At 44.7% G+C, this 49,397-nt stretch carries 38 protein-coding genes; 20 read left to right on the top strand and 18 right to left on the bottom strand.

Annotation, left to right across the window (positions count from 1 at the left end; genetic code table 11):
- Window positions 1-519, top strand: a 519-nt coding sequence (locus AACT21_RS12010; RefSeq protein WP_254917228.1) for a MalM family protein, incomplete at its 5' end; no start/stop codon positions are given.
- Between the two features lie 148 nt (window positions 520-667).
- Here AACT21_RS12010 and AACT21_RS12005 read toward each other — a convergent pair.
- The 3 genes from AACT21_RS12005 to AACT21_RS11995 form a co-directional block, all read right to left on the bottom strand.
- The gene (locus AACT21_RS12005) at window positions 668-3,133 is read right to left on the bottom strand and encodes an amylo-alpha-1,6-glucosidase (protein ID WP_094164486.1); all 2,466 of its coding nucleotides are present in this window, start codon (window positions 3,131-3,133) and stop codon (window positions 668-670) included.
- A 76-nt stretch (window positions 3,134-3,209) separates the two neighbouring features.
- Window positions 3,210-4,388 (bottom strand): maltose/maltodextrin ABC transporter substrate-binding protein MalE, encoded by a 1,179-nt coding sequence (gene malE, locus AACT21_RS12000; RefSeq protein ID WP_026028892.1) that lies wholly within the window; start codon window positions 4,386-4,388, stop codon window positions 3,210-3,212.
- 323 nt (window positions 4,389-4,711) lie between these two features.
- Window positions 4,712-5,629, bottom strand: coding sequence for a LysR family transcriptional regulator (locus AACT21_RS11995; protein WP_094126682.1), 918 nt, complete (start codon window positions 5,627-5,629; stop codon window positions 4,712-4,714).
- A 218-nt stretch (window positions 5,630-5,847) separates the two neighbouring features.
- Between AACT21_RS11995 and AACT21_RS11990 the strand changes: the two genes are divergently transcribed.
- Together AACT21_RS11990 and AACT21_RS11985 are read left to right on the top strand one after the other, a co-directional pair.
- Window positions 5,848-7,485, top strand: coding sequence for a glycoside hydrolase family 13 protein (locus AACT21_RS11990; protein WP_094164485.1), 1,638 nt, complete (start codon window positions 5,848-5,850; stop codon window positions 7,483-7,485).
- Window positions 7,486-7,814: 329 nt separating this feature from the next.
- On the top strand, window positions 7,815-8,960 hold the full coding sequence (locus tag AACT21_RS11985) for a tetratricopeptide repeat protein (RefSeq protein ID WP_017045034.1): 1,146 nt from the start codon (window positions 7,815-7,817) through the stop codon (window positions 8,958-8,960).
- A gap of 111 nt (window positions 8,961-9,071) precedes the next feature.
- Here AACT21_RS11985 and sstT read toward each other — a convergent pair whose 3' ends face one another.
- The 5 genes from sstT to AACT21_RS11960 form a co-directional block, all read right to left on the bottom strand.
- Window positions 9,072-10,289: a serine/threonine transporter SstT gene (sstT, locus tag AACT21_RS11980; RefSeq protein ID WP_026028166.1), complete on the bottom strand. Its 1,218-nt coding sequence runs from the start codon at window positions 10,287-10,289 to the stop codon at window positions 9,072-9,074.
- A 354-nt stretch (window positions 10,290-10,643) separates the two neighbouring features.
- Window positions 10,644-11,087, bottom strand: a complete 444-nt coding sequence (locus AACT21_RS11975; RefSeq protein WP_013868354.1) for a copper chaperone PCu(A)C — start codon at window positions 11,085-11,087, stop codon at window positions 10,644-10,646.
- Window position 11,088: 1 nt separating this feature from the next.
- Complete coding sequence (locus AACT21_RS11970) at window positions 11,089-11,697, bottom strand: SCO family protein (protein ID WP_013868355.1); 609 nt, start codon at window positions 11,695-11,697, stop codon at window positions 11,089-11,091.
- Entirely contained in the window at window positions 11,694-12,122 is a 429-nt protein-coding gene (locus AACT21_RS11965; protein WP_094164484.1) for a hypothetical protein, read from the bottom strand. The genes AACT21_RS11970 and AACT21_RS11965 overlap by 4 nt, the downstream gene beginning before the upstream one ends.
- 143 nt (window positions 12,123-12,265) lie before the next feature.
- Window positions 12,266-13,186, bottom strand: a complete 921-nt coding sequence (locus AACT21_RS11960) for a DUF368 domain-containing protein (protein ID WP_094164483.1) — start codon at window positions 13,184-13,186, stop codon at window positions 12,266-12,268.
- A 652-nt stretch (window positions 13,187-13,838) separates the two neighbouring features.
- Here AACT21_RS11960 and gltS point away from each other — a divergent pair.
- The gene (gene gltS, locus AACT21_RS11955) at window positions 13,839-15,065 is read left to right on the top strand and encodes a sodium/glutamate symporter (RefSeq protein ID WP_094164481.1); all 1,227 of its coding nucleotides are present in this window, start codon (window positions 13,839-13,841) and stop codon (window positions 15,063-15,065) included.
- A 71-nt stretch (window positions 15,066-15,136) separates the two neighbouring features.
- Here the strand turns inward: gltS and AACT21_RS11950 are convergent, their stop codons facing one another.
- Window positions 15,137-15,880 carry a flagellar brake protein gene (locus AACT21_RS11950; RefSeq protein WP_013868359.1) on the bottom strand — a complete coding sequence of 248 codons (744 nt, stop codon included), beginning with the start codon at window positions 15,878-15,880 and terminating at the stop codon, window positions 15,137-15,139.
- Window positions 15,881-16,016: 136 nt separating this feature from the next.
- Between AACT21_RS11950 and AACT21_RS11945 the strand changes: the two genes are divergently transcribed.
- Window positions 16,017-16,304, top strand: coding sequence for a GNAT family N-acetyltransferase (locus AACT21_RS11945; RefSeq protein ID WP_013868360.1), 288 nt, complete (start codon window positions 16,017-16,019; stop codon window positions 16,302-16,304).
- Between the two features lie 12 nt (window positions 16,305-16,316).
- Here AACT21_RS11945 and AACT21_RS11940 read toward each other — a convergent pair whose 3' ends face one another.
- Entirely contained in the window at window positions 16,317-17,444 is a 1,128-nt protein-coding gene (locus AACT21_RS11940) for an endonuclease/exonuclease/phosphatase family protein (protein WP_094143602.1), read from the bottom strand.
- On the opposite strand from AACT21_RS11940, the gene AACT21_RS11935 reads away from it, so the two are divergent.
- Window positions 17,443-18,633 (top strand): MFS transporter, encoded by a 1,191-nt coding sequence (locus AACT21_RS11935; RefSeq protein WP_013868362.1) that lies wholly within the window; start codon window positions 17,443-17,445, stop codon window positions 18,631-18,633. The two genes, AACT21_RS11940 and AACT21_RS11935, sit on opposite strands and share 2 nt — an antisense overlap.
- Window positions 18,634-18,663: 30 nt before the next feature.
- Here AACT21_RS11935 and AACT21_RS11930 read toward each other — a convergent pair whose 3' ends face one another.
- The 4 genes from AACT21_RS11930 to deoD form a co-directional block, all read right to left on the bottom strand.
- Window positions 18,664-20,244 (bottom strand): diguanylate cyclase domain-containing protein, encoded by a 1,581-nt coding sequence (locus AACT21_RS11930; protein WP_013868365.1) that lies wholly within the window; start codon window positions 20,242-20,244, stop codon window positions 18,664-18,666.
- Window positions 20,225-21,712, bottom strand: a complete 1,488-nt coding sequence (locus AACT21_RS11925) for a hypothetical protein (RefSeq protein WP_013868366.1) — start codon at window positions 21,710-21,712, stop codon at window positions 20,225-20,227. The genes AACT21_RS11930 and AACT21_RS11925 overlap by 20 nt, the downstream gene beginning before the upstream one ends.
- Window positions 21,713-21,875: 163 nt before the next feature.
- A complete protein-coding gene (locus AACT21_RS11920; RefSeq protein ID WP_010317563.1) occupies window positions 21,876-23,345 on the bottom strand; it encodes a hypothetical protein in 1,470 nt (489 codons plus the stop codon).
- 60 nt (window positions 23,346-23,405) lie between these two features.
- Window positions 23,406-24,116, bottom strand: a complete 711-nt coding sequence (gene deoD, locus AACT21_RS11915) for a purine-nucleoside phosphorylase (RefSeq protein WP_013868368.1) — start codon at window positions 24,114-24,116, stop codon at window positions 23,406-23,408.
- Window positions 24,117-24,427: 311 nt separating this feature from the next.
- On the opposite strand from deoD, the gene AACT21_RS11910 reads away from it, so the two are divergent.
- From AACT21_RS11910 to AACT21_RS11895, 4 genes are read left to right on the top strand one after another with little or no spacing between them, the layout of a single operon-like run.
- Window positions 24,428-25,381, top strand: a complete 954-nt coding sequence (locus tag AACT21_RS11910; RefSeq protein ID WP_176430240.1) for a YbgA family protein — start codon at window positions 24,428-24,430, stop codon at window positions 25,379-25,381.
- Window positions 25,371-26,204, top strand: a complete 834-nt coding sequence (locus AACT21_RS11905) for a MerR family transcriptional regulator (protein ID WP_017048150.1) — start codon at window positions 25,371-25,373, stop codon at window positions 26,202-26,204. Before AACT21_RS11910 ends, AACT21_RS11905 begins: the two co-directional genes overlap by 11 nt.
- 16 nt (window positions 26,205-26,220) lie before the next feature.
- Complete coding sequence (gene phrB, locus AACT21_RS11900; RefSeq protein ID WP_094164479.1) at window positions 26,221-27,633, top strand: deoxyribodipyrimidine photo-lyase; 1,413 nt, start codon at window positions 26,221-26,223, stop codon at window positions 27,631-27,633.
- A gap of 5 nt (window positions 27,634-27,638) precedes the next feature.
- Entirely contained in the window at window positions 27,639-28,562 is a 924-nt protein-coding gene (locus AACT21_RS11895) for a L,D-transpeptidase family protein (protein WP_013868372.1), read from the top strand.
- Between the two features lie 108 nt (window positions 28,563-28,670).
- On the opposite strand, the gene AACT21_RS11890 is transcribed toward AACT21_RS11895, so the two are convergent.
- Window positions 28,671-28,940 (bottom strand): Lpp/OprI family alanine-zipper lipoprotein, encoded by a 270-nt coding sequence (locus tag AACT21_RS11890; RefSeq protein WP_026027153.1) that lies wholly within the window; start codon window positions 28,938-28,940, stop codon window positions 28,671-28,673.
- A 395-nt stretch (window positions 28,941-29,335) separates the two neighbouring features.
- On the opposite strand from AACT21_RS11890, the gene AACT21_RS11885 reads away from it, so the two are divergent.
- The 6 genes from AACT21_RS11885 (at window position 29,336) to AACT21_RS11860 (ending at window position 39,395) form a co-directional block, all read left to right on the top strand.
- Entirely contained in the window at window positions 29,336-30,682 is a 1,347-nt protein-coding gene (locus AACT21_RS11885) for a DEAD/DEAH box helicase (protein ID WP_026027154.1), read from the top strand.
- Between the two features lie 255 nt (window positions 30,683-30,937).
- The gene (locus tag AACT21_RS11880) at window positions 30,938-32,950 is read left to right on the top strand and encodes a prolyl oligopeptidase family serine peptidase (RefSeq protein ID WP_094164478.1); all 2,013 of its coding nucleotides are present in this window, start codon (window positions 30,938-30,940) and stop codon (window positions 32,948-32,950) included.
- The gene (locus AACT21_RS11875; protein WP_094164477.1) at window positions 32,951-35,092 is read left to right on the top strand and encodes a TonB-dependent hemoglobin/transferrin/lactoferrin family receptor; all 2,142 of its coding nucleotides are present in this window, start codon (window positions 32,951-32,953) and stop codon (window positions 35,090-35,092) included.
- A gap of 9 nt (window positions 35,093-35,101) precedes the next feature.
- The gene (locus AACT21_RS11870) at window positions 35,102-37,378 is read left to right on the top strand and encodes a proprotein convertase P-domain-containing protein (protein WP_094164476.1); all 2,277 of its coding nucleotides are present in this window, start codon (window positions 35,102-35,104) and stop codon (window positions 37,376-37,378) included.
- A 2-nt stretch (window positions 37,379-37,380) separates the two neighbouring features.
- The gene (locus AACT21_RS11865; RefSeq protein ID WP_094164475.1) at window positions 37,381-38,841 is read left to right on the top strand and encodes an Lcl domain-containing protein; all 1,461 of its coding nucleotides are present in this window, start codon (window positions 37,381-37,383) and stop codon (window positions 38,839-38,841) included.
- Window positions 38,838-39,395: an Lcl C-terminal domain-containing protein gene (locus tag AACT21_RS11860; protein ID WP_017042172.1), complete on the top strand. Its 558-nt coding sequence runs from the start codon at window positions 38,838-38,840 to the stop codon at window positions 39,393-39,395. The genes AACT21_RS11865 and AACT21_RS11860 overlap by 4 nt, the downstream gene beginning before the upstream one ends.
- Before the next feature lie 195 nt (window positions 39,396-39,590).
- Here the strand turns inward: AACT21_RS11860 and AACT21_RS11855 are convergent, their stop codons facing one another.
- The 3 genes from AACT21_RS11855 to AACT21_RS11845 all read right to left on the bottom strand — a co-directional run bounded on the left by AACT21_RS11855 (window position 39,591) and on the right by AACT21_RS11845 (window position 45,571).
- On the bottom strand, window positions 39,591-41,927 hold the full coding sequence (locus tag AACT21_RS11855) for a VolA/Pla-1 family phospholipase (protein WP_094164474.1): 2,337 nt from the start codon (window positions 41,925-41,927) through the stop codon (window positions 39,591-39,593).
- A 15-nt stretch (window positions 41,928-41,942) separates the two neighbouring features.
- A complete protein-coding gene (locus AACT21_RS11850) occupies window positions 41,943-43,178 on the bottom strand; it encodes an outer membrane protein transport protein (RefSeq protein WP_013868388.1) in 1,236 nt (411 codons plus the stop codon).
- A 344-nt stretch (window positions 43,179-43,522) separates the two neighbouring features.
- A complete protein-coding gene (locus tag AACT21_RS11845; RefSeq protein WP_094164473.1) occupies window positions 43,523-45,571 on the bottom strand; it encodes an alpha-amylase in 2,049 nt (682 codons plus the stop codon).
- Window positions 45,572-45,892: 321 nt separating this feature from the next.
- On the opposite strand from AACT21_RS11845, the gene AACT21_RS11840 reads away from it, so the two are divergent.
- From AACT21_RS11840 to AACT21_RS11825, 4 genes are all read left to right on the top strand, one after another.
- Entirely contained in the window at window positions 45,893-46,801 is a 909-nt protein-coding gene (locus AACT21_RS11840) for an aldo/keto reductase (protein ID WP_047688732.1), read from the top strand.
- A gap of 220 nt (window positions 46,802-47,021) precedes the next feature.
- Complete coding sequence (locus AACT21_RS11835) at window positions 47,022-47,840, top strand: hypothetical protein (RefSeq protein ID WP_094164472.1); 819 nt, start codon at window positions 47,022-47,024, stop codon at window positions 47,838-47,840.
- Between the two features lie 14 nt (window positions 47,841-47,854).
- A complete protein-coding gene (locus AACT21_RS11830) occupies window positions 47,855-48,538 on the top strand; it encodes an ABC transporter ATP-binding protein (RefSeq protein WP_020477135.1) in 684 nt (227 codons plus the stop codon).
- On the top strand, window positions 48,526-49,397 hold an 872-nt coding region (locus AACT21_RS11825), incomplete at its 3' end, for an ABC transporter permease (RefSeq protein WP_094164471.1). The genes AACT21_RS11830 and AACT21_RS11825, both read left to right, overlap by 13 nt.

The following is a 49,397-nucleotide window of genomic DNA, read 5'->3' as shown; positions in this document are numbered from 1 at the left end:
ATGTTAGATCAGACGTTCAATATTGTTTCTGAAATTGATTTACCAAAATTTAAAATTAAAACCTCGGATGCTTTTACAAGAACACAATATTATGTAAACGTTCAGGTAGACTCTAAGCAGACACCTTATTTTATTATTTACTCTCCAGAGCAATATTTTGGGAAAACAATCAAGGTCGATCATCCAGCGAAGGTTAGAGCTAAAGATCTTGGTGAAGCGATGCCAATGGTCACGGACCCTACATATATATCATCCCACTTTGGTCAATTTAAACTAGAAATCAAGACATTATCTTTACAGTCTCATCAAACAAAGAGGAAAATTGAAAAGCCAGCATCAGAACAAACTGCAGTAGCAGTAGTTGTGCAGATAGAAACGAAAAAATATTACATATCAGCTATTGAAAATGCCGTCAATACTGGTGATGTAGCAAAAGCTCTAAGCTTATTAGATGAAGCGAAAATGTTGAATGTTGATGGTGCTCAGCAAGCATTTATTAAAGCCGTTAATGCCAAATAATTAAAAACTTAAGGTAAGCGTTATATTGGTATGTCATCGTTTTTATGGATGATTCTTATCCTAGATTTCTATATCCCTGATGGGCACTGAATGGTGTGGTTTCTGATATATAAGCTCCTTCATTGATGATGAAGGAGCTGTGGTTATACTAATCAACTGCCTTTTGTAAGTTTTGACTATGACGCTTGGTTTGAAGGTAGTCGTTCTGCTTTAAAGAATTATGCGTTAAATGCCAATTGGGATAAGTGAACTTTAATTTAGAGAGTTCAGGATAAGATGGAGCCACTACTTTTTTTACAATAATATCATTTCTGTTGAATTTAATATCATCAGTGTTTACATCTAGTATTATTTCCACGTTTTTTGTTAAGTCGCACTCAATATTTATTTGATAATTCCCCAACTCCAATATGAGATTCAATATGAGATCAGCCCTCAGGTATCGTGGATTGATCATATAACTAGCCTTACCATCGCGGCATTGCCAGTTGAAGTATAAATTCTCATCTTGACCATATGGGAGGGTCGCACTAAAGCTTGTCCAGCATGACGGTAGTTTCGGTGAAAGATTAATCTTATTTTTCGACAATTCTGGTTTAAAGCCTAGGTAATCTTGTTGAGCATTTCGTGCATATTCTGAAACAGACCAGGCTTGAGCATAGGTACCTGTTTCTATCAAGTTGTCTTCATCATGTTGATAAGCATCGAGGTTTTCACTCATTGTGCCACGATGTCCTTGCTGCAAAATTTGTTTGGCTAAGTTTTTGGATAATTGAAAAGCCAAATCTTGCTTGCTAAAACTTGTTAATGCACTGACGGTAAAACCAGCGTTCCAACCCCAAATCGTACCGTTATGGTATGCCGCATCTTTATGGTACTCAGAGCGATTATCATGGTAGGGGTGAAAATCTTCGTGATATTGCTCTAAGGAACAAATACCCCATGGAAATAAAAGATGATCAATGCTATTTCGAATAATAAATTGCCCAATTTCTAGTGGGAGAAAGGCTTCTGTCTGTGGGATAGATAGTACCATTAATTGATTTGGACGTACGCTATTATCTGGTATATCGAACTCTTTTAGATGATCAGCTAGTTGTTTTTTATCCTCATCCCAAAATTTTCTGATAAAACTCATCTTTAATTTTTCAGCTAATTTTAAATAATATCGATGATCTAGATCATTTTTATTCATTTCTGCCAGACGTGCCGCAACATGAAAGCTTTCAAATAGCAATGCTTGAATATCATTAGCTTTCGGTCCGCGAGGAGACCATGGAATTTGACCTTTGATTTTTGCATCCATCCAGGTATCGGGATGACGATGTTTTAGTAACCCATCTTCACTAAGATAATTACTTTCTATCCCATCAATAAATCGTTTTACAATCGGATAAATATCCTTTGCAAAAGCGATATCGCCACTGTAATTAATATATTCCATCACCTCCCTAATCATCCAAGGCGTACCATCGGTCGTGTTATATATTATGTCCGTTTTGCTCGTTACTCGATTGGGAATACGACCGTAATTGACTGAAGTATGATCTTGCATTTGCATGGAAGCAAAATTTTCAATGATTGCTCTGGACTCTGGAAATTGACCATTAATGAGACTTGTCCCAGATAAGGCTATGAACGTATCCCTTCCCCAACAGTCTTTGAACCAAGGTAAACCAGCCCATATACCAGAACCAAACTCTTGGTTCACAAATGTACGACTTGCCAATCTAGACCACATCACGGCTCGGTTATACTCCAGATCGTTGGTCCATAGATAATTACGTGTCAGAAAGCGATACAGATTGTTTTGAAAAATAATATTTGCATGGTTTTGCGCTGCGAGTTGAGCTCCTTTTATTGCCTCTGTTTTGGTGCTTTCAAAGTAGAGGTAAATGACTAATTTTTGGGTTGATTCAGTGGAACTAATCATCAGCTTTATATTAGAATCACTTAAACCCATTAATTTAGAGGTGGTTGCACATTCATCGGTTGCCATTTCTTTGGCAATAACGGATTGATTTGCGCTAATCGCAATAAAACGTGGTTCTTCGCTAACAGAATTTGCGTCATTTATTTCATAGATAAGGACGTCATCGATGCATTCAGGTTTGCTTGCATTTACTAATATATTAAGCTCAGGGAGTATGGCAAGAGATTGTTTGGACTCAGAGGTGATGGTGAGACAAGCAAGTCGTTGACCTTGTAATAAGCTCAAACATTCTACAGAAGATGTACCAACATAGTGATGTTCAATGCCAAAAGGCATCAAGCGGGCTTTACTGGCTTGTGTTTTATCATTGATGTTACCGTTTACAAATGACGCAAATTGACCTAAATACCAACCTTGAGAATGACGGTAATTACCGCTTGAGCTGAAGCCATAGGTATGTCCTTGATAATATCCATCCACGCCATCACTGAATACATAAGAAAATTTTGAGGTACTTTCTATTGCTAGATTTGAAAATAAATTTTCTAGCTCTAAAGTGCCATCAATTCTTGGTGTACTCGGTTCTACACCACCTATCGGCGTGAGCTCCTTACAAATGAGAAGGCGTGTTTGTGTTTGGTTTATTGAGGTAATTTGAGAATGTCTATATTTTGAAGTCATGACCGATACCTATAAAAAGGGGTACAGTAGACTGTACCCAAAGGTGAACATGAAAATTGTGCTTGTTGGGGATGAATTATTTCGTGATTTGTTTCGCTGCCATATCTAATGCTTCTTTGACACCTTGTTTTCCTTGCATCGCATTATCAATCGCTGCCCCTTCGGCAAACCAGTATGCTGTCATCTGTGGGATATTAGGCATAATTTCACCATTTTCGGCGTTAATCATAGTGGCTTTGATTCGCTGATCTTGTTCTAAGATTTTTTGAAACGATTTTAACGTTACTGCGCCAAGTGGCTTATCGTCATTCATGATTTTTAGTGCATCATCTTGAAAGACATAATTTTCTAAAAACTCAACGGCAAGATCAGTATTCGGGCTGGCCGAATTAATCCCAGCACTTAGAATGCCAACAAAAGGATTACCTTTGCCACCGTTTAGCGTTGGCAGCTCTGCAACGCCATAATTTATGCCTAATTTATCTAAATTACCCCAAGACCATGGGCCGTTTATCGTCATGGCCACCTCTCCTTTGCTGAATGCAGCATCAGAGACGGCATAATCCATGTTTGGGTTCAATACACCTTGATTAACCATATTAACTAAAAACTGCAGACCGTTGATTCCTGCTTCATTATTAACTCCGGTACTTTTGGCATTGTAACCCCCTACAATTTTTTCAAAAGCATAGGCACCGCCAGAGGAAATAACAGGCCAAGTAAAGTAAGCATTTTTAATATCCCACATAATGGCTTTTTTACCCTGTTTCTCCATTGTATTATGAATACTGACTAGTTCTTCCCAAGTTTTAGGCGGTGTTGGTAACAGATCTTTATTGTAAATAAGAGAAGGGGCCTCAATAGCAAGAGGATAGCCAACCAATTTTCCATTAACGGTAACGGCATCCCAACTGAAATCGACCAACTTTTCTTTAAATTGCTTACTTGGTTTGATTTCGTGAAGCAAGCCTGCTTCTGCATAGCCACCGAATCTATCGTGTGCCCAAAAAATAATATCAGGACCACTGCCAGTTGCAGCGTGCTGTTGGAATTTCGCTTCAAGCGATTCTGGATGCTGAACAATGATTTTAATTCCAGTATCTTGTTCAAATTGTTGGCCTATTTGCGCTAAGCCATCATAACTTTTATCACCGTTAATCCAAATGGTGATTTCACCTTCTTGCATCGCCATCAGTGGTGCCGCCATTAAAGTGGCCAGTGTACAGATAGACAGATTCTTAATTGAATTTTTCATCACTATTTCCTGTTTTACCTAGGCCCGAAGCGAATATGGTACGCATGAGTCCTTGAGTGTAAGTCCTGTTGAAAATATAACGGCTTTTGCTTGCAATAAGAAATAGATGAAAGTGAGTTTGATATAGATTCTATCAATATCATTGCTCTAATATTGATAGAATGTAACTACGGTAGATAACACGGTGAGTTTTTCTACTCTCAAAAGTGTGAACCAAAACAAAAACTATTGTTGTAATGCCCGCTTTGTGTGTCGGAAGCCTATGTTATCAAGGCTTTAGTCCACACTGATCTTCAATAATTTGTTTAGTAGGGTGTTAGCCTTCATAAGGAAGAGGTATACTTCGTTAGTATTTCAATAAAACTGGTAATTTTTGGGTCAGCTATGCCTTGTTTAATATAAATTCCTACATTACCTTTTTTCTTTTTGTTGATGGTTAATGTTGCAATATTTCTTCTGGCCATCCAATGGCACATTTTATCGCTATATGGCATTACAGCGTTAGCCATCTCTAATATATCTATGCTAGCAAATAAAGAATCGACATCATAGATGGCTCTTTTACTCTCTCTTTGTTCCGTATATTGTTTAGCCAGTGATGCATGTTCAGCCAACATTGTACGATGTCGAGAATGATCCGGCGTGACGCGGATGAGAGGGTATTGGGCTTGTTCAATCAGAAGTTCATCATCACTTTTTTTTGTATTCAATATCGGATGGCTTGAACATACAAAAAATGCTTCTTGGTCTCGGAACAAAGGTTGGAAATGGACTTTACACCTTTCGTGTAGATCTTGAATTTCATGGCCAATAAAGAGGTCAATATCTCCCTGCACCAAATGATGGATCAAAGAAAGGTTATTGCCAAATTCCAAATGTATTGAACAATTAGGGGTGTTTTTTTGATATAGGCATACCGTATCGCGAACAAATAATTCCCACCACGCTTCCCCAGTGCCAAGCTTTAATTTTCCTTGATGTCTCTGTTGCATATCGGTGAACTGATGTAACAGTTGTTGCTGCTTTTCTTGTTGCTCCTGCACATACTCCCTAAATAGTTTGCCATAAGCGCTGAGCTCTACACCTTTTGAGCGGCGAATAAATAGCTCAACTCCAAGTTCATGTTCAAGCTTTTTAATTGCTGTGGTGAGAGATGGTTGACTGATATGCAGTTTCTCTGCGGCTTGCTTAATATTATTTTCAATCGCAACCATCAAAAAATATCGAAGGGATTTATCCATGCTGTTTTATCTTGTCTTCTGCTTATTGCTATCATGTTTGGCATAAATCACATTTTAGGTGATGTTTTTTTAATCTCTTTGCATGCAGAGAGGCCTAACTATAGTGATTTTTCTTATGATATAGGTATTGGCTATATCATATGGGGAATGTTCTATTGTTACTTTGCGTCAGCTCTCATTATGATGAGCAATAAATTAATTTACAAAAAGGCAATATCATGGAACCCAAATGGTGGCATAGCGCTGTGGTATACCAAATATACCCGCGCAGTTTTTACGATTCTAATCACGATGGTATCGGCGATTTAAATGGCATTATTAGTAAGCTTGATTACCTTGCAGAGTTAGGCATTAACGTTATTTGGCTATCTCCTGTTTATCAATCTCCAATGGATGATAACGGTTATGATATTTCTGACTACCAAGCAATAGCTCAAGAGTTTGGTTCCATGGAAGATATGCAGCGTTTACTGAGCGAAGCACAAAAACGCAATATTAAGATAGTGATGGATCTTGTCGTTAATCACACATCGGATGAACACCAATGGTTTTTACAAGCGAAGCAATCGCGAGACAATCCGTATCGAGATTACTACATTTGGCGGGATGCAAAACCGGATGGCAGTGTACCGGATGATACAGGGTCAATTTTTGGTGGCAGTGCTTGGCACTGGGATGAGCAAACGCAGCAATATTACTTCCACCTTTTTTCTAAACGTCAGCCAGATCTGAATTGGGAAAACCCTAAAGTGCAGCAAGAAGTGCACAGCATGATGAACTGGTGGATTGAACAGGGCATTGGCGGTTTTCGATTGGATGTTATTGATTTAATTGGTAAAGAAATTGATAAGGGCATTACTGGTAATGGCCCGCGCTTGCATCCGTTATTACAGCAAATGAATGCCGCCACCTTTGGTAATCAAGATCTGCTGACCGTGGGAGAAACTTGGGGAGCCACACCAGACATTGCAAAACTGTACAGTGCGCCGAGTCGTCGTGAGTTATCGATGGTTTTCCAATTTGAACACATCACTTTGACGTGGGAGCAGGGTGACAAATGGAGCCCTATTCCGTTAGATCTTAAGCAGTTTAAACAGGTATTAACCAAGTGGCAGATTGAGCTTGCCTATCAGGGTTGGAATTCATTATTTTGGAATAATCATGACCTACCACGCGCTGTATCTAAGTATGGTGATGACAAACGCTACCGAGTTGAATCTGCGAAAATGTTGGCAACGAGCTTACACTTTCTGAAAGGCACGCCTTATATTTATCAAGGCGAAGAGATTGGTATGACGAATGTGGCCTTCGATTCACTCGATCAATACCGAGACATCGAGACGTTAAATTTTTATCGTGTGAAGACAGAATCGGGCGTTTCTCATCAGCATATGCTGGATGCTATTCATCAAAACAGCCGCGATAACGCTCGAACGCCAATGCAATGGTCAGCGGATAAACACGGCGGATTTACTCAAGGTTCTCCGTGGATAGAGGCGAATCCTAACTACCTAAAAGTCAATGTTGAACAAGCGCTCGCTGATGAACAATCGATTTACCATCACTATAAAAAGTTAATTGCACTGCGTAAAAAACACCTGTCCATCGTCTATGGATCGTTCACGCCTTTATTTGAAGAACATGACCAAGTGTTTGGCTATGTGCGTGAGTACCAAGGTGAGCAAATTGTCGTGGTCAGTAATTTTTCATCGGCCACGGTTTGTTTAACAATACCCGAAAAGTTTCAATCGAGAGCGGTGGAGTGTTTGAGCTCTAATTATCAAGAGATTGAAAAATTAGAAGAAAACCTAGTACTCGAGCCTTATCAATCCATCGCGGTTTTGATGAGAGAGTAAAGTGAGTGGCTCATTTTTGATCTGGAATGAACGCAGCGATTTGGCTGCGTTTTTTCATTCATTGACCCAAATCGGAATCTATTCCTCAATTAGTGTGATTGTGCGTAACACTCTTGAAAAGAGTACGGTACTATCTTAGTGCTAAGGCTATGTGGCTTAATTAATCCACGAGCATTAGATATAGAGTGGCCTCTCTGTTTTGGATGAACGAATTTGACTGTTTCGTATGCTTTAAATGGTTCGAGACAGAATGAATGTGGTCAGACTTTTTCAAAGATTGAGAAAAATGGTCGATAATGAAGTTAATCAGCTAAATAAGATTTGAATCAATGAGCACTATTGGGATTGCCATAGGCGCAACCGGGTTATCACTTATCCTCATCTTCGTGTGGATGTTTTCGCTCTCTTTGCGCAAAAAACGCTTAGAGGAAGAGAGAAAAGAGAGAGAAATCGCTTATCGCAAAGCGATAGAAAAATCACGAGAACAAGAAAGACAAGATCGCTTGTTTAAGGCCGAAACAGGCCATGTGCCGACGATTTTGTATTTAGCGAAAGAAGCCGAACGAACCAACCTCAAAGAGGCGATGTACTGGTATGACAAAGCGGCAAATTATGACAATGTTACGGGAATGTATGGTGTTGTTCGGATTTGCCAAAAGTTTCGAGATGATCTGATTTTGCGGGAAAAAGAGAAGTTTTGGCAGACTTGTATTGCAGGAATTGAAGGTAACTTAACCGCAAAGTATGAAACTGGCATGGCCTATATTCATGGCCGTGGCGTGGAAGCGAATACTGCGAAAGGAGTCTCGTTAGTACAAGAGGCTGCGGAAGCGAATTTGCTCGACGCTGTGATTTTCATGGGGGATTGGTGTGTTTCACATGACAATATTGCGCCATCACCAGCGGATTCAACATTTTGGTATTCCAAAGCCGCGAAGCTAAATAGCCCGATAGGACAGATGAAACTAGGCTTGAATTACCTTAAGGGTGTTGGTGTCGCAATGGACCACAGTAAAGCTTGTTATTGGTTAGAGCGAGCTTCTGAAAAAGGTCATGTAGAGGCGATGTATCACGCAGGAGAAGCTTGGATAGATAAAGGTTCAAATGGCAATGCTATTGCTTATATTTGGTTATTTTTATCGGCTCATTTTGGTTTTGAACCGGCAAAGGTGCTAAGAGATCAAGTGGGCTCACGTATCGGTGTCGATTCTGTTGTGGGGTTGCAATCGTTGGCCAAACCACTCATGAAGAAAATCGGCGCGGGTACTGTAAGTAAACACTCAATTATTAAGGCGCTGAACAAGCTCTACAAACGTGGGATCCCTATCCCAGAGAAAGGGGAGTTGCCTGATGAAGACGATCTCTCATTGAGCGTAGTGGCGGATGCCTCCGAAGAGCGTTTGTCATCCAGCCCATCTGATGATCATGAGGTTCTAACGCGATTAGATTTCTCCAATACTTCAATGGACAGGTAATGTTGGATCGATAAAGTGGCTAAGCACTGTAAATAAAAGATCTCTGAAATGAAAATCCCCAGCGAATCGGCTGGGGATTTTTGTTGGTATCGGTTTTAGTGTATCGAATGATTATGCTGATTTATTGTGCTCAGCTTGGCAAACCGCAGCGGTGAAGACAACATCTGTGGAGCTGTTGAGCGCGGTTTCGGCTGAATCTTGAATCACGCCTATGATAAAGCCAACGGCAACAACCTGCATTGCTACGTCATTTGAAATGCCAAATAGCCCACATGCGAGCGGGATCAGCAGCAGTGAACCACCGGCCACACCGGATGCGCCACATGCAGAAACAGCAGCAACGATGCTCAGTAGCAAAGCTGTCATCAGGTCAATTTCAATACCTACTGTGTTTACTGCAGCTAGGGTGAGAACCGTGATAGTAATGGCGGCACCAGCCATATTAATGGTCGCGCCGAGTGGGATCGAGACTGAATAAGTATCTTCATCCAGTTTTAGTTTCTCACACAATGCCATGTTTACTGGGATATTGGCGGCGCTTGAACGTGTGAAAAATGCGGTGACACCACTTTCACGCAAGCACTGGAACACCAATGGATACGGGTTTTGGCGAGTTTTCGCGTACACAATGATTGGGTTGACAACTAATGCGATGATCAACATGGCACTGAGCAATACGAATAAAAGATTGGCATAACCAGCCAAAGATTCAAAGCCAGTCGTGGCAAACGTGGATGCAACCAAGCCGAAAATACCAAACGGTGCTAGGCGAATAATAAAACGCACAATTTGTGAAACGCCGTGGCTTAAATCTTCAAATACGGCTTTAGTTGTTGCTGAGGCATGGTGTAAAGCTAAGCCCAACCCAACAGCCCATGCCAGAATGCCAATATAGTTTGCACTCATTAGAGCATTGACTGGGTTATCAACCAGCTTAAACAACAGGGTATTAAGCACTTCAGCGATGCCTTGAGGAGGCGTTGCACCTTCTGCCCCCGCAACCAAGGTTAAGGTTGTAGGGAAGATAAAGCTCAATACAACGGCAGTAAGAGCGGCGGTGAAGGTTCCAAAAAGGTAAAGCACCACGATTGGGCGCATATAAGTGTGTTGGTTTTTCTTTTGGTTTGCGATGGACGCGGCGACCAAAATAAACACGAGGATCGGCGCTACGGCTTTAAGTGCGCCAACGAAAAGGTCGCCAAGTAGGCCGACGCTTTTCGCATCATCGGGTGAAAGGGTTGCTAATATCCCACCGAGAACGATACCGGCGAGTATTTGCAGAACCAAATTGCCACGCGCAAAACGGGCGAAAATATTGTTGCTTTGCATAGTTATCCCTGCAATAAATCGAATTACATCCTGCATGACCTAAATACTACGAAGCCATAGCATCGGTTATGGTAGACAAATAGAGTTATAGTGACATCAGTGAACTCCACTGAAGGGGGTAATGATATCTACGCGGGATATTGTGTCTAGAATTAATTGATAATCAGCACAAATAATTAATCAATGTGTGGAAATGCAATCGATTTTGAGTGAAATGTAAATAATATGTAGCATTTGTGGTGGTGGAATGATAAGCCTCTCGTCGGGATGTCTCGCTCTCGCCATTAGACTGGTCAATGAGCGTTTAGTGCGATGATAAAAGAGGGTAAGCCAACATCGCTCACCCTCTTCTTTTTAATGGTGTGCCATACCACTCATCACTTTTTTTACGGGTGCAGTAATGGTTTGCTGCTCACCATTGGCAAAGGTCAGTTGTACGTCAATCTTTTCACCTTCAACCAATGGTTTCTTCAAATCAAAAAGCATGATGTGCAAGCCGCCCGGTTTGAGTTCGACGTGCCCTTTGGCCGGAATTTTAAATTCAGTGACTTGACGCATTTTCATCACATCTCCTTCGGTGATTACATCATGCAACTCAACTTTCCCTGCCACATCGGTGTTGGCCGATACAATGAAACGGTCCGTTTCACCTTTATTCATGATTTGAGAAAATACTGCGCTGGTGGTGGCGGTTGGTGCGGTAGCACGTGCGTAAGGGTGATGTACCATTATATCTGTGTTCGCAAAAGCTAGTGGGCTAAGGGCAAGGCTTGCTAAAAAAAGAGCATTGAGCTTCATGTTATTTTCCTTGTGATGACGTCATTATTGTTTTGATGGCTTCAACAATGGGAGCCGGTGAAAGCGTGTGTGGGACTTTAGTGATTAATGTTCCATCTGGTTGTAAAAAGTAGAAGTAGGAGCTGTGATCTAATGTGTATTTCAGTTCAGATCCCTTTAATTCGGTTTTGCGGAAAATGACGCCATACTGATGCGCCAGTGGTGTTGTAATGTCTAAAGGAGCAGAAAGTCCCTCGATCATAGGGTGGAAATATTGGGCGTATTGATGAGAAGCATCAGCAGCGTCACGCTCTGGATCGAGAGAGATAAATAAAGGGCGCAGCTTTGCTTTGGTTACATCATCCAATTGATTGAGTGCACCTGCTAACATAGCCAGAGATGTTGGGCAGACATCTGGGCAGCGTGTAAAGCCGAAGTAAACAACACGTATGCGTTCATCTTTAGTATCAAAAATAGAGATGGGTTGATTTGCTTTGCCAAATAAAATCACCTCAGAAGATGAGCTATTACCGCTCTCTAAATCCATACTTTGCTGCGTATCAAAATAGGTTTTTATGCCAAAGCCTAATACAAACGCAACCACCAATGCCAGAGACCAATTTTTACTCATCTTTCCATCCTTATTGCCGGAAATACTTGGGTACGACCATCAGAGAGTTCGCCAATCCATGTCATTTTTTCAGTCGTGCAAACTGGGAGTACAATCTGTGCTGTGTAGAGCCCGTCTTCCTGCGGCGTCAGTATATATTTAGCGGTGCCCATCTCCATCTCTAGCCCATTGAGTGTGAGTGTGAGTTTACTTGCATTGGCTTGTGGCCATTCAACGGTCAGAGTGTTAGCCACCAAAGGTTGAGATTTATCGTGTGCCAATGTCATGACAACATCTCCTTGTCGACAAGGGGCACTCGACAACTGGCAATATCGATTAATATCTGGAGAAGAGTGTGCTGAAGAGAGCCAATTGAAAATATCGCTGCTAAAGTAACCCGCTAGCAGGGCTAGAACAAAGACGCCGATTTTGATTGCGTTGTGCATGGGGACAATCCAAGCGGTTATAAAACGCGAATGTTATCACAGCTATCTTTTTTCAGTGGTGACGAATGGATAAAATGTGCAACAAATCAATATAGTAAAGGTGAGTTTCCCCACCTTTTCTCATTCATGCTATGCGGTGTGATTTACACATCGTGATGTTTTGCATATTGCTCCAAGCCAAGCACGAGGGCAACAGCGCAAAGCATCAATAAAATGGCTACCAGCAGTTGCGAAGGCTGTGAAGTGATGGACTCAAATTCCAATGGAGAAAGGTTTCGCTGTAGTAAAGGAACGAGCTCGCCGTGAGAATTGGTTCGCCAAGTGAGCGTTTCTTTCCAAGGCCAGATTTTGGGTAAGGTACCGATCATTAATCCCGTAAGAAAAATTAAGGTCAAATCTCTAAATTGTTTGAGTAACCAAGATAATACGTGAGAAAAACTCAGTAAACCACCGACACATCCGAGTAGAAAGAGTGCCAAAATATCGGCTTGCATCTCTTTCACCGCGCCCAGTACCGGTGCGTACATACCAATCAGCAACAGGATAAAACTTCCAGAAATTCCCGGTAGAATCATGGCGCAGATGGCAATAGCACCGGCTAGAACTGTGTTCAGCGCTGTTGGTTCCATCTGCATTGGGTTAAGCACCGTAATACTGTAAGCAAACGCAACTCCCAGCAAAGCGAAGAGCAACCGAGAAAGTTTGAACTGCTCAATTTGTTTCATAATATGGAATACCGAAACCAGAATTAAACCGAAGAAGAATGACCAAATGGGAATAGGATGCGTGGCTAACAGCCAAGAAATGAGTTTAGCCAAAGAGAGGATACTGGTGAATATTCCCCCAAACAGTGCGAGCAAGAAGAAGCCATTAATATGTTGAAATGCAGCGGCTAACCCATCTCGTTTGACTATGCGCAATAAACTCGGGTTAATCCTACGAATGCTTTCAAGCAAAGTGTCATAGATACCAGTGATGAATGCAATGGTTCCACCCGAAACACCCGGCACAACATCGGCGGCGCCCATGGCCATCCCTTTTAAAAACGTACTGAAATAGTTCATTGAATCTGCATGATTAAGTGTATGTGCCGGAAGTATATAATGAAATAACTAAGAAATGCTTGTACAAAAGATGAGTGAGTGGTGCTGGCTTAAGGTGAAAAAGCGCAGAAAGTTAGTTTGTTTTATAGCAACTGGGTGAGTATTGTTTTGCATTCGTTTCGCATAATGCAATTTGCGTAATGCGAAAAAGTACTACATTTTGATGAATTAATGCGATGCATAGCTAAAAAGCAGACCTTTTTTAGTTGGCATACTTCATGCATAATACTATTCGACCCTTCTTAAAGCCGAGGGTCACCTAGCCAACTGACGTTGTTAGTGAATGAATTTGTTCACACTATATATAAGCCAATCGCATCATTGCGGTTGGCTCTTTTTTTGTCTGTTAGGTATGATACGCCTCCTCGCTCGTCTAATGAGAGTTTGCAAATGACAATCAAAAGCCGTGAGCGAAGATGTTTTTCGAGCAAAACCAGTTAGGCCATACGTTCGTAAAACCCATCAAATAAATATCGTATATCATTGAAAATAAACAATATCCATAAGGATGATCCGTATCGATCAATCGTATTTTTTTCGAGTTTATCAAGCTTTTCTTTGATGATCTCCAAACTCATTAAGGAAGATGAGTGAAGCAGTAATAAGAGGTTATATGCACCATTTAATTTCAATTGGGCCCCTTGAGTCTTTCTTAATCGCTATTAGCGTGCTTTTTTTAGGTCACTTTATTAACGCAAAACTGCCTATCTTGGAAAAATTCAACATTCCTGAGCCCATCGTCGGTGGCTTAATTGTCGCTTTCGCGATCACTCTTCTACATTTTTACGGCTTAGATTTAGAGTTCTCATTGCCGTTGCAGAATATTTTTATGCTGATGTTTTTCAGCACCGTAGGCCTTGCGGCTAATTACACTCAACTGGTTAAGGGTGGAGCAAAAGTCTTTCTTTTCCTCGCTGTTGCCTCGTTTTATATCATCATCCAAAATGGCGTCGGTGTATCGTTAGCGACGGCTCTTGGTCTTGACCCACTGATGGGGTTGATCGCCGGTTCTATTACCCTCTCGGGTGGACACGGTACGGGAGCGGCGTGGGCTCAAACATTCAACGACAATTATGGGCTTAGCAATACGCTAGAAATTGCCATGGCCTCAGCGACCTTTGGTTTGATCATTGGTGGGATTATCGGTAGCCCAGTAGCTCAAAAACTCATTAATAAAAACGGGTTTGAATCTGAGTATGGACGAGGAACCAAAACGCACGATAAGTTCCCAGAGCTGGTTACGTACAATGAATATGAAGAAGATAAAGTCACCGCAAAGAAAGTGATTGAGGGTTTGTTCATCCTTCTTATTTGTGTCACTGGTGCTAAATATTTAGAGCAGTGGGTAAGTACATTTGAAATCAAATGGTTGATGATCCCCGATTTTGTCTATGCGCTTTTCATCGGCGTGTTCATTACCAATATACTTGAATTGACGAAAGTTCATAAAATTGATGCTGAAACCGTTGATATCTTAGGTACCGTTTCTCTATCACTATTTCTTGCTATGGCGCTCATGAGTTTAAAGTTATGGAATATTTTTGACTTGGCAGTTCCATTTCTGGTGATTTTAGCGGTGCAATCGGTCGTGTTGGGTATTTTTGCTTATTTTGTGACTTTTAAAGTGATGGGATCAAACTATGACGCTGCTGTGATCGCTGGTGGGCACTGCGGTTTTGGTCTTGGAGCAACCCCAACCGCTGTGATGAATATGGGCTCATTGGTGACACGATATGGGCCATCACCACAAGCGTTTATGGTAGTGCCTATCGTAGGTGCATTCTTTGTGGATATTGTGAATTTGGTTATCTTGCAGGGATATATTTCTTTTCTAGGTTAAAAACAATGCAGTTAAAAGCAATGTAAAAAGTAAAAACGCCCTGACTTAACTTGTTTAACAGGGCGTTTTTATTACTTCAACGTCAATTTGGTGCCATCAAACTTCAGTTGACCTAATAAACTTTTCGCATTTTTGACACCTTCTTCATCAAACTGCACTCCGTAACGAGCATAGTGCAGTGAGCGTTGCAAGTTACAAACTTTACCCATCAAAGGCGCAAAGAATTGGCTGCTGCGAGGATCAGTAAATAATTCGAGACTAATCTTATCACCCACTTGGAAAGTACGCCCAAGAGGAGGTGTGACAAAACGACAGCCACTTTTGGAGAGATCTCTTACCTCACAATCCGACTTATGCGTTCCTACCGTTGCTTTTCCTGCTAGATTCACATCGTAACGAGCTTCTTTGCGCAGTTGGGTCACTTGCATGCTGTTGGGAATAGATAACATGGCGAGCGGTATAGGCTCTTGCAATACATGTAACAACTGGCTACGAAAATGGATTAAAGCTCCTTCGCCACGTGGTGAAATAGCTCTGATATTCATCCAAAAACCTTCTTGGAAGAAAAAAGAGAGATCATCTGCGGAAATTTTAGGAATTTCTACAAGGAGATGGGAATGAGAGTAGGTACCGATAAATGACGTTTTACACTGGAATTTCGTACCAACGGGAGTGGTTATACTTAAGGTTAGTTCGCTACTGTGTTCAACCATAGATAACGCATCAGTACTATTAAGTGTCGATAGGGTTTTATTACGTTCGGTTGAACGGTTTGGGTTCTGTTCATCTTTCAGCACTGCCGACTGCGATTCCATCTTAATTTTCTCCGTGATGCAGTAGCTGCATTTTATTCTAATTTTTGTAATAGTTTAAATTCTAGGGGTAGATGTTGGAAGATTCAATTCTGAGAATATCAATTTATTTGATTTATATATCAATTAGGACGTTACTATGATTCATGAAGTGCAACATGATATACAAAATTGTCAATATAAAGTACATCTTGAGGGAAATCTATTCGCAACTGTGACATACCAACAGCAGGATGAAGTGTTGTTTATTACTTCGACTCGCGTACCGGATGAACTTCAGGGTAAAGGATACGGAAAAATAATGATGGAGAGTGTATTACCGCAAATTGAAGCGCAAGGTTACACCATTAAACCTGTCTGTAGTTATGTTGTGCATTATTTAAATCGACACAGTGAATGGCAGCATTTATTGCATCGAGAGTCGTAGCATACAAACCCATTAGCTCGGTGTTGTGTTTACTTTTAATGTGACCGCGACCAGTGCATGGTCAGTACTAAAGTTATCGAGCTCATAGCTCGGGTTGACCAGATGTTGATCAAGCACAGTATAGTGGCTGATATAGCTTTTCATTGGCTGGACAAAAGGCGCGAAGTCTGCGGAAAGAAGAATATAGTCGAGTACAGATCCCGTGGAGCCGGCGTAATGAGTGGCTTTGCGAGGCTGCTCAACACTCTCGGTATGCAGATCCCAAGCATCGTAAAGCGCATAGTCAGCCAGCGGTTGTTGTGTTTCTGGTCTGCGGTATAAGGCCTGCGATAGTAGTCCTTGAAACTCCTCGTGATGTAACGGTTTATTAAAATCGCCCATTAGCACACAAGGCCGCCCAGTTTGTTTTTGAGTATTGACGATATATTGGTGAGTCAGGTTTGCTTCAAAGCCTCGCTGAACAGTAGAGAGCCAGCGTCCTAGCGTTTCTTGTTGCCATTCATCGATCAGATGATGAGGTGCCGCAGGCGATTCTGCCGGACGTTGAGATTTAAAATGCACAATATAGACATCGATATCCCCGAGCATTGGCAGGCAAACCGTAGCGTGTAACGGTGTACGATTAAAGCAAAAAGGGGCAGCTTGGTTTGGTAGCGTGCCATGTACGGCGCTCACTTGGCGCAGAGAATAGCGAGAGGCAATTACTACAACCGGATGGCTATAGATGTATCCATCTTTGACGATAGGTTCATCTACACAGGCCACATACGGGTAGCCTAAATCCATCATCTGGTTGCGCAGTTCATCAAAACTGAAAACTTCTTGAAAGCCAATGATATCGGCATCCAGCTGTTTGATCTTCTGGCTAAACCATTGCTTTTTTTTCTGCCACTCTGCTTGCGTGTAAATATTGTCGAACTGATAATATGCGTTCGGCGGAGCTAAATAATTGAATAAATTAATCGTTGCGAACGTAATCGTCATGTTAAATCCCAATATTTGTGTCTCGGTCGATCTTATACCCGAACGGTGTAATTTAGCAGTGCTAATCCCTAACCTTGTTTCCTGTTGTGATGAGCTCTCGCCTTTTAAGGCGACTTGAGTATATGATGCGCTGAAACATAGATAAGGATCTCTCATGTACCCTAAAGCCTCTCAAGGTTGGCGCACGCCACAAAATTTCCTATTGATTATCTCCATTATTGTGCCGATTGCATTTTCTAGTTGGATGGCACTGTTGAATAATTTCGTGATTGAAAAAGCGAATTTCGATGGTTCAGACATTGGCTTATTACAAAGTGTACGAGAAATCCCCGGATTTTTAGCCTTCACCGCCGTATTCGTTTTACTGTTCATTCGAGAGCAGCGATTTATCCTGATCTCATTAGGTATGTTGACGTTAGGAACCGCGATGACGGGTTTTTTCCCTTCTTTAACCGGGTTACTGCTCACGACATTATTGATGTCGACTGGGTTCCACTACTTTGAAACGCTTAAACAATCCTTGTCTTTGCAGTGGTTAAATAAAGATGAAGCGCCAGAAATGCTTGGCAAACTCATTTCGGTTGGAGCACTTGCATCACTGATCACTTACGGTGCTTTGTGGGTAATGTTAGAAGTGTTTCAGCTCGATTTTAAATGGGTCTATGCCATTTCTGGCGGTGCTGGTTTTGTGCTGGTGTTGATCATTGCCTTTGCCTTTCCTGAATTTAAAGCGGAAGTGCCACAAAATAAAAAGCTCGTGCTACGCAAACGTTATTGGCTGTATTACGCCTTGACCTTCATGAGTGGTGCGCGTAGGCAAATTTTCACTGTTTTCGCTGGTTTCCTTATGGTGGAGAAATTTGGCTATTCAGCGGCCGATATTACCTTACTGTTTTTGATCAACTATTTGTTCAACTTTTTGTTTGCTAAACGTATTGGTAAGTTCATTGGTGTAGTCGGCGAGCGTAAAGCGCTACTGTTTGAATACACGGGGTTGATTGTTGTTTTTGTTGGGTACGGTCTTGTACAAAACGCACATTGGGCGGCGGCACTTTATGTGGTTGACCACCTCTTTTTTGCCTTGGCCTTGGCGATTAAAACTTATTTTCAGAAAATTGCAGATCCTGCGGACATGGCGTCTACAGCGGGAGTTTCTTTTACCATTAACCATATTGCGGCCGTGTTCATCCCCGCCACGTTTGGTTTAATTTGGCTTATCTCTCCGGCGAGCGTTTTTTATATTGGAGCGGTAATGGCACTTGTTTCGCTGCTTTTATCACTCAATATTCCAATTAAACCCGAAGCGGGTAATGAAGTTAGAATTCTGCGTTGGAGCGACAGGTAGCAAAAGGGTCGTTTACGACCCTTCGGAAAGTTACTCAGTGCACACTTGGTTGCGGCCATTCGCTTTCGCGCGATATAAGGCTTTGTCGGCGCGGTAGAATGTGCGTTGTGTATTTTCACCATCTCGATGCAAGGTTATACCGATACTGACGGTTAAGCCGCGCTCACCTAGAATATCGTGCCAACCAAATTGGAATATGCGTTCTCGATAGTTTTCGGCATGCATTTCAGCTTGGTCGAGCGAGCAATCTTCTAAAATCACCAGAAACTCTTCTCCACCAAAACGGACACAGGAGGAGCCTCGGAATTTAAAGTAGTTTTTCAACTCACGTGAAACATTGACTATCGCTTTGTCACCAACCAAGTGACTAAGTTCATCATTAATCGATTTAAAATGGTCAATATCAATGACTAAAAATGCAAATAGCTTCTCATGAAGCAGTAGGTCTTTCAGCTTTACATCTAACCAGCGGCGGTTGTGTAAAGTGGTGAGTGGGTCAGTGAAGACATCCTGTTGAAGTTGGGCTACGGCATTCTTTTGATGTTCGGTGGTTTCTTTGAGCTCGCGATTTTCAATCTCAGATAAGATCAATTTCAATTGCAATTCAAAGCGCGATAAGCGACGCAGTTGATTAGCCCCCAGCTCACTAATCGGGATGTTTTTCATCAGATCAGTTTCAATTCGAAAGCCCTTTTTTTCATAAATCAGGGCGGCTTGATAAAGGCCTTGGCGCTCGCACACGGCACTGAATGCTCGATACAGCTGCTTGGCCATCGTGGGTGACGTGTATCGTTGCAGACGTTTGTCTGTACTGGCCAGCATCATATTGGCAATATGACTTTTGCCTATTTTAGCCAGGCAGTTGGCCGTTTCAATTCGAATCATATTCGATAGCCAGGTGGAATTCATATTCCCAGCACTGTACTGAACACTAGAGAGCGTAATGAGCGCTTTATCGACTTGATCCTGATGAAGATAAAGTTGAGCTTGATAGAGTGAAATTTGCCCGGTAAGAATTTTATCGCTGACCAAAATACTCAGCTCTTCACACTCTTTAATTAGGTCGGTGGCGGCGGAGATTCGGTGCAGTTGAATGTAACACGATAGCATGTAAAGTTTATAACGCAGGCGTAATGAGCGGCTGGTGATTGCGTGATCAATACTATCAATTTTTTGATAGTAACGAAGGGCTCGGCTGTGCTCGCCATAAGCATCACACAGGTTACCCATGCCAATGACGGCTAGTACATATTCGTCAATGTAACCTGTGTCGACGGCAATATTAGAAGCGGACACATATTCGTTGAGCGCCGCGGCAAATTCACCGCTTTCCATTAGGCGATCGCTCAAACTGTTTTTCACAGACAAAATAATTTCGGCGTCCTTAGGCAATTCAAGTAATGCTAAGGCGTGACGAAGCTCCTCTATGCTGGCGGACGACTGATGCAGTTCTGAACGATACTCTGCACTGATGATGTAGCTAAGTGCTTTTTCTTTTGATGTTGAGGCTATATGTTGTCGGACGTGATTCCAGAAAATGATGGCCTCCTCTCCGGAAACGGAGGTGGCATCCAAACCCGTATCTTTAATCTTACTGAGCAGTACTTCCATGCGACCATTCCTGAGGTTGACTGTCTTCCAGTTGTTCTAATGTGAATGGGAAACTCAAAATGTCTTGGAACATCACTTGAGGTAGCGACCCCGTTAATCCTTTTCTTTCCCAGGGGTATATTTCAATCATCTTAGCCAATACATGGAAGACGTGCAGCGCTGCATCGCCTTTATCGGCAAGAAGCAGCGCTAAGCGTTCGCTACTTAAACGAGAAACGAGATCTTTTTGGTTACAGAGCGAGTGGGCAATCTCGGTACATACATCGAGGTACTTTGAGTCGTTATGTTGGATGACAATGACAGCGTGATTAGAATGCTTCAACTCGGTCTTGAACAGCATGAGTTGTTCCCACCAATAAGTCTCTGAAACTACATTGGAGAGATGTTTCTCTGGGTCGTATTCGTGTTGACCACGAATACGGTTAATGAGTTTACGTGCTCGTTGCTCAAGTTGTCGCTTAGAGGCTCTTGCTTTATCAAGGCCAATGCGCGCCGTTTGTTCTCGAAGCATCTCAACCGTAAATTGGCGATATTTCTTAAATGAGGCTAAAGAAGCTTTAAAATCACCACGCTGCTCTGCGACTAGGGATTGTTGGTAGCAAATTTGTGAAAGTAGCTCACCTTTATCAAATGAAGCAGCAGAGGCTTCAGCAAGAAGCAACAGCTCAGTTGCTTTCTTGGAGTCTTTTCTCAGCAGTTCCAAACGAGCTCGACTAATGAATGAGTGGGCCTTCATCCACACAAGGTTATGCTCTACGGCAAGTTCGAGTGCTTTGGTGGTTGCCGCTTCCGCATCTTCGATTCGTTCAAGCCCGAGCAGTGCCAAGCCGCGAAAATCCCAAACCTCGGCTTGCCAAGTTTTATCGGGATGATCCTGTAGCGCTTCTTCTGCACCATCGAGCACCGTGAGCATATCGATGTATTGGTTAAGTAGATAGAGATCCCATGCCCACAGAATACGGGCTTTGCCTTCTAACCAATGGATACGGGCATTATTAGCGACTTTAACGGCTAGCTCGTGTGTTGAACATGAAAGTTGATATTCGTTAGTAATACGCCAAACATTACCCAGACCAATGAGGCACTCTATCTGGATATCAACTTCATCAACCAGAGCTGATTGTTCTAAGGCATTTATCCAATATTGTTGGGCGGTATAATATTTTGCCTGACCCCAAAGTTGCAGCGCGTGAATATGCAGAATTTCGGGAAGGCAGTCATCAGTATCGAGGGTATTTTGAGTGGATAAGGCTTCTTTAATGTATTTTAAACCCACGCGGTAGTCCATTAGACACCAAGCGCAGCGAGATAAAATGATCAAACATTGAATCGCCCCTTCTGGGAAAAAGATCTGCTGTGCTCTCAATAAACACTGCTCCGCGACGATCGACACCTTCTCCGGCTCAGTTTCAATACGGGCTCTAAGCTGTTCTATTTCAATTTCAAGAAGGTATTGGCTTTTATCCAAACGGGCTGTTCCTCAAAAGTAAGAAGCCTAAGTCACCGATTCATTATATGAAGCCAACGTTAAAGCGCACTATTTACTTTCCCAAAAGTGGGTGCATTGGTTATTCATTACCACAATAATCTGCGCTACTTCACAATCCACAGTCTAAATATAACCTAAAAATCTAAGAGAGTAGTTCTTTCAATGTCAGTGGATGTTTAGTTAATTCCAAATTTTGGGCGGCGGTGAATCCATGTTTATCTTGGTAGCACAGATTGTGCCAAGCACGAAAAATATCCAGCATTGGTTGTAGGCCGCCAGGGCGAAGTTTACGCCTCGGTTCGTTGATAAAGCTTTCGAACAACAGTTGGAAGCGTTTTTGATAGAACTCTGTTTGCTTAATCGATGCTTTATCGAGCCAAGCTTCGGGTGTTGGATTGTCTCCTGCCAAATAGCAAACACCTTTGGCAGCCTGCGCCTGATTGGCAATAGCCCAGCGATCTCGCCACCATCCCATGTGAACAATGTCCGTTTTATTCACGGAATGTCCATTTTGCCATTGCGGATCTTCCTCAACGTACATCAAGTCAACATTCTTACGCTTGATTCGCGGCAAACAGACGCTCAATGCGGCAGAACGTAAAACCGGATCTTGAGGCAGATAGATAGAAACTCGCTTATCTTCAAGGCACAAATCCAGCACGTGGAGGAAGTGAGCATAAGAGGTGTAAGGAGGGCGAATCAAGGCGCCTTTAGAAGGGTAATGAAAAGTGGTGAGGTTACCCATGGGGTCTTCAACATTACCGCGGGCTAAAATCGTTTGGTATTTCTGATCAATACGCTCGCGCAATAGCGGAGATGCGTCAGGAGTGGGTAGATTCGCTTCGGATGAATGTTCACGAGAAACAAAACGCGCGGGCGAGTGATAGGGGTTGTGATCAAGCTCGCCTGCAGGCTCTTCATTGGCGGAATAGTTTACGTGCTGACAGAGTATATAACCTGTTTTGGCTTCACCTGTTGCAAACCACAATACGCCGTTGTCGCTATGGGGCTGGAGCGGGATGTAATTGCAAGCCAGTTCATATTGGTTTGCATGATTCACCCAACGCGCATCAATCATGGCCAGTTTTCGCCGACAGCGACTGGCAATGTGCTCGACATGATCATAAAACGTTTTTGGGTTGATGGATAATTTACGGCAAATCTCTCGCACCGAATAACTCATGAAGAGTAGGCCGAGTAAGGTTTCTTGAAAAGCGAGTTTTTTGTTGGCTCCTGACCACTTATCAACAAAGGTACTCTGGCAAGCTTTGCAACGGTACCGCTGGCGATCGCCGCTGTAGCCAAAAGCGTGATAGAGGTGTTTGTGTGTATGAACAGATAAACCGAAATTTTGGCAATCATCACTGCGACAAGCGGGCAACCCGTCGCTGTGAAGCTGTCTTAAACGGTGTAATTCGTTTAACACTTCTCGGTTGTTAAGTAAGGGGGGGAAAGCTCCACATTCACGACAAACCATCGTTGGACGCTTCGGGTTTACGCGCTGCAGAACGTACCGTTCGGCTTCACTCAGTCCAAAGTTATCACACGCCAATGTTTTACAAAAGTTGAGTTGTAAACCATCTGCGTCCTTGGGTAGTTGGTCGTTGGACACAATCGCCCCCTCGGGGTAATTTAAGGCTGCCAATTTGGGTGAGCAGCTGAGGTTTAAAAATTAGATACTAATCGCTGTTTCAAGCGCGACTTTCATCATGTCGTTAAAAGAGGTTTGGCGATCTTCAGAGCTTAATTTCTCACCGCGAATGATGTGGTCTGACACGGTAAGAATCGTCAATGCTTTTGCGCCTAGATCCGCTGCAACGCCATAAATACCGGCCGCTTCCATATCCACACCTAAGATGCCAAGCTTATTCATTTTTTCGAATAAATCACCTTCAGGTGTGTAGAACAGATCAGCGGAAAACACGTTGCCTACCTTCACGGGCACGTTTTGTGCACGTGCTTGATTGACGGCCGTTTCAAGCAATCCGTAATCCGCAATCGCGGCAAAATCGTGGTTGTTAAAACGGATGCGGTTAACTTTGGAATCGGTTGAAGCACCCATACCAATAACGATATCCATTAGATTGACATCGTCACGAACTGCGCCACAGCTACCGATACGGATGATATTTTTTACACCGTATTCTGAAATCAACTCGTGAACATAAATCGAGCATGATGGAATGCCCATACCGTGGCCCATAACGGATACTTTTTTACCTTTATAAGTACCGGTATAACCGAACATACTGCGAACATCACAAACCTGTTTAGCATCATCTAAAAAAGTTTCAGCAATGTATTTTGCACGTAATGGATCGCCTGGCATTAGAACGGTTTCAGCGAAATCACCAACTTGCGCATTAATGTGTGGGGTTGCCATCGTTGTTACTCCAAAGTTTTCGAGTCAGCGATTTATCCGCAATAAGTGGATTAAATTACTAATTCTGTTGAATCTGATGTGTTTTGTTGAGGCAATACTAGCTAGACCTGACACTGTTCCTTGAGAGATTTGTCACAGAATGGAGGTTAATACCCTTTTTGTGGCTCATTGATAACTAAAAGTGTTGAAAGTGGTAAGGCAATCGATTTGGGTAAACGTTTACCTTTTATGTGTACATAAATATATTTTGTATAAGGTGGTTGGAGTGTGCTATACATTATACAACAAATATTTTTGTATATGAGGCGGCGATGAGTAATCCAGAAATTCGTATCGGGATCAGTGCATGTGTGCTGGGAGAGCAAGTCCGTTTTGATTCTGGCCACAAAGCGAGTGACTTTGTGACCAAAGAGTTAACGAATTATTTCTCTTTCATACCCGTTTGCCCAGAGGTTTCGATTGGCTTAACCGTGCCAAGGCCTACCATTCGCCTGATCTCTCACGAAGAGCGTTTAGCGCTGGTTGAAACTAAAGATGAAACCAAAGATTACACGCAAGCCATGTTCGATTTCTCAGAACGAAAAGTTGATGAGCTCGAATTGATGAAATTGTGTGGTTATATCGTTTGTGCGAAATCCCCGACATGTGGCATGGAAAGAGTCAAAGTCTATAAGCATCAACGAGCAGACAAAGAGGGTGTTGGGCTTTATACCGCCACTTTGATGCGTAAAATGCCGTGGTTGCCTGTAGAGGAAGATGGCCGTTTGCATGATCCAGTGCTTCGCGAAAACTTCATTACGCGTGTCTACTGTTTACATGATTTTTATCAATCAATAGGTAACAACCCGACACCGGGCAAAGTGGTGGCCTTTCATTCACGTTACAAATTGACGTTAATGGCGCATCACCCGCAAGCGTATCGAGAACTCGGCCGTTTGGTGGCTGAAGTCAAGCAGCATCCGCCACAGTATTTTATTGAGCACTATCGCCAAGGGCTAATGGATGCGCTTAAACACAGAGCGAGCCGTAAAAACAACACCAATGTTTTGATGCACATTCAGGGTTATTTCAAACGAGCCTTAAACAAAGAGCAGAAAGTAGAGTTAGCGCAATTGATTGATGACTATCGAACTGGCGAGCTTCCTTTACTTGCGCCTATTACGTTGCTCAAACATTACATAAAAATGTATCCCGATGCTTATCTGCAGCAACAGCACTATTTATCGCCTTATCCACAAACGTTAAGGTTACGTTATGGACTATGAGAACCCACTGACTGAAAACATGATGACTGAAAAATTATACGCTATTCGAGACGTTGCCGAGATGACTGGAGTAAAGCCCGTTACCTTGCGTGCATGGCAGCGCCGCTATCACCTTGTTCAGCCACAGCGCACGGAAAAAGGGCATCGCCTTTATTCACAAGAGGATATTGCGACGATTCGCATAATTCAAGGTTGGCTGGCGAAAGGTGTTTCGATTGGCAAAGTGAGTGCATTGCTCAGTGGCAGTGAAAGCATCATCGATACTTTGGCAAATCATGGTTCAGAGCTTTTAGAGCAAGAACAATTGCTGCAAGCTTTAGTGGATCTCAATAAAGGCAAAGCGGAATCAACCATTGCTACGGTATTGAAAGAGTATCCGTTAGAGATTGTTGAGCAGCAGTTTGTCTTTCCTGTCATCGACACGTTAGAGCGGGTTAAAGGACCGTTGCGCAGTTTGCAAAAAGGGCTTTTTCAGGCACTGATGATAAGCAAGTTGAGCTCGATCATTGAAGCGGAAAACAAAGCGGCGACCAAGGGGAAATGTCTTTGCGTTAATCTTGATCCAACATCGAGCATACTGGCTTGGCTATGGTTCGTGGGAAAGGTGGAAGCTGGTTATAACCTCACTATCTTAGATGGTGTCGAAGATCTTACCGCTCTTGTTGATCATGATGCTTTAGCAAACTACCAACAGGTTGCGCTGTTTGCCAACCGAGCACTAACCGAGCAGCAAGTTCAAGCGTTACGGAAATTGCGTATCTCACTGGGAGATAAGCTTTCGTTGTCAGATGTGGTTGCTCGTCTGCACCATTCGTTAGATTAATCAGTAAGGATGTACAGTGAAATTACTCTGGCTGCGCCGAGATTTACGATCCGTTGATAATACGGCATTACATGCCGCGATTGATGGTGAAGAACCTGTTGTTGCCGTATTCATTGCAACGCCAGCACAGTGGCAAAAACACCATCTTGCTCCGATGCAGGCGGATCTTATCTATCGGCGTTTATTTGAGCTGCAACGTGAACTGCAAGCACTCAATATTGCTCTGCTGTATGAGGAAGTTGATGATTACGCTGATGCTGCGCAGCAGATCGCCACCATGGCTAAGCAGCTCAATGCCAGCGCAGTGTTAGTTAATCGCGAGTATGAAATCAATGAGTTGCAGCGTGATGAGATGGCGAACCAGTTTTGCCTAGAGCGCCAGATCGAGTGGCGAGCATACGACGATAAGTGCATTATTGCGCCCGGTTCGGTCAAAAACAAGCAAGGTGATTATTTCAAAGTCTTTACGCCTTTTAAACGAGCGTGGTTATCACAAGCGGCTCTTCCTCAAATTTTACCAACGCCTATTTCTACACATTATAAACGCATAAAGGATCTTGAGCCGTTGCTGTGGAGCGAACACCGCTCGTTCAGCTATCCACGCATCAGCAGTGATCATTGGGTGGTCGAGTTCGATGCAATTCGCGCTAAATTACGCCAGTTTTGCCGTGATAAGGTACAGAACTACCACCAGCAGCGTGATTTTCCCGCGTTGGATTCGACCAGCGCACTATCACCTTATCTCGCAATAGGGGCGCTTTCTGCGCGTCAATGTATGGCGCGTCTATACGCTGAATCGCAACATATTGGGTTGTCTGAAGGGGCGCAAACTTGGCTGAGCGAAATCATTTGGCGTGAATTCTATCAGCATCTGATCGGGTTTCGTCCTGATCTCTGTAAAGGAAAAGATTTTGCACCTTGGGGGAAACATGTATCTTGGTGGGAGAACTCAACGGCCTTTGAACGTTGGCAGCAGGGGCAAACCGGGTTCCCTATTGTCGATGCGGCGATGCGCCAACTGAACAAAACGGGGTGGATGCATAACCGATTAAGGATGGTTGTGGCCAGTTTTCTAACCAAAGATCTGCATATCGATTGGCGGCTTGGTGAACAATATTTTATGCAAACATTAGTGGATGGCGATTATGCATCCAACAATGGCGGTTGGCAGTGGTGCGCTTCAACAGGGTGTGATGGGCAACCTTATTTTCGAATTTTTAACCCTACCAGCCAAGGGGAACGTTTTGATCCGAAAGGGGATTTTATTCGTCAGTGGGTACCTGAATTGGCTTCGTTGCCAGATAAGTACATCCACACGCCTTGGAAATTCCCTGCCGTCAATTCCTTGTCATATCCCGCGCCAATGGTTGATCATAAAGTAGAAAGAGAGATAACCTTACAGCTCTATAAAGACGCCAAGGATACCTGATCACCATGCTACGCAAGCTACTCTCTTTGTGTTGTTGCTGGGGTGCGCTCAGTGTGAACGCGTTTGCCGCGACTTATGATTTTCCTGCCGAAGGCAGTAGCATGGTTGGCCGAACTCAATATCACGTGATTGAGCAGGGCGAAACCTTAGCGCAAATTGCAAAACAGTACGATGTTGGGTTTTTATCTTTGATGGCGGCTAACAAAGGAATTGACCCATTTTTGCCGCAGCAAGAGTTTGTGCTAACCATTCCGTCACAAATTATTTTACCGCGCGTGGCTTACGAAGGCATCGTCATCAACTTAGCGGAACTGCGGCTCTATTACTTTGAGCCTGAAAAACGCAAAGTGCATATTTTCCCCGTCGGCATTGGCCGTATTGGTCGTGACACGCCCGAAATGGAAACCACTATCAGCCAAAAACGGCCGAACCCAACTTGGACACCTCCTCAATCTATCCGCACTGAATATAAAGCGAAAGGTATTGAACTGCCTGCGGTGGTGCCTGCTGGGCCAGATAACCCGCTTGGTGAATACGCGCTTCGTCTCGCTTATGGTGCGGGTGATTATTTGATCCACGGTACCAACAAAGATTTTGGTATTGGTATGAGAGTCAGCTCAGGTTGTATTCGTATGGATCCCAAGGATATTGAATGGCTGTTTAAGCAGGTTCAGCGTGGCGAGAAAGTGAAAGTAATTGATGAGCCGATAAAATTAGCCTTAGAGCCAGATCGAAGCGTATTTCTTGAAGCTCATGAACCTTTAACGCGCAGTAACGGCAGTAAAAAAGAGTTGCAGGTACCGCAGGAACTTCGCTGGTGGTTGGATGAATTTAACAAATCAGATGCGAAAGCGAGAGCGGTGATCTTGGCGCAAAATGGTGTGCCTGTCGAAGTTGTGGCTGCAGATTTTTCAACCTCATTGGAGTAATTAAAGAAGTTGATGAGTTCATTAATGGTGAACCATGTAATAGCAGCAATAAAAAAGGCTTGAATTAACAAGCCTTTTAAGCAATTTCAGCTATGGAATATAACGAAATTATTTCGTGTATGACTGAGCAATATTATCGATGCGCTCGTTTGCACGAGCCGCTTCTTCTTGCGCAGCGGCAGCGGCATCAGCCGCTTGGCTTACTTTAGACGAAAGTGTCGATTGCTCGCTCTTAAGTGCAGAAATTTGATCACTGAGTTGGCTAACTTGGTTGCTTAGCTGATCCATTTTCGTCATTGCTGCGTCATCAGGGCCTGATGCGCAACCAGCAAGTAGAAGTACAGAAGAGGCTGCAGCTGCAATTAACATCTTATTCATTATTGAACTCCTTGTTTGTAAGATTATTATCAATGACGCCCTATTATACTTTTCCTACTTGAAGCTACAGCGGTGCTGTTTACCTGCAACGTCAAGTTGTTTGGGTATACACTTGTTTGGAAATCATCATATAGTGACGAACTCAATTGTAGACACTATTCTAGCGTTCACCCAGTAGCCGAAAGTCAAAATAATCCAAGAATTTCAATTTATGCTCATTTACTCCGCTATGTCTCATCGTTAAGAGACGTATTTTCTATCTTCTTATGCCTTGAAAAAGTGTGCGTGCTGATTATTTTTATGTGATCTCTATCTATCTAAGCGCCTTTCGGGCTATCATATTGCGTTTTCATTTTGACCTCTTGCCCTATTTATTGTGGCAACTTTACAAATTTTTGGAGAATCCTTTGCAGTTTAAAGATTTAGGCTTAGATAATCGCTTATTGAAGACCCTCAAACACTATGACTTCAAACAAGCGACAGAGATCCAACAACAAGCGGTTCCCGTGGCGATTGCAGGTAAAGATTTGTTGGCATCCTCTAAGACTGGTTCGGGTAAAACATTAGCATTTGTTTTGCCAATGCTGCATAAGTCTCTCAAAACTAAAGCGTTATCAGCAAAAGACCCTAGAGCTCTGATTCTCGCTCCGACACGTGAGTTGGCCAAACAAGTGTACGGTGAGCTGCGTACTATGCTCAGTGGGTTGAGCTACGAAGCAACACTGATTGTGGGCGGTGAAAACTTTAACGACCAAGTAAAAGCACTGCGCCGTTTCCCCCGTTTTATTGTGGCGACTCCCGGTCGTTTAGCGGATCACTTAGAGCACCGCTCGTTGCGTCTTGATGGTTTAGATACGCTGATCCTTGATGAAGCTGACCGCATGCTGGACCTAGGTTTTGCTCCGGAACTACGCCGTATTCATCATGCAGCGAACCACCGTCGTCGCCAAACACTGATGTTTTCCGCAACGCTTGATCACGGCCAAGTGAATGACTTTGGTACCGAGTTGCTTAAAGATCCAAAACGTATTTCGATTGGTGTTGTCAACGAAGAGCATAAAGACATCACCCAAAAATTCTACCTTTGTGATCATCTTGATCACAAAGAAGCGTTACTCGAACGCGTGCTGCAAGAAGCCGAATATCGACAAGTGATCATTTTTACCGCAACCCGTTCTGATACTGAGCGTTTAACGCTTAAACTCAACGAGCAGAAACTGAAAGCTGTTGCGTTGAGTGGTAACTTAAATCAAAACCAGCGCAACACCATCATGAGCCAGTTTGAGCGCGCCGTATTTAAAATTTTGGTCACGACGGATGTGGCTTCACGCGGCCTTGATATCGCGAACGTGACGCACGTGATTAACTTTGATATGCCCAAACATACGGAAGAGTATGTGCACCGTGTTGGTCGTACAGGCCGCGCGGGTAACAAAGGTGATGCAATCTCGCTGGTTGGCCCAAAAGATTGGGACAGCTTCAAGCGCGTGGAAGCCTTTTTGCAGCAAGATATCGAGTTCTCTCAATTTGATGATCTGAAAGGTAAATTTACCGGACTAAAACCACGCGTTCCGGCCTTTAAGAAAAACGCAGCCGCTAAGACTAAAAGTACTAAGCCCAAGGCGCACACCGCCAATAAGAAGCCCGTTAAACGCGATAAAACCTTTTATCAGAATGTGGCAGTGGGTGATGCGGTATTTGTGCCGAAAAAGAGAGTTGCACCTAAAGTTGACGATGAGTAACAGCGAGCGTCTTGTCAGCGTGACCTTTCGGTCAATCGAATCTGCTGGTGGACTCAATGCCAGTATTTGCTGAGACAACCTCACACTAATTATAAAAACACCGCCAAATTGGCGGTGTTTTTATATACACGCAAACGTTCACCCTTATAAATTTCATAATTTCTCTATTTATATAAAAATGATAATTGATCTCATTATCGTTTAGTGGCAAGCTGCGCCTCATTATAATAATTGGCTATGTTTTCACTGATCATAATGAAATTACTCAATATCATTGCTTTTGTTGTTGGTTTGTCTTGTTTTCATTCATCTTATGGTGAGTCACTGCAGTGGCTGGAAGATGGCTCGCGTAGCCAGCCTAAGGTTCGAGCGCACCTTGAAGATCACAATAAAAAAACACAACAGTGGCTTAATCAAGCCACACCACTTTCTAATGCACTAGTCAAAACATGGTCAGAGAATAAGAGCGTAAAAGCACCGACACCTTGGCTCATCCAGTACCAAAATTACTATAATGATCAAGTAATTAAGGGTGAACGTTTTGTTGTTAAAAAGACCGCAGAAGACAGCCCAATTGAGCGCTTGGTCAATATCAGTGTAAGACAGCAGCAATCAGATTATTACCAGTTAGCCAATTGGGCGGTGGCAAAAGGGGACCGCTTTATTGCATTAAGCGAAGATTTGACTGGGGAAGAGCACTACACGCTGACGCTGGTGGATCGTGTATCGAAGCAGGAAATCGTGCTTAGCCAATCTGCAACGACTCAAGCTATTTGGTCTGAAAATGGCCAATACCTCTATTTTTTGGCGGCAGAAGAAAGCCGTTCTTCTCGCTTATTACAGCGCTATGATGTGCTGAGCAAGCAGACAAAAACCCTATGGGAGTGGGCTGATCCGCAGTGGATTGTGTCTCTCTATTTGGCGGCGGATCCGCATTTTGCCCTCGTGCAAGTCAACAACGAAAACAGCAGTGAACAACGTATTTTAGAGACCAACAGCTCTCACTTAAGCCTTCCGCTTCGTGCCGCACAGCCGGGTATTGAATACTACGCAGACGTTGCTAATGGTTGGCTCTACATCAATAGTAACCTCAACGGCAAGTTTGCACTCTACCGTCGATTACTGAGCATGAATGAAAACCCTTGGCAGCTTTTTTATGCGCCAGATGATCATTCCACGCTGGATAATTTTTATTTATATCAAGCTGGCGTTGTGGTTAAAACCAACCAAGCACAGCATTCTCAACTGGCCATTATGGATCAGCATGGAAAGTTGAGAGCATCACAGCCCTTGGCAACAGAAAGTGAGGTCGCTTGGGTCTCTCGTAACGGTGATTGGCAAAGCAATAAACTGCGCGTGCGTTCAATGTCGATGGTTTCTGCAGGAGTTTGGCGTGAGTTTGATGTGGCAAGCTTACAATGGAAGCGACTGGGTCAAGACCACTATCCTGCCTATTTACCGGAACAGTATGAGTCACAACAGATTGTGGTGGATGTTGATGGCGTGGCTATTCCTGTCACTTTGGCGTACCGAAAAGACACCTTGAGCGCACAGTCCAGCGTCTTTCTTTATGGCTACGGCGCGTATGGCGTCGCGATGCGTCCGTACTTTATGCCACAAGTGATCAGTTTATTGGATCAAGGCGTAATTTATGCGATTGCTCATGTGCGCGGTGGTGGTTATCACGGTGAATCATGGCACCGCGCTGGGTCTGGCATTCTGAAAAAAATAGGCATCTCAGATTTTCTGAACGTCGCCTCTTCATTGCAGCATTTTAATAACGGCCAACGCGCTCTTTATGCGATTGGCGGCAGCGCTGGTGGAACCTTAGTTGCGGCCGCGGTTAATCAAAACCCAGCACTTTTTGCTGGAGTGGTGCTGCAAGTGCCTTTTGTGGATGTGCTTAGAAGCATGTCCACAGAAGACTCCTCTTCACTCTCGGTGCAGCAGCGAGAAGAGTGGGGAGATCCTAGCCAGCCATTGCAACGCTCAGCAATTGAAGCTTATGACCCACTACTCAATATTCAAGCCAAACCTTATCCGCCAACCCTCGTCCGTGTCGGGTGGTTTGATAACCGTGTCCCTTATTGGGAAGGCGCGAAATACATAGAAAAAATGTCGATGATGAGTACGGGTATCGGGCCTTACTTGCTATGGACGGACTTCAATAGCGGGCACAGTAGCGATTCACGTAAGGCACTACAGCAACAGGCCGTGGAATACGCCTTTCTTCTTACCATAGATAAAAACAAAAAAGCGGAGCAGTAAATGAAGCTTTCTCCAATCACCGCAGCGGTGCTTAGCGTGCTTGCGGTAGGGTCAGTGCATGCCGAATTCAGCCTAACCAAGCTTGAAGAAGTGGTGGTGAGTGCCAATAAAGTAGAACAGCCGCTGTCAAAAGTCGCCGGCTCAATATCAGCGATCGACGGTGAAACCATTGAAAAACAAGGCGCGACAGAACTGTATGATGTATTGAGTCATGAACCCGGAATCAGTGTTACGGGTGGCGCTGGTCGGCCACAAAACATCACGATTCGAGGGATGACGGGCAACCGCATTGCGATCATTCAAGATGGCGTCGCCGCATCGGACGGCTATGGTGCCAATGACATTAACGACAAAGTAGGCCGCAATACTTTCGCCTTAGACAACATAAAAAGCATTGAGGTTGTGAAAGGGGCAGGGTCTACCATTCATGGTTCGGGCGCGATCGGCGGCGTTGTGGTTGTCACCACAAAATCGCCGGCGGATTATTTGCAAGGACGTGATTTCTATATTGATGCCTCTGGCTCTTACACAGGGATCAGCAATCAATATAAGAGCAGTAGCACGCTAGCGGTGCGCAATGGAAATGGTGAAAGCTTGGTGACCATTTCATATTGGCAAGGCGAAGAGACACGCAACTTTAACCAAGATCTCTATAACCGAGATATTGAAGGATTCAGTGCATCGTTAGCTCACGATCACATGGTCAATGATTCGCTGTTACTCAGTGCAAAATTTAATGCCTATAAAGATGAAAACATCCGCAAAGAAGGGATTGCTTCCATTCAGCGCGATGACAAATGGGAAAGCAAAGAATTTTTTGAACAGGAACAGCACCAAACCTTATCGGCATCATTGGGTGCGCAATTAGATACCCTTTCTTTCTGGGCAGACCATGTGGACGCCAAGCTTTACTGGCGTGATAGTCAAAGTGATACTCAAACCAATCGCTTATTGACCAAAGAACATGCCTTTTACGACACCCTTGAATTTCGTCGTGAGCGACGCGATGAAAGCTTTTCTGATCAGTTGATAGGGCTATCGGTTGATTTAGAAAAAGCAGCACGAGTCCACAACATCGAACACCAATTTATTTACGGTGCAGTGCTTAATACCAATCGTTATGAACGCCCTCGTCACGTGGATACCAAGGATTCCAATGGGGAAACCTACGAAAATATTATTCCGTTTGCACCAGCGAAGGCCTATGGTTTGGGCGTCTATTTGCAAGATAGATTCAGCCTTAACCAGTGGACATTTAGCGCTGGCTTACGTTTTGATTTGAATAACCTTACTCCTCAGTCAGAGCAACCTATTGCTGGTTTTGCTATTAGTGAAATTCAAACCAGTGAATGGTCACCGAGCGCATCCGTGGCTTACCAGTGGACGCCATCATTCAACAGTTACCTCAGTTACAACCACGGCTACCGCGCTCCGACCTATGACAAAGCCTACGGTGCGGCAGACCACAGCTTTGTTCCACTGACGCCGTTTTTTATCGCGCCGAACATGAATTTACAGGCTGAAACCAGTGATAGTTTTGAGTTGGGTTCAAAATACGATAATGGCCAATCTCAAGCTTATGTCGCGGTTTTTTACTCTCTCTTTGACAATTTCATGGACACTAAAGACGTGGGATTTGATAGCGATAGAGGCGCTTGGATCAAGCAGTACCAAAATATTAATGGCGTCGAAACGTATGGTGTGGAGTTCACCTTCGCCCATCAACTGAATCAACATTGGTCAACCACGTTCAAAGCGGGTTATGTGGATGGCAAAGATGATCAAGATGAATACGTTCGTACCATCACGCCGTGGGAAGGAAATGGACAACTAAATTACCAGCAACAAAGTTGGGATGCCTACGCACGTTGGAACTGGGCGAGTTCGATGGACCGAGCACCAGCATGCTCTGATGATATAGGCCGTAAAGCGCAATGCGCGCAAACGTCGGCATGGTCTACGGTCGATCTTGGCGTGAGTTATCAAGTGATGCGTGACCTTGATGTGAGTCTCAACATCATGAACCTATTTGACCGTGAATACGTTCGTTACCAAGACGTCGCAGGTGTAAGTCAAAGTCAAACTCTCTATTCCACTGAGCCCGGGCGTTACTTTACCGCTACGGCTAAATACGTGTTTTAGGAGCTAGAGATGAAAAAAATTATCGTTCTGAGCACCTTGCTATGCTTGAGCCATTCCGCCTTTGCGGGGGAGTGGGACTATCCACTGGCGAAAACGACCATTGCAACGAAAGAGTCGGCTGAGCTGTATTTGAGCTCGCTTTATCCTGATGTTGGGACACTGAAGTTTCGTTATCAAACCGAGAGTTTACTGGGAAATCATTACAACTTTGATGTATGGCAGAACGGCCAATACCAACCGCAAAAAGCGTTAGTGCTCTCGACCGATCAGTCTGGCGTAGTGACGCGCGTGTTCAAAAGTTTGCACAATACAGTCGAGCGAGATGGCGTTGCATTGGTAGCGGCAGAGCTCGAATCGTCCCGCCAATTGGTGGCGAATGAACCGCCTTCGCTCTCATCGGGAGATGTGCAGAGCATCAATGTGCAACTTTTTGACCCCGATTTAAGAACCATGGATCAATTGCCTGCGCCAGATTCGGCGTGGAATGACCTTGCTGATTACCCAAACCAGCCGCACTACCAAAGTGTGAATGTCGAGATGTTGCAAAGTGCAGGTAAATATTACTTAGCCAATGAACGAGTACGACAAGTTGATGCCACCGCCATACAGCAACAAGATGATGCCAAGCAGTGGGTTGATAGCGGTGTTGGCTTACTTAGCGCTGAAGACGTGGCGCAATGGAACTCAGATGCTGAAATTCTCTCCATGGAGATGCTTGATGATCGCTTTGTACAGCTGATGGCTTTTTACCATCTTGATCAATCGATTGATTATACCAAACAGCTCGGTTTTTCCCTGTTTAGTGAGCCCGTGAGGTTTGATGCGAGAGGTTTATCTAGCAACAACTCTTCTTATTATGTTGGCCCGAAAGCGGTGTTGTTTGGTGTTGGGGGCTCGCCCGATGCATTAGATGCCGACGTGGTTACCCATGAACTTGGGCATGGAATTCATTATCAAATCGTTCCCGATTGGGCTTATGGACATTCGGGCGCGATTGGTGAAGGCTTTGGTGACTATTGGGCGGGTTCGCACAGTTTTCGCCGCCAGTATACACAAGGAAAAGCATTCGAAATTGACACCGTGTTTAATTGGGATGGCTATTTTGGTAGTCGTATTTCAATGCGCAGTTTGTGGAATCAGCGGGCAAAATATTTTGCATCCGCAGAGTATCGAGCGCATGAAAGTGTAGCAGGTGAGTTGGGTGATGAATTGTGGTCTACCCCTTTATTTCAAGCGCTGAAACAGGCCGTGAATGAGTACGGTCAAGAAGCGTTTGCTGAATTTGACCGTATTGTTCTTGAATCAATGTACGGCTTAGGTCGTGGTCTAAAAATGCATGATTTGAGTGAAAGCATGCTGTATACCGCCAAACAGCTGTACCCGCATCGCGCTTATGATGCGATGCTATTACAGCAATTTAAGCAACATAACTTAGTCCAAGAACCCTTCAAATTCCTGTTGGAACGTCGATTTGTGATGCCAACGGATCCGCTGAACGTGCACATTCAGGCCACGGATCGCCAAGCAAGTTTACAAACGGTAGCCACTTTGCAAGGTGAAACCGTTACTTTCGCTAGCGAAAAATTCCAGCAGCAGCATTGGAGCATCGCGCTGCCAACCACCTACACCTGCGGAGTCAAACAGACTCTACAACTTGAATCGAGTTATCAATATCAACCGTACCTTGCGATGCAATCTGACAAGCAAACTTTATCGTTTATCGTGGGTAAGCCACAGCTTGCAACGCCGCCAGTAGCGATACATTCAGTATTGAAAGACGCCAGTATTGACAGTACAGACACGGTTACGTCCGGATTTAAGAGCTATGGCTTGACGATCGATGTTGGCAACGCATTGATTGATGAAGATTTTGTGGTTCGCCTGCAGTTATCGCACCCAGAGCTACAAGAGCTGCGCGTTACCTTAATTTCACCCGCAGGGACACGCGTCGAATTACTCAACCAAGCACCATCGGCCATCAATGGTTTTGATGACTATTGGGTGCTGGCACATGATGCCATATTGGGCTCTTTACAAGGCGAAGCCTTAAGCGGCTACTGGCGTTTGGAAGTAGTTGACTACAACCCGGGAAATTCCGGCACCTTGATTGAATGGGGGGTAGGTCGCCTAGCGGGCTATCAATGCCCTCAACCTGTGGCCAACGCACTTTCACCTGAAACAGGTGGCGGTTCGACTTCACTGCTCTTATTACTTCCTCTCGCGGCATTCGCCATAAGACGACGTAATTTGTTGGCTATTTTTTCACTTAAACTGAAGAACACATAACTATGCACTTAAGACTTTCAACACTTTCGCTGGCACTTTTACTGGCTGGTTGTGGTGGCGGTGGAAGTGGAGATGTAGCTAATACATCTTTACCCAGCCATAAAATTAGCGGGCAAATTCAAGCGCAAAACGTCGCACTTGATGCCACTGTCTGCATTGATTCTAACCAAAACTTTGCCTGTGATGTGGGCGAAATCAGCACGCAAGCCGATAGCCAAGGGCGCTACACCCTCACGAGTGACAGCACTCAAATCTACCGTTTTCCTATTGTGGCTGACGTTTCTACTGGCATTAGTGTCATGACGAGAAGTCGCCAAACCAGTCAATCATCGGTCTTGGTTGCGCCCGCATTGGGCAAAAGCAGTGGCAATATCCTCAACGGTGTGAGTTCTATTTTTGCCGGCATTATGCTGGATGGAAATACGGAGAAAGAAGCGAATCGCTTGCTTGCCGAGCAGCTTTTGCAATTAGGCGTTGAAGTGAATGGTGATATTTCACAAAACTTTAGCCACACAGCATTGGCAATATTGGATGCCAATGCTGTCGTGTTGCTCCAAAAAGCGAAAGCAAGTGAACGAATTGATTTGCTGGCAACGCTTGGGCAAACCATGGCAAAAAATACACCACTGATTGCCTCTGAGATCGTTTCTGGCGAAAAGATGACCGAATATGCTAATACATTGATGGCGCAAGTATCGGAAGAGCGACCTCTGCAAGACACGGGCATTATTCAGTTCTATTCCGATCAAGGTGCACAAGCGCGGGCTGATGCTGATTATCCCGGTCAAGATGCTGAATATGGCCTAGATATTACCGCCAAAAATGGCGTGACGGGTAAGAGCTTTGCGTTCATCAAATTAGATGCGGCTGGCAATGAACTTGAGGCAGAAGCGAGCGATTGGTCATGCGTTAAAGATGTTTACAGTGGACTTATTTGGGAAGTGAAGTCAGAAGATGCCGCGTCTTTGAACTATAAAGAACGGTTGTTTGCATTAGAAATTGCCGACAAGTTTATCCCTTTTGCAAAAGATGTGACGGCTGCTTCCTGTCAGGTGGCAGGTGATACTATTTGCACTACGCAAGATTACATCAATCGTATCAATCAAGATAAATTGTGTGGGTTACAAACGTGGCGTTTACCGACCAACAGCGAGCAATACATGATGCTCGATTTAGGCGAATTGGGTGACGATGCGGTTGGTTTCAACCGGGACTATTTCCCGCATCAGCCGCAGAACACCGAATTTTTTGATGGGCATACGTGGACTTCTGGCATTGCTTATCTCAATACCTCTCAATTTCAAAGCGATGGTTCGATGCAATATCTTTACACGGCGCTGTCTGGTGCAACCAAAGGGGAACGTAGCCCAATTGAACTCTACTCCAGCAGTACGGCGGCGGACAATGACCCGTCTTATGTCTCGCCCATTCGAGTTGTTGCAACCAAGGAGAACAATCAATGAAATCTCATTTAATCGCGGCTTCTTGCTTGATCTTTTCTGCTGTCGGCGTTGCCCAAGAGTGTTCTCCTGATATGACGAAAAGTGCACCCAACACGCGCTATGTCTACAGCGAGCAGGGGACGATCAAAGATAAGCTCACTGGCTTAACGTGGATGCGTTGCCAAGTTGGTAAAACATGGAACGCCGCCACGGAGCAGTGTGATGGCGAAGCTACCGGGTTTCGTTGGCAAAGTGCTTTGCAAGAAGTGGCGGCAATCAACCATCCTCAAAGCCGACATGCATTGCACCAATTTGCCAGCCAAGCTGAATGGCGATTGCCGAATATTAAAGAGTTAGTGTCATTGACTGAAATGGCGTGTTTTGGCCCAGCGATGAATAGCAGAGCATTTGCCCAAGGCTTTAAGTATGAGACAGGCAATATCTTGTCGTATTTATGGAGCCAATCACCCCATTTAGCGAGTGGTCAGGTGTGGTCTTTTGATTCCGTCAATGGCGAAATTTACCACTACGCACCGAATTTTGAATTTGGTGTTTTGCTGGTGGCTGAAGAATAAGTGTTATGAAATGACGCCACTTACGCTGTCAGGGAAACGATCAGTCATGTCATGTTGACATGACGATCGGTGTTTTGTTTCACTTCAGCAGCACCTAAGATTTGATCCATAGTTGTTGAGATAGGGCAGATGGAGAATTCAAACAGCTTCCAAATAAGGAAGCTGTTTGAATAAGTAAACAGGCTGTTTACTCGGTTAGTTCAAGAAAATAGCCAGTTGTGATAGCGCTCCAGCGCGAAGCACACCATCGGCCGTATCTTGTGGTGCGAGAAAGGTTGTGTGTGTACCACTGTCCATTTTTACGAAGACTTTAGACGTATTAGTGATTACATCAGAGGGTACTGCGTTGGCTAATCCCAATAGTGTTGCTAGGGGTTCGGTGCCTGCACGTGTATTTGTGACATTGTTAGGCACACTCTCGTCTCCCGCCACTTGCAATAAATAAGTAGGGATTGTCGCGGTTCCACCACTGATTAGGTAACTTGCGTTTGTGTATGGGTCCATAGTATCGAGCAAGGTTTGAGTCGCGTAGGTAAATTGATCCAACTGACTTTGCAGTGCCGCTTTGTCTGAGGCAGAGGCTGTGTTTTCAAACGTGGTGTAGCAAACTTTCTCTGTTAACCCTGGACAGTATTGGTCGGCGAATGCTTTGTATTTGGGGCTCGCACTTAAGGCGAGATTATGTTTAATGAGTGGGCCATAGTTTGCTGAACCCATTAACAAGTTACCGATTTGACCACCTGAGTTTGCAATGGCCATTCCAGAGAATTTATACAGCGCATCACCATTAGCATCACCGATAGTGCGGTTCGCGTTCGCAACAGCGCTTAAGCCGACGATTCCTCCCAATGAGTGGCCTAGGAATTTTGGTGGTGTCATCGCGGTATTGGCTGCGGTTGCTAATTGAGAACCAACAAACAACCCTGCACTTTGTGAGTAAGTAATGGCCGCACGCAGCCCCATGATATCTAAGATACTCTGACGCGTGTTGTCACGAGCGACCGCCAAGTTGTTCAAGTTGAGGTACGCTAGAATATCGGCATTAGCTGAGCGCTGTGCATCTAAACTGCGAGCACCATGCAGTGGTTGATCAATGGCAATCACGGCGATACCAGCATGGGCTAAATGTGCGGCTGTGAAGTACGCATCTTCTTTAACAGAAGTTATACCGTGTTGGTAAATCACGATCGGCCCGTTTGCTCCTGCGTCAGGAGTAAACAGTAAAAAATCAACGTTTTCTAAGGATTTCACCTTAGGTACAGGGCTATAGCGTGTAATGATGCGCTGAGGATCGAGTGGGCTGCCATCAGACTTTGTGAGGGTCAAGCCCACTAGTTTAAGCTGTTCACTTGGGCTAGTTGCTAGTTGAGTCACGTCGATATTGTTAGCAATGAGCTGATTGGCGATGGTGGCTTTTTCATTGTCATCTGCCAAAGCATTTTTAATCAAGGCTAAACTTGGCATTGCTGATTCAAACGGCTGTGAGTTCCAGTTGCTTCCTTTCTCTAAATAATAGGGGAGCTTAACCGTTCCAGTCGTGACATTAACGTTATAACTGCTGGTTGTGTATTCATTTTCAATAAACGCTTTAGCGGTTGTTTTTTCTGCGCCAATGTAAGTTTGAAAATTTGCATCGTTATTAAGTGCGGTTACAAAATCGGTTGTAGCACCAAAGCTCATGGTGTAAGCGGCGCTCAAATTAAGGTTGTTTGGGTTCGCACCTTGCTTCCAAATGTTGCCAATATCTGTCGTTGCAAGGCCTGCGGCGGTGGCGCCTTTCACACTGTAAAGTGTTTGACCAACAGATTGAGTACTAAACCACGTTGAATAAATAATCTTGGTTTGATCCACCCCTGCCAAAGCGAAAATGCTTTCCACGCCTTGGGTCACTTTTTGTAATGCTCCTAGCTTATCATCGGTATAGATTTTCACTTTGGACTTCAACGCGGCGTAGCTGCTGGATGTGCCTGCAATATTGCCATTTACATCGGTAATCTCATCTGTCACGGCTAAAATATATTCACTGGCAGGGTTGAGCGCTTTGTTTGGCACGATCGCAATTTTATCGCTGCTGGCACTGGCGATGGCAGCAAAGTCGGTGTTCAATGTCAGCACCTTTTTAACCGTTGGGCTGCCAATCATACTGTCGGTCAGCTCAATTAAATAAATACCGTTAGAGATAAGACCGTCAGCCAATCCTACGCCTTCAAAGTCTAGAAACAGTGGCATTGATGTTGACCAACCATCCATGGTGCCCATAGCGGCGACTGGATTGGTTAAGGCGTCATCACCCTTGGTTGGAATTTCTAACGTGCCGTCTTTGGCATTCATGAGTGCAAAAGAGGGTAGTGGTACGTTTGCGTTTGCGCCGCTGAGCGTAAATTTTATGCTGGTGTCGCGTTTTAACGCGTCTTGAATGTAGGCTTCGTAAGTGGGTGTTGTGCTTGCTCCCGAACTGTTCGTTTCATCACCACAACCGACTAACCATAACGCAGAGCAGAGCAGCGATATTTTGAATGTTGTTTTAAGCATGACTTATCCCTGAGTTTAGTTGAATGTGTAGTTAAGTTGAATAGCGCTAAGGTAAGCAGTCCCTTGCGATTCAAACGTCAATGTTTCATTGAGTTTGTTGGTTTCGGTAAACGTGCCGCTTTTACTTTTCACCAGTGCAAAACCCGCATCAATGGATAGCGAGTCGCTGATCACGTAGCTCACGCCTGCTGAATACCAATAACGGTCGCTATCTGGAATACTCAATGTGGCTTCGCCCGCTTGTTCATCAAAAGCAAAACCGGCGCGTAGTGTCCAAGTCGAGTTTAATTGATAAGTTGAACCCAATGACCAACGGCCACTGTCTTCATACTTTTCAGATTTATAAAAACACTCTCCGTTGGTACATTGTGATGACGTTGCTTTTAACTCTTTGAATGAACTCCAGTCGGTACGTTGGTACCCGTAATGCAACGCCACGCTATCAGTGAGTTGGTGAAATGCGGAAACTTCCCACATCGCAGGTAGCGTGATTTTTAAACGTCCTTCAACAACAGCGTTTGTTGCAACACCTGAGCTATAGCTTGAAAACTCACCATCATCAAAATCCAGATCAACAGCAGAGCGGTAAGCAAAACCGACACGGTGGTTTTGGTTGAACTCATATAAGCTACCTATGTTCCAGCCCAAAGCCACGGTTTCGCCAGTCATTCCGACTAGGTTGTCAGAGGCAGAGCCGCCAGTAAATACGGCTAAAGCACCTTTATGTCGTGTCAGTTTTGCTTCGGCATAGACGAGGTTAATACCCGCAGCGAGACTAAGCTGTTCGTTAACACGGTAGGCAATATTCGGGTTTAAATTGACAGAAAGAAGAGAAGTATCGCCTGCAAGATCGCCTGCATAAATATCATTAGGGTAGTCTGTAGCTACGCCGTAAGTAGTGAATATTCCCATCCCCCAAGCCCATTTTTCATTGATTGGACTGACGTAGTAAGCCGCGGGAACGACTTGCAGTGGCGCAACATCGTTCATTTTCTGTTGGTTTTTCACATCATATACATCAACCTCTGGGTCAACGATGGACAGTGCACCAGAAAACTGCGTCGTATCAAACCGTGTCATGGCTGCGGGGTTGTGTGCAATCACACTCGCGTTATCGGCCACCGCTCCTTCACCAGAGAAAGCACGTCCTAGCCCTGAGGCTGAATGCTCTGCCACTTGGAAGCCTGCAGAGTGAACATTAAACGCTGTCAATATTGATAGCGCGAGTAGCGTGCGGGGTTTGATGATCATTCTCGACCTCCTAAGGCCTTGTTATGGTAATGGCATTGCAATGCGAGATGTTAATTTTGTGTTGTTGATATGTCAAAGAAAATGATGTCTTTATTTCAATTAGCGGCGAATGATAGTGTGTAAGTATTTGTAAATCAAATGAAAAGTTGACAGTTTTGGTATGACCAGTAGAGTTGTGCTTATTTGGCAGGGTAATTGGTTTAGCTTGTGCTAAAGTTAATTTTTATGCTTCAACACGTTCATAATATTGATGTTTTGGTGGGTGAGTTTAAATTATTTGACCAAAAAATGGTGAAGAAACAGAGGCAGTCACTATGGTGTTTGCAACTACCTCTGTGGTGGGTTTAACGGCCAACAAAAGCAATAACGACACGGTCATTATTTAACGTTCTAGAGAACAGATAGGCATTTTGCTGTTCAATCTCATGATGAATACCTGCGCCAATGGCAGGGTGCGATTGACGAAATTGGCCTAGCGTTTGCCAATGCTTCAGCAGCGCTTGTCGCTCTTCATCCAGTGACCACACCATGTCAGAACGCGTGCCTTGGTGAAAATCATCGGCGTAAGGGCCAACTTGACGTGCGACTTCATCACCGTAGTAAATTTGCACCGCACCCGGTGCGAGAAGCAATGCATTGGCGGCATTACGCTGCATTTCAAAGGAGTTAAAACGGCTAAAAAACAGCTCGGTATCGTGAGAAGAGAGGTAGCTCACGGGGGTAAAATCTGGGTATTTCGCTAGCGTTTGCGCGTAGTCGCGGTACACCATCGCCATTTGGCTTAAGCAGGCTGCGCCTTTATCGACTCTTTTTTGCATATCAAAGTTGATCAGTGCATCAAAGCCATCATCAAAATAGGGGCTGCGGTAAGCTGAATGGCCCCATACTTCGCCCATCATCCAAAAGGGTTGCCCTTGCTGCCCGTTTTGCTCGCGCCAAGCTTCTAAACTGCGTGATGCCACGCTTTTTAAGCGTCGCCATACCTCGCCTTCCACATGTTTTACGGTGTCGACGCGGTAACCATCAATACCAAAGCGTTTTACCCAATCGGTTTGCCACTCAATTAAGTAATCGGCAACGCTATACTGTTCGCGCGCTACCACGCGAGTGCCGGGGTTATTAAGTAGCCACTGCGGCGGTATCACCGCTTGTGTTGATTCAGTGCGAAAATCCGGTAAACCGGCCAGCGTCATCGTGATATCGCTAGAGCCGGGTTTCTGGTAGCCGGGCAACCCAGCGCGAACCCAATCTTTGCCCCACCACTGCGACCAGTTGGCGCTTTGATAATCAATGGATTGATTGTAGCTGTGCCAGTTTTCTTCAGCTTTCGGCATCCAATCAACCCATTTTTGCGGTAAATTTTGGGGATTAACCACCTCAATCTGATCAAATTGCAGGTCAGCCAAGGTGGCGTAGCCGGAATGGTTGAGCACCGCATCGAGCAAGATTTTTATGCCTCGTTTATGCGCTTCAGTGACTAGCGTTTTGAGATCCTCCTCATCACCAAAATTTTGATCGATCTTGGTAAAATCACGCGTCCAGTAACCGTGATAGGCATAAAAAGGGAACGAGCCACTGTCACCACCGCCGACAAAACCGTGCACCTGTTCCACAATCGGCGAAAGCCAAATCGCGTCGGTGCCTAAGCTTTTGATGTAATCGAGTTTGGCAATCACACCTTTTAGGTCGCCACCGTGGAAAGTGCCCACTTCTTCTTTGCCATCTTTTTTACGGCCATAGCTATTGTCGTTACTTGGGTCACCATTGTTGAATCTGTCCACCATCACAAAGTAAATCGTGGCATTGCGGTAGGTAAAGGGTTCGCTGGCGGCATCCGTTGCGGGGGCAAGCAGCACCAATCCACCACTGGTTGGTGACGGCATTAAGGTGACTTGGCTATTTTTCACGCTGAGGATTTGGCCGGTAAATGTCTCTTTTAGTCGTGTGCCATCGGGGAACGTATTGCCCAGTTGTAAGGTCACTTCGCCGCCTTGGTACTGCTCGCACGAAACACTCGGTATCGGCCGTTTAAATTTGCTAGTAGTGGATTTTTTTGCTTGGCGGACAAAGGTTAAGGTCTGCTGCTCGCCGTCATAAGCGAAGGCGTAATCGCCAGTGAAACGTATCGTCAGCGGCAGTTCGGTTTCTTGTCCACAATTGAGGGCGATGGGCGCGTTGAATTTGATGCTCTGCTGAGCTGGCGCGCTGCACTGACCCTCAATCCCTGATACTTTTATTGTGTAGCTTTCTTTGGTCAAGGGAATGACTAAAGGCGTTTTCGCATCCAGCGGAAAGTCGCGGCTAGTCGTGGTGGTCGAAATGGTCAGATTGGGCGCGGCAAACGCAACAGGCGCGGCAGCGCAAAGTGCGAGTGTTAACGTGGAGAATTTCATGCTCTATCCTTGGCCTTCATGGGTTAGGGTGATTCGTTTTTGCGTTATCGTCAGTCGCTGTAGGGCGAGGTGCTTCATCGCTAACAATAAAAGCAGAGAGAGAAGTTGACATCATTCTTGTGCCTAAGCCTTAAGAATTTGGCGTTGATCACAAAGCATGGCTTGGGGGCGTAGAAGCGATGAATTTTCCAGCGATATAAATTGTCAACGTGTAGTGAATCTCACAACTTCGGCGCGTAATCTGAACTTATTCGGTAGATTCATTGAGCCGTCATCGAAACCTGCTTAGGATGACGGCAATTAAGTCAAAGGAGACAACCAATGGTTGCTAAAGTAACAATCGCGCCGCAAGGGCCAGATTTTTCAGAGCTAGTACAAGGTTACTGGCGTTTGGCAGATTGGGGCATGACGCCACAACAGCGTTTAACGTTTTTAAAACAGCACATTGAATTGGGCATTAGCACGGTTGACCATGCGGATATTTACGGTAACTACCAGTGCGAGAAACTGTTTGGTGAAGCCTTAGCACTGGAGCCCGCGCTGCGCGAGCAGATCCAAATCGTCACTAAGTGCGACATCAATTTGTGTGGCGAAAAAACGCCGCAGCGTAAGATAAACCACTACGATACCAGTTCTGCGCATATCTATCAGTCGGTCAATAATTCGCTGGAACGACTTGGTGTGAGCGAAATCGATCTGCTGTTGATCCACCGCCCAGATGCCTTGATGGATGCCGATGAAGTCGCCGAAGCGTTTTCTGAACTGCGCAAAGTGGGCAAAGTGAAGCACTTTGGTGTATCTAACTTCAGCCCGCGCCAGTTTGAACTGCTGCAATCTCGCCTAGGTAAACCGTTAGTGACCAACCAAGTGGAGATGAACCCGCTCAATTTCGATGTGGTGCACGATGGCACTTTGGATCATTTGCAAACGCAGCGCATTCGCCCAATGGCTTGGTCTTGTTTAGCTGGCGGCGAGATTTTTAACGGTCAGACTGAACAAGCCCAACGTGTGCGCAGTGAGCTAGAAGCGATCGCCCAAGAGATCGGCGCAGACAGTATTGATCAGGTTATTTACGCTTGGGTATTGCGTCTGCCTTCTAAGCCGCTGCCGATTATTGGCTCTGGTAAAATTGACCGCGTCAAAGCGGCAATTGCTGCGCTTGATTTAGAGCTGACCCGCGAGCAGTGGTATCGGGTTTGGGTCGCCGCCAAAGGGCATGGCGTGCCATAGAGCGGATGTTTTTTGGAACAGGTGCTTTTTAGAACAGATGCTTTTGAAAACAGATGTTTTTGCCCCGCGATACGCTTTTCGTATTGCTGTTATTTCAGTATTACGATTAGGTATTAATCTCACTCTCCCAACCAGCCCTCAGTGGCTGGTTTTTTTGTCTACTTCCCATTCACGTCATCCAGCCTGCCATTAACGCTGCATAATCCCCCTTTATCGCAAAGTGGCGCATCTGGCCTATTTGCTGCGTAATCTGTCGTTATCAAGCAAATTTCATCACCAACGAATGAAAGGGACCATCATGATGACGACATTTTCTTATTCACGCTCACTTCGCAACCTGCTACTCAGTGTCGGGTTGCTGCTAAGCATCACGGCTGTTCAAGCTAATCCAAGCGACGCTTTAATTATGCAGTACAACCAAGCGGCCGAAGGCGACAGTGACAAAGTGGAGCTTGTGCTTCACCAACTAGAGCAGTTGATTAAACAGCAAGGGGCCAAACCGCTCAGCTTAGCTTATCTGGGCAGTGCACAAACCCTGCAAGGGCGTGATGCATTCATGCCTTGGAATAAGATGAGATACGTCGAAGAAGGCTTGGCCACCATAGACAAAGGCCTGACTTTACTCAGCAATCACCCGCAGCCGCTTGCTGAACAAGAGCGCGTCATGGGGCTGCCGGATAGCTATTTAACGCGCGCGGTTTCGGCCGCGACTTACACCTCACTGCCCGATATGTTCAACCATTTTGAGCGTGGTTATGATTTGTATCTCGACCTTCTTGTTGAACCCGAATTGACTGCACAACCTTTTGCCGCCACTGCTTGGGTTTATCGATACGCCATTCAAGCCGCCCTTCGTGCCAACGACATTCCTCAAGCAGAGCAATGGCTTGCCCAGATGCAAACTCATCAGAAGCAAGGTAAGCAAGTTGACAACCAGCCAGCGGAGCATCCGCAAATCATCCAAGCCAAGGCTTTGATTACAAATGCGTTGATTGAAAACGGATTGACTGAAAAAACGCATGAATTGAAAAGCGAATGAGGGAGGGCAACAAAATGCTACGATTTGAACAGATCAGTAAAACCTATCAATTAGGTATGCAGCCGCTGCTGGCGTTGAGCGCGGTGAATGGCGAAGTCAAACAAGGTGAAATGCTAGCGCTGTGCGGCCCGTCAGGTTCGGGAAAAAGCACTTTGCTCAATATCTTGGGGCTGCTTGATCAAGATTACCAAGGTGACATTGAACTGGCGGGTTACCCTTACCCAACCGATCCAAGAGAGGCGGCGGCGCTGCGGCGCAAAAAATTAGGCTTCGTTTTCCAAAAATTCAACTTAGTTCCGGTGATGACAGCGGCGGAAAATATTGCTTACCCGTTGATGCTAAATGGCTACAGCCTGCGCGATCAGCGTACTTTAACGCGCACTATGCTAGCCAAAGTGGGGTTAGAAACGCTGGCTCACCACCGGCCGGATCACCTTTCAGGCGGTCAGCAACAGCGCGTAGCCATTGCGCGCGCGCTGATCCATAACCCAGAAATGGTGATTGCCGACGAACCTACCGCCAGTTTAGACAGCCATACCGCCAATGTGGTGATCGACATCATGAAAAGCCTTGGACACGAAATGGGCACCACTTTTATTGTGGCTACGCACGACGCGCGCATGGCCAACCGCTGCGACCGAACCTTGCAGCTTGTGGATGGCAAAGTGATTCAGGAGGCGATGAAATGGGCAAGCTGATTTCTATGGAATGGCGTATGGCGGCGCTGAACTTACTGCGTAATCGCCGCCGCAGCCTGCTTTCGGTATTGATCATTGCCATTGCTGTTTTCGCATTGACCAGCGCCGGAGGATTTGGCCTTTACACTTACCAAGCACTACGCGAATCCACTGCGCGCGACACCGGACATTTAACGCTCAGCCAACCGGGCTTTTTTGAGCAAGATGAAGAGTCACCACTGGCTAATGGGATTGCCGACAGTGCGTTGATTGTTGAGCGATTAATCGACGATAAGCGGATACGAGGCATTCAGCCACGCATTGAGTTTAGCGGGTTGGTCTCTAACGGTAGCAAATCGACCATTTTTGTCGGTTCCGGCGTTAACCATAAAGAGTTTGATATGAAAGGGCCATTTTTGGACGTTCGCCAAGGCAAAACCTTGTCCAATATTGACTCACCTCGATTTGATGCGAGTGAACCGGAAGTGATGCTGGCGGTGGATCTCGCCAAAAACTTAAACGTGTCGATTGGCGACTGGATTACTTTACTGACCAGTACCGCTGATGGCGCGCTCAACGCGGTTGATTTCAAAGTGCACGGCATCTATTCCACGGGTGTGCCTGAATTGGATAAACGCCAATTGTATCTGCACATTCAATCGGCCTCTGAGCTGTTAGCTTCGAATAAAGTGAGCACCTTATCGCTGTTTTTGTTTAGTACCGAACAGACAGAAACCATGCGGCATTGGGTTGAAAACAAACTGTCATTAATGAGCCTTCGCCAAGCGATTCAAGTGACGCCTTGGCAGCAGCGCGCGTTTTTTTATCAAAAAGTAAAAGATCTTTACGATCGCATCTTCGGCATCATGGGGTTGGTGAT

This window comes from Vibrio sp. V08_P9A1T1 (assembly GCF_963874405.1).
GTDB classification, from domain to species: Bacteria; Pseudomonadota; Gammaproteobacteria; order Enterobacterales; family Vibrionaceae; genus Vibrio; species Vibrio anguillarum.
Note: the sequence above shows the minus strand (reverse complement) of the source record. Positions and strands in the feature narration are given on the sequence as shown.

What these genes read in the sequence shown, in the direction of transcription:
- AACT21_RS12005 (WP_094164486.1), bottom strand. Translation starts at nt 3,133, where the DNA reads ATGACTTCAAAATATAGACATTCTCAAATTACCTCAATAAACCAAACA.
- malE (WP_026028892.1), bottom strand. Translation starts at nt 4,388, where the DNA reads ATGAAAAATTCAATTAAGAATCTGTCTATCTGTACACTGGCCACTTTA.
- AACT21_RS11995 (WP_094126682.1), bottom strand. Translation starts at nt 5,629, where the DNA reads ATGGATAAATCCCTTCGATATTTTTTGATGGTTGCGATTGAAAATAAT.
- AACT21_RS11990 (WP_094164485.1), top strand. Translation starts at nt 5,848, where the DNA reads ATGGAACCCAAATGGTGGCATAGCGCTGTGGTATACCAAATATACCCG.
- AACT21_RS11985 (WP_017045034.1), top strand. Translation starts at nt 7,815, where the DNA reads ATGAGCACTATTGGGATTGCCATAGGCGCAACCGGGTTATCACTTATC.
- sstT (WP_026028166.1), bottom strand. Translation starts at nt 10,289, where the DNA reads ATGCAAAGCAACAATATTTTCGCCCGTTTTGCGCGTGGCAATTTGGTT.
- AACT21_RS11975 (WP_013868354.1), bottom strand. Translation starts at nt 11,087, where the DNA reads ATGAAGCTCAATGCTCTTTTTTTAGCAAGCCTTGCCCTTAGCCCACTA.
- AACT21_RS11970 (WP_013868355.1), bottom strand. Translation starts at nt 11,697, where the DNA reads ATGAGTAAAAATTGGTCTCTGGCATTGGTGGTTGCGTTTGTATTAGGC.
- AACT21_RS11965 (WP_094164484.1), bottom strand. Translation starts at nt 12,122, where the DNA reads ATGCACAACGCAATCAAAATCGGCGTCTTTGTTCTAGCCCTGCTAGCG.
- AACT21_RS11960 (WP_094164483.1), bottom strand. Translation starts at nt 13,186, where the DNA reads ATGAACTATTTCAGTACGTTTTTAAAAGGGATGGCCATGGGCGCCGCC.
- gltS (WP_094164481.1), top strand. Translation starts at nt 13,839, where the DNA reads ATGCACCATTTAATTTCAATTGGGCCCCTTGAGTCTTTCTTAATCGCT.
- AACT21_RS11950 (WP_013868359.1), bottom strand. Translation starts at nt 15,880, where the DNA reads ATGGAATCGCAGTCGGCAGTGCTGAAAGATGAACAGAACCCAAACCGT.
- AACT21_RS11945 (WP_013868360.1), top strand. Translation starts at nt 16,017, where the DNA reads ATGATTCATGAAGTGCAACATGATATACAAAATTGTCAATATAAAGTA.
- AACT21_RS11935 (WP_013868362.1), top strand. Translation starts at nt 17,443, where the DNA reads ATGTACCCTAAAGCCTCTCAAGGTTGGCGCACGCCACAAAATTTCCTA.
- AACT21_RS11940 (WP_094143602.1), bottom strand. Translation starts at nt 17,444, where the DNA reads ATGAGAGATCCTTATCTATGTTTCAGCGCATCATATACTCAAGTCGCC.
- AACT21_RS11930 (WP_013868365.1), bottom strand. Translation starts at nt 20,244, where the DNA reads ATGGAAGTACTGCTCAGTAAGATTAAAGATACGGGTTTGGATGCCACC.
- deoD (WP_013868368.1), bottom strand. Translation starts at nt 24,116, where the DNA reads ATGGCAACCCCACACATTAATGCGCAAGTTGGTGATTTCGCTGAAACC.
- AACT21_RS11910 (WP_176430240.1), top strand. Translation starts at nt 24,428, where the DNA reads ATGAGTAATCCAGAAATTCGTATCGGGATCAGTGCATGTGTGCTGGGA.
- AACT21_RS11905 (WP_017048150.1), top strand. Translation starts at nt 25,371, where the DNA reads ATGGACTATGAGAACCCACTGACTGAAAACATGATGACTGAAAAATTA.
- AACT21_RS11895 (WP_013868372.1), top strand. Translation starts at nt 27,639, where the DNA reads ATGCTACGCAAGCTACTCTCTTTGTGTTGTTGCTGGGGTGCGCTCAGT.
- AACT21_RS11890 (WP_026027153.1), bottom strand. Translation starts at nt 28,940, where the DNA reads ATGAATAAGATGTTAATTGCAGCTGCAGCCTCTTCTGTACTTCTACTT.
- AACT21_RS11880 (WP_094164478.1), top strand. Translation starts at nt 30,938, where the DNA reads ATGAAATTACTCAATATCATTGCTTTTGTTGTTGGTTTGTCTTGTTTT.
- AACT21_RS11875 (WP_094164477.1), top strand. Translation starts at nt 32,951, where the DNA reads ATGAAGCTTTCTCCAATCACCGCAGCGGTGCTTAGCGTGCTTGCGGTA.
- AACT21_RS11870 (WP_094164476.1), top strand. Translation starts at nt 35,102, where the DNA reads ATGAAAAAAATTATCGTTCTGAGCACCTTGCTATGCTTGAGCCATTCC.
- AACT21_RS11865 (WP_094164475.1), top strand. Translation starts at nt 37,381, where the DNA reads ATGCACTTAAGACTTTCAACACTTTCGCTGGCACTTTTACTGGCTGGT.
- AACT21_RS11860 (WP_017042172.1), top strand. Translation starts at nt 38,838, where the DNA reads ATGAAATCTCATTTAATCGCGGCTTCTTGCTTGATCTTTTCTGCTGTC.
- AACT21_RS11855 (WP_094164474.1), bottom strand. Translation starts at nt 41,927, where the DNA reads ATGCTTAAAACAACATTCAAAATATCGCTGCTCTGCTCTGCGTTATGG.
- AACT21_RS11850 (WP_013868388.1), bottom strand. Translation starts at nt 43,178, where the DNA reads ATGATCATCAAACCCCGCACGCTACTCGCGCTATCAATATTGACAGCG.
- AACT21_RS11845 (WP_094164473.1), bottom strand. Translation starts at nt 45,571, where the DNA reads ATGAAATTCTCCACGTTAACACTCGCACTTTGCGCTGCCGCGCCTGTT.
- AACT21_RS11840 (WP_047688732.1), top strand. Translation starts at nt 45,893, where the DNA reads ATGGTTGCTAAAGTAACAATCGCGCCGCAAGGGCCAGATTTTTCAGAG.
- AACT21_RS11830 (WP_020477135.1), top strand. Translation starts at nt 47,855, where the DNA reads ATGCTACGATTTGAACAGATCAGTAAAACCTATCAATTAGGTATGCAG.